Source organism: Mucilaginibacter sp. P4_C11 (assembly GCF_056402115.1).
Window position 1 is genome coordinate 115,343 of record NZ_JBFUIA010000016.1, and the last position, 53,530, is coordinate 168,872.

The window sequence follows — 53,530 nt, forward strand, 5'->3', positions numbered from 1 at the left end:
ACAACGTTTTAAGCTTTTGACCCAAACCTTGTACAGGGGTTACGCTTCCGGCACTTAACAGTTCGCGGTATGCAGCCAGGTAACGAAACGGAAATTGCTTTGCCTTTGCAACTTTGTCGGCATCGGCAAGCGTTGCGCATACCTTTTGGATGTGGGCATAACTTACACCCGCCTCCTGTATATTGCGCAGGTTACGCAGCAGGGCCATATAACCCAACTTGCCGCTATCTATCAACTCCTCCCATTTGTTACGGAAAGCCATTGCTTTGGCCTCCTGGCTATCGTAATTAAGCTGGCCTAATGCCGATAGCTCAGTTTCCCAGGTGTATGGAGTTTTCAATGTGCCGCTTACTATTTTGTTAAACACCAGTTGCTGTGCATCATCCTTTGCCTTTGGGTGCACCAGGAACAAAGCATCGCGTATTTTTATAGCGGTATCGCGGTTGTATTTGGCAAACTGGTACTCATCAAAGTTATTAAAAGCGGCTTGCAGGCCTTTTTGCATTTGCTTTGATAAGCGGTTCAGTCTTTTAGTACCGGTGCGCTGGTTCAGCATTTCGTAACAGGCCAGCAGTTCGGTTATTTCGTCGGCACGGTTAACAACCCCGGCTGTAACCCGGGCAACCAAATCGTCGCCCGAGTGCAGCTTAGCCAATTCAGTAGCCAAAACCAATGGCACCGAACGCATGTACATTTTTGTACGGGCATATACCGCAAGCCTGCCCACAAATTCGGGCTTGCACTTATATATAATGGTGCGCAGGCGCTCCATGCGGTCTTCGTTTTTTTCGTAAAAGGAATCGCTCAGGCTCCAGGTTACCACCAGGGTATACAGTTCCATCTCGGGCGATAACGCAAACGCTTTTGCACCCTCGTGATTGGTGAACTGATTTTTTACTTTGCTTAACAGGTTAAATTTCATTGTTACCTCCTTTTATTTGTTTTGATGATACAAAGGTTAGGAGGCGCTGCGCAGCCTATTTGCGCAGTGAAAATTATTTTTATTTTTTTTGAAAAAGATTAGAAGGTGTGGTAACTATACATAACCTTACGAAGCATTTATGAAATTCTTTCCCTATGAAAACTGTTATATTACCAGCGCCCTATCATATGAAGATGCACAACTGAAATTAGAGGAAATTTTATCACCGGGTAAGGGCTTGTTTTCACCAATACCATATTTTAAAGGCTACATGGCAAATGGCGTGTTCCAAATCTCGCCCGATATAACTTACCGTAACTCATTTCTGCCTCAAATAAAAGGGTCGATACAAGCAAATTCAAAAGGATGCAGCATACATTTGACAATGAGAATGTATACCACAGTCGAGATATTTGCAACGTTGATCGCAATTGGGTTTGGTATTGCAGGATTAATAAATGTAATTTACGGTAGCATCGCCAGTAATCTCAAACCGGTCGATTTCAGTCTGTTTTTAGGGGCGTTATTCGTGTATATGTTAGCGACCGCGGCCTTTAAGGCAGAAAGCATCAAAGCAAGGGAGAAGTTACTCGAAATATGGGATGGTGAGTTGATTTAAAAAAATAATTTAATATTTTTCTTGTTTAATAAAATATTTATGTATCATTGCATCATGAAAAATACAATATGTATACAGAGCCAATACCCCCAGCTGATTTATCAGAGGAGATAGCTATGTATTCATAAAAACGATATAAACTAATGCAATCCTCTTAGATAAACTAAGGGGATTTTTTGTTTTACAGGGTAGTATATCAATGGTCAGATTACTCCGTTTGGAACGGAGAGGCTCCCGGTTCGAGTCCGGGTTACCCTACTATGGAAATGTAGCTCAATGGTCAGAGCAGCACCCTTATACGGTGTCGGTTAAAGGTTCAAGTCCTTTTATTTCCACTATAAAACAGTTGTTTACATAAATACAGTTAAAACTAAAACGATGCGATGAGTGAATAAAGATAATTTAAATAATGCGTTGGCCGGTTGCCCGAGTGGTTTAAGGGAGTCCTCTGCAAAAGGAATGTTCGCAGGTTCGAATCCTGTACCAGCCTCTGTTTATTTTCCTGTGGTGCAATTGGCAGCACAACTGATTTTGGTTCAGTTAATCGTGGTTCGAATCCATGCAGGAAAACGTATGCCTTTTATTTATTAAAATACGTATATTAAATTATAATATACGTATTATTTGCCATCTATTGGCGTATTTAACAAATTATACTGCCTGTTCTATTTTTAATATCAGGCTTTGATCTTTTGCCTGTGGTTTAACCCCCACTGCACTAATGTTTCTGTAACGGGAAAAACACTCAGCCCATAATCGGTGATAGAATAATTTACGGTAACAGGCCTGGTATCCATCACTGTTCTGGAAACAAGCAGGTTCATTTCCAGGTCCTGCAATTCTTTAGACAGCATCTTGGCCGAAATTCCTTCAATTTCCCGCTGCAGCTTCTTAAACGTATTTTTCTCGGCAACATGGTTATTCAGGTGCCGCATAATCCGCAGTTTCCATTTCCCGCCCAATATTTCCAGGCTATCTTTAATGGCAGCCAATTCCTGGTCGCAGCTTGCTTCCTGTATGTTCCCGTTGATATTGATAGTGGCCATAATTATTGATAGTTAACCAAAGGTAACCGGTTACCTTTGGTTAACCCATAACAAAAATAAACTACCGGGCCTTACTTTTGGCATCATGTTAATTAAATAAAAATGAAAAAACTTGATTATTATGTGCTGGATGTATTTACAGATCAAAAATATAAAGGCAATCAACTCTCGGTAGTTTATACCAAGGATGAGCTTGAGCTAAGTCAGTACCATGCAATTTCCAGGGAGTTTGGTTATTCCGAAACTTCATTCATAAGCTATTCAACAACCGAAAATGCGCTAAAAGTGCGCTCTTTTACCCCGGCAGAATTTGAGGTAATAGGCGCCGGCCACAACCTATTGGGTGCGGTATGCCTGGCTTTAATAAAGGACTGGGACATTTTTAAAAACCAGGACGGACCGCCATCGGTAATAATCAAGGATACAAGAATCCCGCTCCGCGTAACCGAGGATGCCGGGCTTCCGTACGTGGCCATGAAACAGCAACCAGCCAGGGTGATTAACCCGGTACCTGCCGGGCAGGTTTCCAAAGCAATTGGATTAGACGTACATGATTTAGATTTAAATGGCTGGGAAATTAACGTAGTTGAAACAGAAGTTGCCCACCTGATGGTGCCGGTAAAAAATCTGGAGATCTTACAACGTGCGGTACCCGACAAGGCACTTTTAAAACAACTCTCGGCAAAACACCAATTTGAGGGATTTTACTTGTTTACCACAAATGGCCAGGATGATGGCTATATTGCCGAAACACGTTTTTTTAATCCCGGTATCGGGATTGATGAAGACCCTGCAACAGGTACAGCAGCTGGGCCCCTGGCCGGTTACCTGGAAAAATTAGGCCATATTAAAGCCGGGCAGGATTACCGGATATTACAGGGCACCGCGGTAAAGCATCCGTCGTCAATCCATGTCAAAGTTGCCGGCGATGGTATTTGGGTAAGCGGCTCGTCAGTTATCGTTATGGAAGGCACCATATACCTGTAAAAGGCGCGGCAAGTGGCTTTTATTCCTTTTCAAAGTAGTCCACCGGTGCATCAGCTGCGCTGCCTATAGCACCGCCCAGGCTAAATTTGTTCCCGGCAAGGCCTATATATTTTGCCTCGCTGTTGTAATCATTATCAAAAACAATACGGTTACGCTCGGCGCCGTTTACGTTTTCTTTAAACAGCTTATAAGTGCCACTTTTTTTCAACACGTGTTTAAGATAGTATTTGTAATTGGTGGCCGAAAAGTTGTAAACGGTACCATTGCCCGGTTTATACGCGCTGCTGTCGGTTGGTGGTGCGCAATAACAGGTTGTACCCCGGTATTCCCACGTACCGTTAAGGCTAATACCAACGCTATTATCTTTTTTACAGGCAAATAAAAATAAAACAATGGCGCATGCGGGTAATATTTTTTTCATTGATACTCAGGTTTATTAAGCTTATTACGGCGCCAATAACGAAAATGCTACAGTAAATTATTGGTCAATAATTAAAAAATCAGTATTATCGTAACAGGAACCTTTTACAATTAAAATGAACAATATTAAACATCTTAAAAAGATATCCGTCTTTTTACTTTTCATAGCCATATTGCAAAGTTGTGGCAGTCCCAGCGGCCCAGGTATTTATAAAAACGAAAAAATAAGCTCAAGCGATCAAAGCCGCTTCCACGATTTAAACGACAAACTGTTTGCAGCGTTGAAAACCGATGACGAACCTCAGCTGGAATACATCATGTCGCAGGATTTTATTGACGTTACCAACAGGAAACGCGCTGTTGAACTGGTAAGTAATCGTTTTAAGGAAGATGATTACAAAATACTTGACGAGTATTATGTGGTTAACCGCTACATTCATGGCGATACCATTAAATCGGCCTTAACTGGCGGCAAATACACCGTTTACTGCCCCGGCGGTGTTAAAGAGATGTACATAGCCTTTTTTGTGCCCAAACATACTGCCAACCAGTATATGATAACGGCACTTTATTGCAAATACGATTATGGCTGGAAACTTAGCCAGCTGGAAACCAACGCCTATGCCAAAAACGGAAAAAGCATGACAGCGCTTTTAGCCGATGCTAAGGCTGCTTACACAAAAGGCTTCCTGGTAAACGCACTTAATGACGGAGCTTCGGCTATCAATTGTTCACGCCCAAGCAGCCTCTGGAAATATGATAATGAAGCCGAAGCCGGTGAATTTTACAGCAACGTTTTAAACCAGGTATCCGCTAAATACCGGGTTCCGTTGCCCATTAAAGGCGCGCCAACCCACCTTGAAATTATACGCATTTTTACCCAGGAAGATAAGGAAGGCACATTCCCGATGATATATTACCTAACCAATATCAAGCTAAGCGATACTACAGCTGTCAAAAAAGAGAACGAAGTGATCAGGAAAGTGATAGATAAAACTATCCCCGGCATTGATAAGGATAATAAATACGTGCTGTATTCTGCTTTTAACGAATGGCCGACGGGCGTTAAAACCGTTGAGCACTTTGACATGAAGCAAAAAATGTAAGTAAGCCAAAGGCTTAAGGCTGAAAGCTAAAAGTCAGATTGCCAGGCAAGGGAGCTATTGAATATATAGCTTCTTTGTTTATTCCTATTCACTATCCTCGTTCTTAATGCCTTTTAGTAAAGCATAAATTGCCATGGCATGGCCGTGGCCAAGATCAAAGTCGGCCTTCAGCCAGGCTACAATATCGCCCGCTTTTGCTTTTAATTCGCCGCTTTGTGTAAAACCCTTTTCTTCGGCTATCGCCCTGAAATACGCGGGCTCTTTGCCCGTTTTGATTTTTATTGTTTTTAAATATCCCTGGAATGACATAGTTGGTTATGCTTGGTTTATAAAGCTAAATATAAAATGTAAACATCAAATTCGAACTGTTTTTTTAACTGATTTAGCATTAAGGGGCCAAAATGGCGGTAGTTGGCGTTGCGCTTCATAAGTACAAATGTCTGCTGAAATTCCCTAATTTATTATCTTTGCTATTAATCATCTGCCCCGATTGCTATGTCTAAAAAGAAAAAAGCCAAGGTTGTTGCACTGAAGCCGGTTCAGCTAAGTGCCGAAAATATATAAAAACACAGGCGCGCCTGTTACCCATTGCCGAATGCATTATAAATAACGAATGGGAAACCGCCGGAATAGCTAATATACTTGTTGCAAGGAAGCACAAAAACGGCAATTTAACCATTGGGCTATTTTTGGTTGATATGTATTGCCTTGGCCCTAAGGATGTGTTATATGAATTTAACCTGGATCCAGAAGAATATGATGCCTGGAAAGGCAAATTAGTTGGTGGCGTAGTATGCGATTATGTTTTAGCTCACAACATTATTTATGGCGCGGTTGCGTATGCCGAAGACCTTGGATTTAAACCGCATAAGGACTTTGAAATTGCCCAATATATTTTAGAAGAGGACAGCGAGGATATAGAACTGGTAGAAATAAAGTTTGGCATGGATGGCATGCCCTGTTATGTACCCGGCCCTTATGATTCCGACTACAAGGTTCAAACCATCATCAATACGCTTGACCGCACCGCGGGCCGGGGTAATTACACATTTTTAGGCGATGGCGATGACTGGGACGATTTTGATGACGAGGATTGGGATGATGACGATGAAGAAGATGATGATAATGATTTTGACCAAACACAGGCAGCTATAAATGAACTGTTACTGGATGGTTATGAAAAAATAAGCGCCGTATATGACGACCGTTTGCGAACAGACAGCGCCAGGAAAGTGCTTAACCAACCTTTTATTGGCTTAAGATATCGCCTTAGTGACGATCCCAAAGAAACCGCCCATATGAAATTTGACAGTGCAGCGGAAGAAAAGGAATACTTTCGCCTGCTAAACCTCGCGTCGGTTGACCATGAATATGACCTGGTAATAACCGGTGTACAAAAAGCCATTGCTAAATATACCGGTTCGGCACCATGGTACATGTTATGGCATTCGGCGCTCCAAGCCGACAGGCAGCATGATGAGAGCTATAGGGTAGCCGAAGTAATGTACACTATGTTTCCCGATTATTTGCCTGCCAAAGTGAGCTATGCCAATATGCTCATTGATACCGAAGAGCCTGAAGGTGTACTTGCCGTATTTAACGGCCAGCCAGACCTGGGATATATTTATCGCGACCGTAAGGTGTTTAACCTCACCGAAGCTGCAAATTACTATGCCTGCATGTGCCGCTATTTTATAGCGGTTGATAATATCGACTCGGCCGATATGTATATGGAAGCAATCATCAAAAATAACATGACCGATCAATTTGGTATCCAGGTAGCCATACGCGAACTTTGCAAGGCAAAAATGGAAAAGCTTGGCATCTTAACAGGTAAAGAAACAGCCGATGATGAATAGGCTGCGGTAAATGATTTCAGGCCCGGTTATTTGAAAGGTAAAAGCATTATATTGCCGTTACCAATTAACAACCCTAAAAATCATGGTTAAACGTGTTATCCTTGCCTGCCTGGTGCTTGCTTTTATTATCCCACGTGTTGCTCTCGCGCAAGCAACAGCCGCCAATAAGCCGGTTTCGCCACGAATCCGGGTGATAATGGATAACGATTTTAGCGGCGACCCGGACGGCTTATTTGCCCTTACGCATTTAATGTTATCGCAATCGGTAGATGTCAGGGGCATCATAGGCTCGCATCTAAAAGTGGGCGATGGTTTTGATCCTTCAAAAACCCAGGCTGACAATGCCGCAAAAAAAGCGGCAGAACTATTAACCATCCTTAAAATGACAGGACGGGTACCAGTGGTGGCAGGTTCAAACACCGGGATGCTGAACGATACCACCCCGGTTAAAAGCGCAGCAGTTGATATGATTATCAACGAGGCTTCGCGTACCGATACTCAATTGCCCCTGTACGTAATTTGCGGCGCCGGGCTTACTGAAATTGCATCTGCGGTTTTAACCAACCCTGCAATAGCCGGCAAACTTACCCTGATATGGATAGGCGGCCCCGAATATGCCGACCTGGCCTTGCCCCCACCCAATTACTCCAACCCCGAATACAATCTTAATATCGATATCGCTGCTGCCAGGGCAATTTTTAACCATTCGCAGTTAAAGCTGTGGCAGGTGCCGCGCAATGCTTATCGCCAGGCTTTGCTGCCATATTCGCAGCTGCAACTAAAAATTAAACCCCATGGCGTGGCCGGCAAATATTTAACTAATGTGATAGAAGGGTTGATGACCCGCATCCAGCAATGGCACCTGAATATTGGCGAAACGTATGTTTTAGGCGATAGTCCCCTGGTATTGCTTACCGCCCTGCAATCATCGTTTGAGGCCGACCCTTCGAGCAGCGAATATGTGCTTAAAAATTGTCCGAAGATAAATGCACAGGGCGGTTATGATTACAATGCCGGCGGCCGCAACATCCGTGTATACACCCGATTGGATATCAACCTGATGTTTAATGATTTTTTTGCGAAGCTGGAACTGAATGCCAAATAGCTTTCTGAATTATCAAAAAAAGATAGTTTATAAATTACAAGATAAATTTACAGAGGCAAAAATGTCATTTATTAATATGAATGACCGATAGTTGTATAGAATAATAACCTATTTACCTTGTTTTAAGTACAGAAAACAGGAGATGGGAGCGCGGTTCACGGCGATTTAAGGTAGAAAACAGAGTTGGTATTTAAATTGTAAATGGTTTAATACATCATTTGAAAAACAATTTTATAAACAATTAAAAAAATCTATCATGAATTCATTACTGTATATCATTGCTGTTATCCTGATCATAGGCTGGGCAATTGGCGCGTTTGTTTACTCTGTAGGTGGTTTAATCCACATCCTGTTGGTTATTGCTATTATAGCTTTAGTACTCGGTTTTTTACGCAGGGATACGGCAATATAACCTGCTATTCTAAATAAATTTCAACCCCGGTCTGCAAAACAGGCCGGGGTTATTTTTTAACTGCGAAGGTACGATGCGCCATTAATGTCAATTATACCACCACTGCTAAATTCCATCCCCTGTGATGCATAAATAGCCACCAACGTTGCTACCTCCTGCGTGTTTGCCACGCGGCCAAAGGGGCTTTGGTTTTTTATTGCCTGGCCGGCAGGGCTGTTCAAAATATCGGCAGTCATATCTGTTTCTGTAAAGCCCGGCGCTATAACATGTATACTTACACCTTTTGGCGCCAATGCAATAGCCAGCGATTGGCTCATCGAGTTTAACCCCGCTTTACTTGCACCATAGGCAGGGCAATCAGGCTCGCCACGGAAGGCCCCGCGTGATGAAATGTTTACTATTTTACCACCGCCCTGCTCCGCCATCTGCCGACCGGCAAAGTAACACAGGTTGGCAGCGCCCACCAGGTTAACATCAATGGTTTGTTTCCACATGGCCAGCCAGTGAGTATAATCAGCATCCATGATCTTATGCTCCAGGAATACGCCGGCATTGTTTACCAATACGTCAATACCGTTATACTTTGCTATAAAAGCCTTCATAAAGGTTTCAACCGCATCGGCCTCGTGTATTTGCAGTTGCCATGCGCTGTGCCCGGTTCCCGGCAACAGGGCAAGTGTTTCGTCGGCTGCCTGTTGGTTGCTTAAGTAGGTTATGGCAACCTGTGCACCTGCAGCCGCAAATAGCTGAGCACAAGCCCGCCCTATACCGCGCGAGCCGCCGGTGATTAAAACCCGTTTATTTGTAAAATCAAATGTCATCATAGCTCTGTTGGTTGGATAACAAATAACGGAAACCTAAGCCATAAAGCGCATCAAAATTTAAGTTTACACTGTGGTTTTATATAAAAAACAGCCTCAACCCTGTCAACGGTTCACATTTCAGATACATTAATTATTTCAGCAACCATATCATCAAAAAAATCTCTACTTTTAACTATCACTCCCAAATTATGAAACATTTGAGCTTTAAAACGCTACTGGGCCTTAGCCTGTTTGCCTGCACCGCAGCTTATGCGCAGCAGGAAACTATTGACACCGCTGCCTTCCGTAAAATCAGGAATGCAGAGCTTAACAGTTCGCAAATTCCGCAAATTGCACATTACCTTACCGATGTTTCGGGCCCGAGGCTCACCAATTCGCCGGGTTACAAGCGGGCCGCTACCTGGGCTGTCGAAACCATGAAAAAATGGGGATTGACCAATGCCAAAATGGAGCCCTGGGGCGAATTTGGCAAGCAGTGGGAAGTGCAGGATTTCAGCATATCAATGCGTGCGCCTTATGTGCAATCTGTGCGGGCATATCCTGGCCCATGGAGTGCTAATACCAAAGGCTTACAGCAGGGGCAGGTTATACTGCTTACACCAGCAAACGCCATGGATACCGTTTACCTGGCCAGCCATGCAGCCGATTTTAAGGACAAATTTGTACTGGTAACCGGCGGTGCCGCCAGCAGCGCCGAAAGATTTGAACCATCGGCTACGCGATTGGCAGATACGGCCCTGGCCAACCTTAAAGATGCCTACATGATTGATAAATCGACGATACAGATGTATAAAGGTTATTTCAAAATTTTTGCGAAGGTTGATGAATTGCTTAAATCATCCGGTGCGCTGGCCTATATTACTACCGGCAGCAATAACCATAACGGAACCGTAGTTGTGCAGGCCTATGGGGGCTACAAAACAACAGTGGCCGAAGCCGTACCCAGGGTAACCATGTCGGCAGAAGACGGGCAAAAAATAAAAAGGCTCATCCTATCTGGTCACAAAGTAAAATTGGCCCTGAATATCAGCGGCAACCTCAAAACCGACGATACCAAAGGCTACAACGTGGTTGCCGAAATTCCCGGTACCGATGCCAAACTGAAACCACAACTGGTAATGCTTGGCGGTCATCTTGATTCATGGCAGGCCGCCACGGGCGCTACTGATAATGCCGCCGGCTGTATAGTGATGATGGAGGCCGTACGCTTGCTGGATTCATTGGGCCTTAAGCCTAAACGCACCATCCGCATAGCCCTTTGGAGCGGTGAGGAACAGGGCCTGTTAGGTTCTTTTAATTATGTAAAAAATCATTTTATAGATGGTACAACATTCGCCATAAAACCCGAGCAGGCAAAAGTATCAGCCTATTTTAACCTCGATAACGGCACCGGCAAAATCAGGGGTATTTATGCTCAAAATAACCAGGCCGTAAAACCCATATTTGCCGAATGGTTTAAACCCTTTGCAGACCTGGGCGCCCAAACCGTAACCATGAGTAATACCGGCTCAACAGACCACCTCAGTTTTGATTGGGCAGGCATCCCTGGTTTTCAGTTTGTGCAGGACCCCATTGATTACGAAACCCGCACCCACCACAGCAACCTGGACGATTATGACCACCTGATAATTGACGATCTTAAACAAGCTGCCATCATTGTAGCGTCGTTTGTATACCAAACCGCCACGCGCCCCGATATGCTGCCCCGCAAACCGCTGGTAAAGGAAAAGTTTGTGTTTGATGGGTTTTAGGGGTGATAAAACCACCGCATGCGCGATGTTTCTCATTATAAGCATCCAACATTGAGAGCTGGGTAACATGCCATTTATGAAACCCCACACAGCCTTTGATCAATCGACCAAAGGCTGTGTGGGATTGGTGAATAACTTGTAGCGCGTATCAATTATAAGAAACCGAATAGCTGTTACAGGTAAAGTTTAAGCCGCCCCCGTTGGTTCCGTACGATGAAGTGATCTCGAAACCAAACTGCACATTCCCCAGTGTAATATTGCCAAACCAACCCTTGTTTTTTATCCAGGTTTGAATAGCCTTAACATCAACAGTTGCTGATGAAGTATTACTTGTGCGTAAAAACGAGTAAACGTTGTTTGAGCCGTTATTTCCCCTGAATACATTCCAGGTATGGCCGCCAACGCTAACGTTGGTGTACACAGGCACCGCCGCGCCGCTGGCATTGTAGTTATACGATATTGGCTTAACATTACCGCTGCCACTGGAGCTGCCGGTGTAGTTTAACCAAAGCATGGTTTCATTTTGGTTGCCGCTATCCCATATATCGTAAGTTGCCTCCCACGCACCGCTTGATGGAACAGTAAAGTTGGCACTGCTTGTACATGAGTTTAAGCTGCTTAAAGCTATACCCACATATTTTGTGGAGTTGGGGTATGATTTAATCCCTCCGGTATTAGGGTGGTTGGCCCAAACGCCCCAATTGCTATAGGAGTTTGCCCAAATATTTTGCCCGCCGGCGCCCGAGCCCCAAACATCGTTATACACCGTATAGCCCCCGTTTGACCATGACCCGTAGGCTGCACTTGACGACCAGTTTGCTTTTACCTCTCCATCGTTAGCAGCCGGTAACTCAGCATTGTTTTTTTTACAGCCCAGGGCTAAGCCCGCAACAGCGATAAACAGAACTACGTGTTTTTTCATTTTCATAATTTTGGTTTTTAATGGTTTATATTGGTTTTGATGTATAAGAAAATGGTGATGCATTTTATTAACGCCCAGGCAAAAAATTGCGAAAGCCCGGGCGGCTGCCGTTTGGCATTTGTTTAACAATTGGTTAAACCAAAACTATAAAACAAGGTAATTGCCGTTGTGGATACTTAGGGGTATAAATGTCAACCTTAGCCATTTTCGCTACAGTTAAAAAATATTTGTTATACTTTTATTGCTGTTCTGCAGGCTAAAACATTGGCAGGGCTATCAGGAAATCAGAAACATCAGGATATTAACAGGAAATAAAATGGTAAAGCGTGTTTTTTATGGTTGGCTGTTTTTATTCGGGTACCTACTTTTTGCCGGCGTTATAGCATGTAAAAAGGAAAATGCCATATTAGTAGGGCGGGTGGAATTATCGATGCTCGATTCTGTAAATAAATTACGTGCTACCGGCTGTACCTGCGGCACCGATTTTATGCCCCCGGCAAAAAAAATAACGTGGAATAACATCCTGGCTACTGCCGCGCAAGGCCATGCGCTTGATATGAATAACAATAACTACTTCGATCATATTTCTCCCACTGGTACCTCGCCCATACAACGGGCAATAGCTGCGGGGTACACAGGCCAGTATATAGGCGAAAACATTGGCAAAGGATATACTACTATTGGCCAGGTAATGCAAGCCTGGAAAAAGAGCGACGACCACTGCAAGGCCATGATGGATACGCTTTATGTAGAAATGGGGGCTTATAGCTATAACGGCTACTGGGTACAGGAATTTGGCAGGTGACTATTAATACCCTCAGGCCGAAATATGGTTATCCCTCACCATTTTTTCCAGTGCCGAAATCCAGGTTGGCGAATCGTTCAGGCTTTCTACCAGTTGTACACGTTCGCCGCCAAGGGCTTTAAACTCGTCGCCATACTCGGTGGTTACTTCGTAAACAGTTTCCAGGCAGTCGGCCACAAAGGCGGGGCAAAACACCAACAGGCTTTTTTTACCGGCTTTGGCCAGGTTGGCTACAATTTCGCTGGTGTAGGGCTGTACCCAGGGATCGTTACCGAGGCGGGATTGAAAGCAGATGGTATATTTTTCTTTGGGGATATTCAGTTTTTCGGCAATCAGCTTTGCGGTTTGATGCGATTGCGCCGAATAACAAAATTTATTGGCATCGGTAATTGTTTCGCAACATTTATCAACCTTTAAGCAGTGTTTATGGGTATGGTCGGCTTTAATCAATTGCCTTTGCGGCAGGCCGTGAAAACTAAACAGCACATGATCAAATTTTTCGGGATCGTATTTGGCACCGTTTTCGGCAAAGGTGGCAATCATCAATTCGTTATCATGAAACGAGTTGACAAACGATATGGTTGGCTTGGTAGGCCATTGCATCAGCAGTTCCATCACCTTATCATAAACAGAGCCAGTACTAGCCGATGCATATTGCGGAAAAAGGGCAATCACCTGTATATCATCAACCAATGCATCTTTCAACCTGTTCAATGCCGATTCGATATTTGGGTTTTGGTAGCGCATGGCCAGTTCAACAACATACTCATCACCCAGGCGTTGTTTTAAAGCCTCTTGCTGCAAAATACTATAATGCATTAGCGGCGAACCGGTAGTGTCGCTCCAGATAGCCCGGTATAGCTTGGCCGATTTTGGTGCACGAAACGGAACAATTAACCCGCGCACCAGTAAAGTACGCAGCACCGGGTTAATATCAATAACCCGCGGATCCATCAAAAACTCATTGAGGTAGGTACGTACATCGCCCGTCGCAGCGCTGTTTGGTGTACCTAAGTTGACTAATAAAACACCTTTTTTGCCCATAATTTTCAGTGTGCGAAATTAAATAAATTTAACCTGGCAATGGAGTAGGGGGTAAATAAATTACAAAAGTATAACGAGAAAGAATCCATGAAAAAAATCGTTTTGCGATGTTGCGAAGGTGAACACCTATCTATTTCTTGATTCTTGCCTCTTGATTCTTGGCTCTCTTCGCTTTCATTTTTAAATTCAATAGCTCCACCAAAACCGAGAACGCCATCGCGAAGTAAATATACCCTTTGGGGATATGCTGTTCAAAAGCCTCGGCCAACAGCGATACGCCTATCAGCAGTAAAAAAGATAGTGCCAGCATTTTAACCGTAGGGTGTTTATTTACAAAACCCGATACACTGTTTGATGCCCACATCATAATGCCTACAGCAATGATAACCGCCAGGATCATGATCTCGACGTGGCTGGCCATACCTACGGCAGTAATTACAGAATCTAATGAGAACACAATATCCAGCAACATGATCTGGATAATGGTGGCTATAAAACCCTGCGGCTTTACATTTTCGCTGCTTTCTTCTTCGCCTTCAATTTTATGGTGAATTTCAGCAGTACTTTTATAGATCAGGAACAGGCCACCGATGATCAGGATCAGGTCGCGGCCGGATATAGCCAGTTTTTCGGCCCAATCAGGGTCGGTAATATTTAATAAATGGCTCAGGTTAAACAGGGGGGCGGTAAGCGTCATTACCCAGCTAATGGATAGCAACAATAATATCCTGGTAATCATGGCCATACCTAAACCAACCCGGCGGCCTTTGCTTTGCTGTTTTGCAGGCAGCTTATCTGATAATATCGAGATGAACACAATGTTATCTATACCTAAAACGATTTCTAAAACGGTAAGTGTAAGCAGGGAGATCCAGGTTTCGGCCTGGGCAAATATTGATAAATCCATTTGTGCGCGATGTGGTTAAGCCCAAAAATAACAAAACCCTTGCTTTTTAGGGCAAGGGCTTGCGTAAAAGGATGAATTTATCGCTTAATCAAAGTTTACACTTCCGAAGGTTGAATTGATGGTGATTGTTTTATCGGTACCGCCTTTACCAAAATGACCTTTATAATTTTTGGTGGGGTTAAATCCGCGCTCGCCATCGGCTGGGCTTTTGCTGGTAAGGCTTACATCGTGGTTGCCATAGTTAAAGCTGCCGTAACGCACGGTTACATCAAAATCGGCACTTTGGTTATCGCCCAGGCCCAGCTTTATGCTTGAATATGACGATCGTACTGAAAGATCTTTCAGGTTTTTGTCAACATCTTCAATACTGATACCGCCACCAAACTTAACGTTGATGGTACCCGATGTTTTAATACGGCCAATTTTTGCCGAGCTATAGCTCAGGTTGGCATTAAGCTTATCGCAATCGCCCAGGCTTAAGCTGCCGTAAGCTACATCAAGATCGCTGCCGGTTAAGTTCCCAATGGTGGCATTGCCGTATTTTACCCTTATCTGGTTGCCATTGTTGCTTAGTGCTTTAGCTACCAGACTGCCGTATGAGTTACTAATGATGAGCTTGCCGCCAAGATCGGGCAGATCGGTAGCGCCATATTTATTGCTGATGGTAAGCGGGTTTTTGGCAGGCATGTAAACGGTATAATTTATTTCCATTGACCGCACCGAGTTACCACTTCTGAATAAGCCGCCCCATGAGCCATTGTTGTCGTTATTGGAGTTTATCGAGGTTTTAAAATAAACCCCGTTTCCGTCCTTACTATCCTGGATGTTTACGTTATCCAGCATTTTTTGTGCTTTATCGGCATCGTTGGTGGTTACCTTTATCTGTACATCAACTTTTACCTCGTTCTTTGTCCAGGTGTTTACCGTTATTTTGCCAAATTTATTGTCAATGTTAATTATATCATTACCATCAACATTATAGCTTTTACTGTAGCTTTTGGTTTTTACAACTTCATCTCCGGTTTGTACTTTGGTATCATCATCACCATCTATATTGTAATTAAAGTTGAAGGTTTTATCAAAATCTTTAAAACCATAGGCTATCATCGGGGCTATGTGGGTATCAAATTTATAAGCAAAGTTTAGCATGCTGTCGTTAAACTTATAGGCAAAACCTTTTAGGCTGTCAAATTTGAACGTTTTATCATAACCCTTAAAGCTTTTGCTCAGCTGCTTCATGTTCTGCTTCATGGTTTTGTTGAATTTTTGCCTGTTAAGCGAGTTCATTTTTACCTGCAGATCATGCATTTTGGCCTGCAAATCTTTCATTTTTTGCTGATAATCCTTCGAATCCATGTCCGAATCGTCATCGTCATCATCAGCGGTTTGGGCTGCGTTGGGCGCTACGGCAGGTTTTGCTGGCTTAGCTGGTTTAGCCGGTTTTTGTTGCGCAAAGCCAATGTTGCCTACGGTTAATAAAACCATCAGCGTAAACAGGAAAGGTTTAAATATTTTTGATTTCATTTTCTTGATCTTTATTAGTCTCGTTATACTGCTCTATTACATTTAATTGCTGACTAAGCACATCGGTTTGTATTTGCAAGTTCCGGATCATTGCACGTAAAACGCGTTCCTGGTTAGGGCTTGTGGCTAAATCGCTATTTAGTTTTTTATAGGTCGAATCCATTTTGGCAATCTCGGCAGTAAACTCTTTAAACAACTGCGGGTCGCCTTTTGATGCTGTTTTAAGCTGACTAAGCTGCGTTTTAACCAATGATGCATAATGCACCTGTTGTTTGGCATATTCGGGGTTAATAGCAGCCAGGTCAACGCTTTTTACGCCTTTCTGGCTTTGGAGATATGCCCCGAAACCTATACCCATCACCACGATGATAGATGCGGCCATTTTTAGCACAAAAGTGAGCGAAAAGGTTTTGGCTTCGCGCTTTTTTGGCGCATCCAGCGTATCTAAACGCGCCTCTATTTTACTCCACAGATCTGCCGATGGCTCAATCTCGTCAAATTCTTCGTGATTATTTTTCATGAAATCTTCAAATCGCTTGCTCATGACACTTTTCCTCTTCCTTTTAAAATTTCCATTAGTTTTCTTTTTGCTCTCAAAAACTGCGTTCTCGAGGTATTTTCAGATATATTTAATATTTGTCCTATTTCTTCGTGATCATAACCCTCAAGCAGGTAAAGGGATAACACAAGCCGGTAACCATCCGGTAATTGTTTCATAGCCTCTTTAACCAACACCACCTGGTATTGCACATCGTCCTCATCTTCGGGTTCCTCATCCGGAATATTTTCCAAGTGATCACCTTCTATTTCAATAAGCTCCAGCTTTCGTTTACGGAGCAAATTTATTGACCGGTTTACCACTATTTGTTTGAGCCAAAGCCCAAATGTGGTTTCCTGCCTGAAATCCTTTAGCTTGTTAAAAGCATCAAGAAAAGCTTCCTGCAAAACATCCTCGGCCTCGCCAATATTGCCCACTATCCTAAAGGCGACGTTCAACATCGCTTTTGAGTAAAGGCGGTATAGCTCATAAGAAGCTTTTTTGCTTCCTTGTTTGCACTCCAGCACCAGGCTATAATGTTTATCTATAAATATTGCTTCCAATTGCGTTAAGCTTCAGATTAATAGACGCAAGCTATTTTACAACGTTGCACGGAACGGGGAAATAATTTATTGATGTGCAAATTTCAGATTTCAAATGTGCAGATGATTTCATGATCGGCTGCGGTATTATCTGAGCGTGTAATACGCAAATTATGGAATTTAATTTGAAACACGAGCCTGTCAATCAAAACGGATCTGTGATATGTAGTGTGGGGCGTCAAAGTTGACAGATAATAATCCACGCAAATTAAAGCGGATTTTACAAATGCAATAATTGTAAAGTAACTTGGAAATCGTTTTTATTTGTGATAACCACTACAAATTTACACGCTTCCTTTTATATTTAAAAACCGCGCTTTATTCATGCACAAACAGGTAAAAACAAGGCTATTAATTCAAACTTTTTTGCAACAAATGTGTCATTTATTAAAACAAAACGTGTATTAATTAATACAAACACAAAACGAAGATTTTTTTTACAAAAACGAAGAAAAAGCAATTCGAAAAATCGGGAATCTTACCTTTTAACTGCTGGGTTCGGCTCCGAACCCTCCTTATGGTTGAGGGGCAAATTAACCCATGCCGGTAAAATAATTAAAAACCGTTAACCATAAGATTCGTCATAACGCCATCAAACCTAATCTTTACAATCCTGTTAAATAATCAACAAAATCATAGGTATATTTGCAACACCATGGGAGCGTATAATTTAAAGGTTACTATTGATCAGGATTCGGGCTTTTGCTTTGGGGTGGTTTATGCCATTGATATGGCAGAAGAGATACTGGCCGAAGATGGCTACCTGTACTGCCTGGGCGACATTGTGCATAACGACGAGGAAGTTGAACGACTGAAAGCACAAGGCCTGCGCATTATTGAGCACGCCGAACTGAAAAACCTGCGTAACGAGAAAGTACTTATCCGGGCCCATGGTGAAGCGCCCGACACCTACCGCACCGCGTTAGAGAATAACATTACCCTGATAGATGCATCGTGCCCGGTAGTGCTAAAACTGCAAAACCGGATTAAAACATCGTACGATTCAAACGAGAAGATCCTGATATTTGGTAAACATGGCCATGCCGAGGTTGTTGGCCTGCAGGGGCAAACCAATAATGAAGCCCTGGTTTTTCAGGATATTGCCGAACTGGACAATATGGAGCTACCGCAAAACATTACACTGTACAGCCAGACCACCAAAAGCATGGAAAAGTTTTACAACGTAAAAGATGAGTTGATAGCCCGCGGGTATAACCTGAAAGCCAATGATACCATTTGCCGCCAGGTATCAAACCGGGATAAGGATTTGCCTAAATTTGCTACCCGTTTTGATAAAATAGTATTTGTATCCGGAAAAAAATCATCAAACGGTAAGGTGCTGTTTGAGGTTTGCCGCAAGCATAACGCTAATACCTATTTCATTTCGTCGACGGCCGAATTGGAGCCATCCATGTTTTCGCCAAATGATACCGTGGGCATTGCCGGCGCAACATCAACCCCAATGTGGCTAATGCAGCAGGTAAAAGAAGCTATTGAAAGTATTTAACAGCACGCTTTTTGCTGTTGTATAACCCGCATGCATAAAAGCCCTTCTAATATCGGTTTACTGGTTGCCCTTGCGGTAATAGGTTGCTGGGTAATATCTATTATTTTATTAATGCAATGGCATTTTAGTTTTACCAATCCGCTGGTTTACCTGTTGATTTTGGTACAAATGCATTTATATACCGGCCTGTTTATCACCGCGCATGACGCCATGCACGGCAGCATATCGCCCAACCGGGGCATCAATAACTTTATTGGTTACCTGTGCACTTTTTTTTACGCGTCATTCTGGTATCCGCAACTGTACACCAAGCATCATTTGCACCACAGTCATGTACACACCACCCACGACCCGGATTACCACAACGGCAGTTTCTGGAGCTGGTATGTAAGGTTTATCCGCAACTATCTTTCTATATGGCAAATTGTAGTAATGGCGGCTTTGTTTAACGTATTAAAAATCTGGATTCCCCAGCAAAACCTGCTGCTGTTTTGGGTAGCGCCATCGTTACTCAGCACCTTGCAGCTGTTTTATTTTGGCACTTACCAACCCCACAAAGGCGAGCATGATAATATCTATTTTGCCCGAAGCCAAAAGAAAAACCACGTACTGGCATTTTTTAGCTGCTACTTTTTTGGTTATCATTATGAGCACCACCATTCGCCGGGAACGCCGTGGTGGATGCTGTGGCGAAGCCAGGGAAAAGAATCAGGAATCAAGAGCCAGGAATCAAGATAACTGTGTCTTGTCCCGGCATAGCAAAACAATTTTCCTTCTATCTTAATTCTTGCTTCTTCTTTAAAATACCCGGCAAAGCAACCCTTTCAAATACTCCCCCTCCGGGAAAGAAGCCCTTACGGGATGGTCTTCCGGCTGGTGAAACTGGTATATGAATTGCACCTGTTTACCGGCATCTAAAGCAGCCCATGCTATTACCTGTTTAAAGGTTTCCATATCCATAGCGCCCGAGCAGGAGTAAGTGGCCAACAGGCCGCCTTCGTTCAGTAACAGCATGCCCAGTCGGTTCAGGTCTTTGTAAGCGCGGGAAGCCCTTGTTAGCGCTGAGCGTGATGGTGCGTATTTAGGTGGATCGAGCACGATAATGTCAAACTTTTCACCATCGTCCCTGAATTTGCGGAGCTGGGTATTTACGTCGGATTTAATGGAGGTATGTTTATCAGCATCCAGTTTGTTAAGCAGGATGTTTTCCTTTAGCGTTTCAATGGCCAGGGCCGAGCTATCTACACTGGTTACAAATGCAGCGCCGTTTTTAAGGCTGTTTAGGGTAAAGCCGCCGGTATAGCAAAAGCAATCCAGTACTTTTTTGTTTTTGGCATAAGTGGCAACTACGTGGCGGTTATCCCGCTGATCGCAATAAAAACCGGATTTTTGACCTTCGGTGATATTGATGCCGTAAACCACATTATTTTCCAGCACCTCTACTATTTCGGGTGGCGGGTTGCCGGCTAATACTTTATTCTCGGTTTCGCCCATGCCCTCATGCGCCCGGGATGCTGCATCGCTTTTATCCGAGATACTTTCGGGGTTCAGCAGTTTTTGCAATTCGTCAATAATTACCGGCATCATACGTTCCATACCCGATGTAAGCACCTGCACCGCCAAATGCCCGGCGTACTTATCAACTATAAGCCCCGGCAGGTAATCCGATTCGCTAAAAACCAGGCGGCAGGTATTGGTGCCGTTTTCCAGTACATTGGCGCGGCTTTTAACTGCCGTTGCCAATTTGCTGCGAAACCAGTCGTCATTAATTTCAGCTGCCTCGTCCCATTCCAACAAACGTAAAGCAACCCTCGATTGATCGTTATAAAAACCATAGGCCATAAATTCGCCTTTGGCATTAAGCAGGCGTACCACATCGCCATTGGCGGGCTTACCCTTTACTTTATCAATAGCTCCCGAAAACACCCAGGGATGCCTTTGTACAACAGCTTTCTCTTTGCCTTTACTTAAAACAACGTCAATCATGGGTGCAAAGGTAGTAAAAAGCTGAAAGCTCAAAGCCTAAGGCTAAAAGCTATGATGGCAACTGCACAATGCTTTTTGCTTTAAGCTTAAGACTTAAAGCTATGATAGCTGTTGCACGATGCTTTGAGCTTTTTGCTTTAAGCTGAAAGTTCAAAGGCTAAAAGCTATGATTGCAGCTATAAAATGCTTTCGGCTTTTTGCTTTAAGCTTTAAGCCCATTAAACCATTCGTCATTTTATTACTCCAACACAATATTTTCCAATTAAAAACATTTGGTATCTTAGTATCCGAAACATAAACATGAGAAAAATTTACCTATTGGTAGCTACAGTGCTATTGGCATGTTGTAGCTATAAAAGCTATGCCCAGGTGCCCCGCATTCCTGAGGCCAGTTCTACGCAAACCATTATCCAGGATTTTGGACTGGGTAAAGTAACCGTTACTTACTCGCGCCCAAATGTTAAAGACCGCAAAATTTTTGGCGGCATCATTCCCTGGGGCGAGGTTTGGCGCACCGGCGCTAACGCAGCCACTGTAATTACCTTTTCTGAAAAAGTTTTAATTGAAGGCAATAGTGTACCCGCAGGCAGCTACTCGCTATTTAGCATCCCCGAAAAAAATGAGTGGACTATTATATTAAACAAAGTAGTTAAACAATGGGGCGCCTACAGCTATAAACAATCAGAAGATTTTTTACGCTTTACCCTGAAACCCATGCGCGTAAGCGAAAAGCGCGAAACCTTTACTATGGCTTTTGCCAACTCAACCACCAAGTTTTCTGACCTGTACCTGGTTTGGGACCACACTTCGGTTATGATTCATTTACAAACAGATGATGACGCCAAAATAACCGCCAATATTGATGAGCTGATGAAAGGCGACCGGAAGCCTTACTATTTCAACGCCATCCAATATTACTACGAAAACAACAAAGATGTTGACAAAGCTTTAGGTTGGGTTTACGAGGCCGAAAAAATTGAGCCTAAAGGCCCCTGGTATAAACTATGGGAATCGCGCTTGCTATTACGCAAAGGCGATAAAGCAGGCGCTATTGCGGCCGCCGAAGCAGGTATAGCCCTATCTAAGGCCAGTAAAGATGATGAATACGAACGTTTAAATAAAGAAGCGCTGGATCACGCGAAGGATTAAAGAGCCTCACCCAAAGCCTCTCCAAAGGAGAGGGCTTCGAAAACACATATAAAAAAGGCTTTTTGTTTGATGCAAAAAGCCTTTTTCTTTTCCCTTCTCGAGAGCTACTGTGTGTACACATCTTTAAAACAAAAGAAAATGTCATTTCGATAGAGCAGTGGGGGCAAGAGTGAGGGGGCGAAAGAGAAATCTTAGACGATTTACATCCCAAAAAGCCTATCGGAATGTAGGACGTATAATATTTCTCCTCCCCCCCCACTTAAATCCACCTCTGATTCGTTCGAAATGACATCAGTTTCGTTTAGTGATACGATTCTAAAAAGATGCGTACAGACAGTAGCTCGACAGTGGGCGCGACGGCATAGCGCGTAAGCAGGGGTGCGTTCCGGGTAGCAGATTTAGGTTGTCTCAGCAACAACCCTTTTTTTCCCAACCAACCTGTTCAACACCAGCCCCAAAATCATGACCAGGAAACAACCTATCGGGTTAAGCCACAGGTAAGCCACCGTTTTAGTTAGGCCTAAATATATAATGGTAGCTTCGCTGATGATAGCGGCAATAAATACAGCATTGCCGTTTATGCGTTTCATATAAAAGGCTACCACAAATACGCCCAGCACGGTACCATAAATGTATGATCCCAACTGGTTTACCGCCTCGAGCAGGTTGCCCAGCTTGCTGGCATATAAGGCCATAATTACACACACTACCCCCCAAAATACCGTTGCCAGCCGCGAGGCATTCAAATAGTTTTGGTCGGATGCATCTTTATTGATGGTGCGTTTGTAAATATCAACCACCGTTGTAGATGCCAGCGAGTTTAACGCGCTGGCTGTTGAACCCATCGACGCCAGGAATATGATGGCTATCAATAGCCCCACCAACCCGCGCGGCAGGTACTGCTTTACAAAGGTCAGAAACACGTAGTTGGTATCGTTATCATCGGCACCAGCGTTGCTTTTCTTCATCACATCAATGGCTTGCTTCCTGATGCCTTTGGCTTGCTTATCGGCATTTTTAAGAGCGGCCTGAGCCTGGCTTACCTGGCTGGCATCTTTACTGTCAAAAGCCTTAATCAGGTCGTTGGTTTTGGCTTTTCGCTGTTCAAAGGCCTGGGTATATTGCTGGTCAAGCTGGTTGTATGCTGCGGCGTAGCTGCCTTTACGCACATTATCCACCTCGTAATTGTTAAAAAACATGGGCGGCCGGTTAAACTGGTAAAAGGCAAATACCAACACGCCAATCAGCAGGATCAAAAACTGCATAGGGATTTTGATCAGCCCGTTCATAATCAACCCCAGGCGGCTTTGCCCAATAGAGCTGCCCGTTAAGTAGCGGCCAACCTGGCTTTGATCTGTACCAAAGTATGATAGTTGTAAAAAGAAGCCCCCTATAAGCCCGCTCCATACATTGTATCGGTTGTCCCAGTCAAACTTCCAGTCAATAACGTTCATGCGGCCAAGTTTGCCCGCCATTTTTAGGGCATGCGTAAAACCAACACCTTTTGGCAGCAGGCCAACCACCAAAATTCCGGCCAAAAACATCCCCGCGAAAATGATGCTCATCTGCAGCAGCTGGGTATATGATACCGCTTTACTGCCGCCGTAAACCGTGTAAAATATCACCAGGCCACCTATAAACAGCGTGGTATAAACGGTATTGATGTTTAATATGGTTGATAATATAATAGACGGTGCGTAAATAGCCACTCCGGTTGATAAGCTCCTTAATACCAGGAACAAGAACGATGTTAGTGCCCTTGTCTTCAAATCAAAACGCTGTTCAAGAAATTCGTACGCGGTATAAACCTTCAGCCGGCTAAACATGGGTACAAACGTAACGCACAGCACAATCATGGCCAATGGCAGCCCAAAGTAGAACTGCACAAAACGCATCCCATCAGCATAAGCCTGGCCCGGTGCCGATAGAAAGGTAATTGCGCTGGCCTGCGTAGCCATAACCGAAAAACCAACATGATACCAGGGCAACGATCGGTTGCCCATTAAAAACTGGTCGATATTTTTATTGGTGCCGCTTTTCCAGATGCCGTAGGCAACTATACCAAAAAGGGTGAGGGCTAAAACAATCCAGTCGGGTAAGCTCATTCAAAATATTTTGTAATGAGCCAAAATACAAAAACTAAAAAAACCAGCCATGCGGCTACTATGCCGTAAAACTGGTTCCAATTACTTATAAATGATGGTAAATCCGGATCAGATTTTTTCGCCACGGCCCCTAACCAAAACATTCAGGAAGAAAGCGGCAGTTAATAAGCCCAATACACCACCAACAACAATCCAGGTTAAACCTTTATCAATTATTGCACCTACAAATGCACCCGATACAAGCGCTACCAGGTAGTATATATAATCTAAATTTTCTTTTACTTCTTCTTGGTGTTTCATATTTGTTGTTTTGTAACCCCGCAAAAATAGGTGATTAATTGAATTTTAGCAACAGTTTATTTTGGTAGACATTAACATATCAAGGCAAAATAAAAAAAGTTGAAGATCCTACCAATATTTGCCCCTATTCCGTATTCAAAAAGTCTTACTACCTGATACTTATTACTTACTACTAAAGTGGGCGTTGCCTGCGGCCCGGGTCATCCGCTCATACTGCACAGGCCTTATTCACATTGGCCGGTATCCGCTACTCCCCCTAACGCAAATCGCGGAAAGCTTGTTGTTTATCGTATTTAGTTCAAACTGGGCAATTTAGTTTTATCTGCCCCAGCACACAAAGAACATTCGAAAAGCGATCTGTGAAGACACAGATCGCGGAAAAAGAAAAACTTTGTGGCATCAACCCTGCTAATCAAAAAACTCCCCCTTCAGGGGGCCGGGAGGCTTCCTACCAAATCTTCACCCTTTTCTCAGGATCCAACCACATCTTATCTCCCTTTTTAATGTGGAAAGCTTCATAAAACTCTGGCACATCACTAAAGGGACCATTTACCCGCAAAAAGCCGGGGGCATGCACATCTGTTAGTATCTGGTTGGCTAATGCCTCGTCGCGTTCCTGCCCAAGCCAGCCAAGGGCGTAGCCTAAAAAGAAACGCTGCATAGGTGTAAGGCCGTTTATTAATTTACCCTCTTTATATTGTTTGGTTTTTTTAAAAGCATCTATACCTAATACAATCCCGCCCAAATCGGCAATATTTTCGCCTAAACTGGCTTTGCCGTTTACGTGCAAACTATCAAGCACTATATAACTGCTAAACTGGTCGGCCAACATAGTGGCCCGTTTGGTAAACCTCACCGAGTCGGTTGGTGTCCACCAGGTTTTCAGATTGCCTTTGGCATCAAACTGGCGGCCTTCATCATCAAACCCATGGGTAATTTCATGACCAATGGTTGATGCAGCTACATAGCCGTAAGCTACGGCATCGTCAACCTCGCTGTCTTTTACGCCGGGAATGGTAAACTGCGCAGCCGGCAGTGTTATTTCGTTGTTCGACGGGCTGTAGCTGGCATTGTAGGTTTGCGGTGTCATGCCCCATTCTGTGTGGTCAACCGGTTTGCCCAGCTTGTTAATATTAACCAGGTAAGCCCAATGCCTGGCGCGCATAACGTTGCCCGCGTATGATTCCCTGTCCATCACCAGTGTCGAGAAATCCTTCCATTTGTCAGGATAACCCACTTTGGGGTGAATGGCGTTCAATTTCACCAACGCCTTTTGCTTGGTTTCGGGTGTCATCCAATCCAGTTTGGCAATATGCTCACGATAAGCCTGCCGGATAGCCTCAACCATATCTGTATAACGCTGCTTTGCCGTAACCGGGAAATATTCCTTTACAAACAAAAAGCCCAGGGCTTCGCCCATTAAACCATTTTCGGTATCCAATACCCGCTTCCAGCGGGGCAGCTGTTCTTTACGGCCCGATATTACCTTGCCGCCAAAACGGAAACTTTCATCGTCGGCCGCCTTATTAAGATACGGCGAGTAGGATGAAATGAGTTTCCAGCGCAGGTAGGCTTTCCAATCCGCCGCCGGAAATGTTTTCAACGCCGTATTCAAAGCCCTGTAATATTCCGGCTGCCCAACAATTACCGAATCTACAGGCTTCAGTTCCATGGTTTTAAAAACCGTGTTCCAGTTAATATCCGGCGTAAGCGCGTTCAACTGTGCCAGTGTCATTTTGTGGTAGTTGGCATAAGGGTCGCGTAGTTTCTCCAGTTTGCGGCTGCTATCGGCCAAAAATTTTTCAATCTTAAAAATACTTTCGGCACCGGCTTTAGCCTGTTGCTCATCATAGCCGGTAAGCCTGAGCATAGTTGGCAGGTGGTTAGTTGTATAATCGGTGCGGATTTTAACCGTGCGGGCGTCTGTTTTAAAATAATAATCGCGGTTTGGCAGGCCTAAACCTGCCTGCCCCAGCTGCAACATCATTTTAGCGCTGTTTTTGGCATCCTGCCCAACCCGCGCACCAAATACGTTGCGGGTGCCTGTAGTACTTAATACAGCCGCGGCATTTAAAATTGAAGGCTCATCATTGGCCTGGTCTATCAAAGCTAATTGTGCTTTTAATGGGTCGATGCCCCGTTTTTCAATATTTACGGTATCTAAACCGGTAAAATAAAAATCGCCTATTTTTTGGGTGGTTGTGCCTTTAGGGGCGTTGGCGGCCAAAGCATCCTCATTGATTTTTTTCAGCCTGTCGCGCAATTCTTCTGATACCACGTTGCCAATTCCCCAGCTGGAGTAGGCTGCCGGAATAGGGTTACGCTTAAGCCAGCCGCCATTGGCGTATTTAAAAAAATCGGCACCGGGACTAACCGACTGATCCAGGTTATCAAAAACAGGATCGTTTGGTTTTGCTATATATGCGCTTAATGCCATTGTAGTTAATACAGCACCACCTAAAATAAATTTTTTGTACGTTTTTGTCATGCAGAATACGTTTGCATCAAATTTATTAAAAAAACAAACGCCTTATTAAAAGGCGTTTGTAACAGTGTTGTGTAAATACATTTCGCATGCAAATCAAAAGCTCCCCCTTCAGGGGGCTGGGCGGCTTCGTTTTTACCAAATCTTCACCCTCTTATCCGGATCAAGCCACATTTTATCTCCTTTTTTAATTCCAAACGCCTCATAAAACTCGGGCACATCGGTAAAGGGGCCATTTACGCGCATAAAGCCTGGGGCATGTTCGTTGGTTAATATCTGGCTTTGCAAGGCTTCCTGCCTGTCTTGCCCCAGCCATCCCAAGGCGTAGCCTAAAAAGTAGCGTTGCAGCGGGGTAAACCCGTTGATGGTTTTACCTTCTTTATACTGGTCGGTTTTTTTGAACGCATCAAGGCCAATTACAATACCACCCAAATCGGCAATATTTTCGCCTTGCGTGGCCTTGCCGTTTACGTGCAGGCCGTAAATAGTATAGCCATTAAACTGGTTAATCAGCATTTGCGCGCGCTGGGTAAACTTAACCGAGTCCTGGGGCAGCCACCAGGCTTTCAGATTTCCTTTAGCATCAAACTGGCGGCCCTGGTCGTCAAAGCCATGTGTCATTTCGTGGCCGATGGTAGATGCGGCTGCGTACCCGTAAATGATGCCATCGTCAATATTCTCGTCTTTAAAGCCCGGTATGGCAAAAATACCTGCGGGCAGTACAATTTCATTATTTGATGGGTTGTAATAGGCGTTGTAGGTTTGCGGCGTCATCCCCCATTCGGTACGGTCAACAGGTTTGCCCAGTTTTGATGCGTTAAACTTGTGCTGCCAGTTGTTGGCACGCATCATGTTTAGCGCAAGCGGGCCGCGGTCAATCTCCAGGGTCGAAAAATCTTTCCATTTATCGGGGTAACCAACCTTTGGCATTACTTTGCTCAGTTTATAGTATGCTTTCTCTTTGGTTTGCGGGCTCATCCAGTCAAGCTTTTCAATATGCTCCTTAAAGGTTTCGCGCATGGCCTCAACCAGTTTTACATAGCGTTCTTTTGTTTTTTCGGGAAAGTACTCTTTTACAAATATCTGCCCAAGCACTTCGCCCATTACACCATTTTCCAGGTCAAGCACCCTTTTCCAGCGTGGCAATTGTTCCTTGCTGCCATAAAGCACCATCTCATAAAAACGAAACAGTTCCTGGTCAAATGGCTTACTCAGGTACGATCCGAACGAGGTAACCAGGTTTTTACGCAGGTAATTTTTCCAATCGGTAATGCTGTAATCATGCAAAGCCTTATTTAGGGCGCGGTAATATTCGGGCTGGCCAACAATCACGGTATCCACATCCTTATAGTCCATTTTTTTGAACGTGGCTTTCCAGTCGATATCCGGCGCCAGTTTACTTAAACCGGCCAGCGTCATTTTGTTATAGTTATGGTAAGGGTCGCGCAAATCTTCCAGCTTACGGCTGCTATCGGCAAGCGCTGTTTCAAGGGCATAAGTTTGTTTGGCGGCAGCACCGGCGGCGTCAATTGGCAGGCCACTTAACCTGAATATTGTTGGCAAATGCGTTAACTTATAATCGGTACGGATGGCAACACTATGCGCGTCGGTATTAAAGTAATAATCGCGGTTGGGCAAACCGATACCCGACTGGCCTAATTGCAGCATTATTTTATCGCTGTTTTTACTATCCTGCCCGGCATAGGTACCTAATGGTGTAGTTACGCCTATACCATCCAGGTGGGCAAATTCCTCAATAAGGCCTTTTACATCTTTAATATCCTCAATCTTTTTCAGTTCATCATTAAGCGGCGTAATGCCCCGCTTTTCAATATCAACGGTATCCATACCGCTGTAATAAAAATCGCCTATTTTTTGGGTATTGCTGCCTTTGGGCGCATTGGCTTTTAGTGCGTCTTCATTAATTTTTCTCATCCGGTCGCGCAGTTCCTCCTGTACCACGTTGCCTATCCCCCAGGCCGCGTAGGCTCCGGGAATGGGGTTCTTTTTTAACCAGGTACCATTGGCGTATTTAAAAAAGTCGTCGCCGGGTTTCACACTGGTATCCATGTTTTTAATCACGGGGTCGTTGTCGGCATAAATTTTTGTCTTGTCTTTACAAGCCGGAAGGAGCGCAATTGCGATGAGCCCGCTCAACAACAGGGCAGGTGTAGTGTTTTTGATCATCTGTTTGTTTGGGTGTATGTAAAAAAATACAACGATTGTATTGAATAATAGAATTTAGGACAGCGATTTTATTAAAACTGGCAGCTTTTAATAGATGCCCTGAAAAAAACCGGCCAATGAAACATCAAAATAATAACAAACTTTTCGGAGGGTATCCAGCCTGATATCAATTTTTCCAGACTCCAACCGGGCAATATTAATATTGGTTTCGGTAAAAAACTTCTCCTGGGTAACCTGGTTTTGCCGCCTCAGGTTCTTGATCTGTAGTGCAATTTTCTTTTTAAAAGCCTCGTCAGAAGTGCTAAGGTATTCAAAATCAGTAAGTAGCATAAAAAATAAGATTAATTTTAAAATTTATCTTTAGTAGGGGCTCAAAAAATAATTTAGCGTTTGATTATTAAAGTTCGTAAAAAATATCGGATTAAATAATTGAGACGTAACTATTATTTATTGCCAATAATTATCAAAATAATAAATACTGGCAATAAATTTGTTTAAAACAATTCGCCCTGCATACGATCTGTGAAAAAAAATTAAATCACCTACCTGTGAAAAACTTTTTTTGAATTCTCAGACGCCCAAGTTGAGATTTTTTGTTCTTTGTTTTGGGTTTAATCAATAGTTTAAATTAATTAGGGGAAAGGGAGCTTCAAAAAAGGCTCTCTTTTTTTTATATTCAATATTTTACTATGCATGCATAGTAAATTGTTATATTTAGCTTTTTATTATACTATGCTATTTGAATTTACAGAAGAGCAGCTGATGATTAAGCAGGCTGCCCGTGATTTTGCCCAAACAGAATTAAAACCCGGCGTTATTGAGCGTGATGAACATCAGCAATTCCCGGCTGAGCAAATTAAAAAGCTGGGCGAGCTTGGTTTTTTAGGGATGATGGTTGCCCCGCAATATGGTGGCGGCGGCATGGATGCTATATCTTATGTACTGTCGATGGAAGAGATCTCGAAAATTGATGCTTCTACGGCAGTGATCCTTTCGGTAAACAACTCGTTGGTTTGCAATGGACTCGAAAAATTTGGCAACGAATTTCAAAAGGAAAAATATTTAATTCCTTTGGCTAAGGGCGAAAGCATAGGCGCGTTTTGCCTGTCGGAACCGGAAGCGGGCTCAGACGCGACATCGCAACACACCACCGCTATAGATATGGGCGACCACTATTTGCTTAATGGCACCAAAAACTGGATTACAAACGGCAGTTCCGCCTCAACTTACCTGGTAATGGCGCAAACCAATGCCGCCAAACGGCACGACGGCATTAACGCGCTTATTGTTGAAAAAGGCATGAAAGGTTTTACCGTTGGCCCAAAAGAAAATAAAATGGGCGTGCGCGGTTCAGACACTCATTCTATTATGTTCGATGATGTTAAAGTACCTAAAGAAAACCGCATTGGCGATGAGGGCTTCGGATTTAAGTTTGCCATGAAATTATTGGAAGGCGGGCGCATAGGTATAGCCGCGCAGGCACTGGGGATAGCATCCGGCGCTTATGAACTTGCCTTACAATACTCCAAACAACGCAAGGCCTTTGGTAAAACCCTGGCCGATTTGCAGGCTACGCAATTTAAACTTGCCGATATGGCTACCGAAATTGAAGCAGCGCGCCTGCTTTGCCTGAGGGCTGCCTGGTTAAAAGACCATAACCATCCGTATGCGCAGGCCAGTTCGATGGCCAAACTTTTTGCATCAGACGTAGCCATGCGTACCACCGTTGAGGCTGTTCAAATTCATGGCGGCTATGGCTTTGTAAAAGAGTACCATGTGGAGCGCATGATGCGCGATGCCAAAATAACCCAGATTTACGAAGGCACATCAGAAATTCAGCGGATTGTAATTTCGCGCGAGATATTGAAATAATTGCCTAAATTTCATACTTTTGATAGTCTATTAATTTGGTAGACATTTTTATTGCAGTATGAAATTAAAACCCATCATAGCAACTTTATCATGCGCCCTGTTTATACAGGCAGCATCGGCACAAACCAAACTTAAAACGGGTGTATGGCGCGGAGCGCTAAGTACCAAATCGGGAAACGAGATTCCGTTTAACTTTGATGTTAAGGATACCGCCGGTAAACAGCAATTAGCTATTATTAACGGCGCCGAAAGGTTTAAGGTTACCGATGTTGCTACCGTGGGCGATTCTGTTTTTATACACATGCCGCTCTTTAATTCGGAATTTAAACTAAAGCTGGATGGCGATAAGTTAACAGGCAACTGGATAAAGCACCTGGCAAGCCAGGATGTTTTAACCCCATTTGCAGCTACACCTAATACTACCCGGCGTTTTTTGAAAGCACCCGAAAAACCGGCTTATAACGTAGGCGGCCGATGGTCGGCCATTATTGGCGAAGGCGAAGGTGCCGATACCACGGTGGGCGAGTTTAAACAGGTTGGCGCCAAACTAACCGGCACGTTTTTAACCACCACCGGCGATTACCGCTACCTGGAAGGTATTGTGGCCGGCGATAAGCTGTTCCTGTCTTGCTTTGATGGTGGGCATGCCTACACCTTTACAGCAACCATTAAGGATGATAAAACGCTTACCGGCGGTAAGTTTTACGCAGGCTACTCGGGCGTGCAAAGCTGGGCCGCTGTAAAAGACGCCAATGCAAAATTGCCTGATGCCTACTCGTTAACCGCGCTTAAACCCGGTTTTAAAAAAATAGATTTTACTTTTAAAGACATTGAAGGCAAAACAGTTTCCCTGCAGGATAGCCGGTACAAAAACAAGGTAGTTATTGTACAAATATTAGGTTCATGGTGCCCCAATTGTATGGACGAGACCGCTTACATGGTTAATTACTACAAAAAATACCAGCGCAAGGGGGTTGAGGTGGTAGGTTTGGCGTATGAACGCAGCAGCGATTTTGCCAAATCGCAAAAGGCTTTACAGCAGGTAAAAACCCGCTTTAACGTACCTTATGAGTTGTTAATAACCGGCTATACCAGCGATAAAGCCGAAACATCCAAAAGCCTGCCCATGCTATCAAAGGTAGTTGGCTTCCCTACAACCATCATCATTGATAAAAGCGGTGATGTTCGCAAAATACACACAGGCTTCAGCGGGCCGGGTACAGGCGAGTATTACAAAGAGTTTATCAATGAATTTGAGAAACTAACCGATGATTTGCTGGCCGAGGCCCCGCAAGCCGCTAAAGGGGGAGCTTTTTGATTTACAATCTTATCTCACCAATAATCATTTAAAAACCAGGAATGTCCAGCTAAAAGCCTGACATTTCTGGTTTTTTGAGTTCATCACTCTTAGCCTCCGCTGGTTGCAGCCATTATCTAAGTTAAATTCTTGAAGAGATAACTATTTGGTGTTGTCGTCAATTCCAATAAAGCACATCAGCTATGGCACAGTTTTGATTGTCATGCTGTGTATTCAACCTTACTTCATGCATTTAAATTAATAAACAATCGTTCTTAAATAAAAAAGAGGCTGCCCTTTTAAAGCAGCCTCTGGGGTGTTATTATAAGATCAGTCAGTTTTTAATTAATTCAGGTTTAATGCCGATGCAACGTCGTTGTAATTTTTAAAGTTAAGGCCCGGGTGGGTAACCTGTAAAGTGGTTACGCTACCGCCAGGGATTACTACAACTTTAAAATCGTAGCCCGGTGAGTTAAAATTGGCTATAATGTTTACAAAACCCAAGCCCACATCTGATTGGTATATGGCATTGGTAATTCTGATGAAAGGCAGGGAGTAGAAACTTGTTGTTCCTGTTACCCTTAAATATACCAATACCAGGCCGCTGTTAACAATTGATTGTGTAATTGCCGGTACATTAAGCTTAGTTGCCGCAGCCGAGCTCACACTCTGGTTGGTTATTATATAGCTCTTTATGCTAACAGATCCATCGGCTCCTGCCGGGCCTTGCGGTCCTGCCGGGCCTTGTGCTCCCGTAGCTCCTGTAGCGCCAGTAGCTCCTGTAGCACCGGTTGCTCCCGTAGCACCAGCAGCCCCTGTAGCTCCTGTTGGACCAGCCGGGCCTCTCGGGCCAACCGCACCTGTAGCACCGGTGGCGCCTGTTGCACCTGTTGCGCCAGTAGCGCCTGCCGGGCCTTGCGGACCTATTGGACCCGTTGCACCTGTAGCCCCCGTTGCGCCGGTTGCACCTGTTGGGCCTGCCGGGCCTGCCGGGCCAATAGGGCCTGTTGCTCCCGTTGCCCCTGTTGCTCCTGTAGCGCCGGTGGCACCTGTTGGGCCGGGTATGCCCGTTGTTGCTCCTTGTGGGCCTTGTGCCCCCGTTGCGCCTGTATCTCCTTTTGGCCCCTGTGCCCCATCGGCACCTGTTGCCCCGGTTGGGCCGGGTGTTTTATCCTTTTTGCATGAGTTTACACTGATCATGCAAAGCAATAAAACGGGTAATAAAAGTCGTAGTCTTCCCATAAAATATATTTTTAGTAGTATATAGTAGCTTTAGTACGGATATGTGGATAATTAGTTTCAAAAAACAGCGAAACAAAGCACTCTTTTTATTATTAATTAATTTTTTAGCAAAAAAGGTTATCAACAGGCTTATTAAACAAATGTATAAAAGACAGTGCAACAAAATCCTTAATGGTTTCGTTATACTTAAAAAACATTTAACCTATGAACAAACTAAGCAACAATTTACACGCACGGGTCCATAATTGGATGGATGCGATCGGCTTTAGGCTCAACGCTTCGCAAACAAATGGTAAAAATAATGTTACAATCAATCATTATTTTTTTGAAACTTTCAACTTTTTTGAAAAAGCCACCAGAAATCACCCTGAAAGTGCCAAATTTCTTTGCTTTGATGCCTATGGCGAAAAAATAAACGTAAAATCGCTGCTCGATATACAGGTTGCATTTTTTGAAAACATAAGTCAGCTTAAATAATACCTGCTTTATTGCCGCTATTTGTTCGATAGTAAAAGATATTTCAACGGCATCAACGCATGCCAAAATCATAAAAAAAGCCTGCTTAAATAAATTTTTAAGCAGGCTTTTTTATTTGGCCATTTTTATTGGAGAATAAATTAGTTATCCACATTTGTTCTTGGCCAGCAATTAAGGTATCCTTTACCGGTATTTTCTTTCGGCATTTCTTCGCCATTAATGCCGCGTATAACGCCACCACCGGGCAGGTTAACTATTGGCCTTGTTGGGTTTAAGGCTTCTTTTATGCGCAGCTTTAAATCAGCATAATGCGCGGCTGTTAATGCGTCGCCTCCCTTTGGTAAGCCGGCGTCAATTTTCTTTAGCTCGGCACGCACCATAGGCCTTATATCTGATAATGCCATATTAATTGGCGTCAATCCAAATGAAGCCAATACCTGCGGTGGAAAGCCGGGGAAGCCCCTGAAATCATCAGTTAATAAACTCCTTAGGTTTTCCACATAACCGCGCTGTAAGTTACGTTTAAACGCATCTGGCTTGCCGGCTGCAAAAATAGCCGGGCGTAGGTCATTCAGCAATTCGGCTACGGTATAAGCGGCTGTGCCATTTTTAGCTTCGTTATCATACATACGGGCCAGCCTTGATTGGCTAAGTACGTTGCCAAGCACCGCTACCTGCACTCCTTTAATGCGGTTATACATTACGCCATTATCAAACTTGCCCAGCTCGGCTTTATCAATAAGCCAGTAAGGTGTGGTAAATATTTGTTTATTTAAAAATTCAACGGCATCATGTTGCAGGCCTTTACCAACAAAATCATATACCGGGCCTTTTTGATCATATGTTTTAAAGTTTTCGTTCATGCCGCCAATGTTGGTGGTTACATGGCCCATATAACGGTAATACTGGCCTAAAACCTCGTTATAAAGTTCGCTTACATCACCATAGTCTTCATTTTTTTGATAGGTCCATTTTTCAAGGTTTGGCAAAATGCGTTTCAGGTTGGCAATACCATAGGTACTTGCCTTCATCGCGTTATCGCCTAAATCTTCATTTTGCAGGCGCGGATCAATTGATGTTCCCTGGCGGCCAAAATAGTACAGGGGATTGCCTGCTTTTTTGTTTGTCCAGTCGGCCAGTATGTCTTTCTCCTCATCGGCAGTTTTATTGCCGGGGAACCAGCTATAACCCCATTTTACAGCCCAAAGATCGTACTCGCCAATTTGCGGATAAAGGTGCGTTACGTTATCGCCAGGTTGGGCGATATAGTTAAAACGGGCATAATCCATAATTGATGGCGCGGTACCGTGCTTATCCGTAAACGATTTTGAACGTAACGAATCGACAGCATAAGCATAGCTTGAACCAAAATTGTGGGGCAAACCAAGCGTGTGGCCAATTTCATGCGATGATACAAAACGAATCAGCTCGCCCATTTGCTCGTCGGTAAACTGGGCTTTGCGTGCGGCCGGGTTAACAGCTGCAGTTTGTATCAGGTACCAATCGCGCAGCAGGTTCATTACATTATGGTACCAGCCAACATGGCTTTCTAATATTTCGCCGCTTCGCGGGTCGGATACGTGTGGGCCGTAAGCATTTTCAACATCAGACGCAAAGTAGCGGATAACACTGTAGCGCGCATCTTCGGTACTAAATTCAGGATCCTGCTTTTTTGTAGGTGCTTCTTTACCAATAATGGCGTTTTTAAAGCCTGCGGCTTCAAACGCTTTATTCCAGTCGTTTATACCGGCAATTAAGTATGGCACCCATTTTTTTGGTGTGGCAGGGTCAATGTAGTAAACAATTTGCTTTTTAGGTTCAACCAGTTGCCCTTTGGCATAAGCTGCAGGATCTTTGGGTTCCAGTTTCCAGCGGTGAATATAGGCTGTAACCTCCGATTTTTGTTTATCAGTACCATAGTCGGTTTGGCGCTGGCCAAAAAACCCAACCCTTGCATCGCTGATGCGTGGTTTCATTGGTGTTTTTGGCAGTAATACCATTGATGTATTTAACTCGAACGTTACCGCGCCGTTTGAATTATCCGTCGGCGACTCGCCTGAACGGTAAGTTTTTAACGTGCGTGCTTCCAGGTTAATCGGGAAACTTTTGATAGTATCTATATAAGACCGTGCGCCATCAACGCCCGAAATTTTATAGGCTTTTTTCACATCGTCAGATAAGCCTATCGCTGCAATATCTCCATTGTAAAAATCTGTTACATCAACTAAAACCCCGGTTGTATCTTTATTAAAAGCCTTGATATCAAAAGAGGCCAAAACCGCATCAAGGTTTGAGTTTTTAACCGATTGATACATATCAGATGTACTATCGGCCCTTACGCTATAGCTGGGTACACGAATAAAAACCTGCTTATCATGGCGCTCCCATTTCCAAACCTGTTCGTTAAGCTGTTCGCCGCCGTATTGCTGACCAAATGTTCTTAAACCGGCCGGAGTTTTTACATAGCGGGTTACAACAAGCATTTCGCGGCTTAGTAACGAATCCGGAATTTCATAGTAATACTTGCCATCAACCTTATAGGTATTAAACAATCCGCTATCAGCTTTTATCTTGCCTGTAATCAGGTCGCTGAATTTCTTGATACCCTCTTTTTTAGGGGCACCAACGGTAGCGGTAGCAGTTGTACCACCGGGGCCAGCTGTTGTTTTAAGGGTTAGAGTTTGATTTGCCGTTTGTTTTTTTGTGGCGCAGGAGGCAGCCAAAACGGATAAAATTAACGCAGTGCCGCGCATAAACTGGCCTGCCACAGGGTTTTTCTTCATTAATTAGTCTACTTAAACCGTAAACTTATGCAAAGTTTGCGGTTTTTTTATAAAATCAGTCCCTAATAAATAAAAATGGGGCAATCAAATCCTCCGCTTTAAGGTAAGCACTACCTTATCCAGCTTTTTATCATGAAAAACATCAAGCAAAAGACTCCTGTCGTTCCTCGATCGGAATAATGCGTCAATTTCTTCAAGGCTCATTTTAGAAACCGGCTTAAAGTTAATGGCCACTATCTCATCATCCCGCTCCAGTCCTATTTCGTCACCGGCCGATCCGGGCTCCACGCGGTTAATAATTATCCTATCCAAATTGGCTCCGGCAGCATAGTATTCAATGCCGCTCATATCGTGCTCAAAAGGTTCTTTAAAATTCATATTAGGTTTCAAATACATCGAATTACCCGTATAATCGAATATCACCGAAAACCGCTTAAGCACACCAATCCCCAGGTTACCATCCCTGGGTATCGAAAGCCGGGTTTGGTTATTGCCATCATCGGGAAAGGATGATATGATCCCTTTTATTTTAAACTTACCTATTTCAAGCGATTCCAGGCGGGCAATAAACCCGTTAATGGGCCCGTTTAACCCAATGCCGAGATTGGCCGACGCAATAAACTTTTGCGGCAGCCCATAAATAGGTATAATTTTTTCGAGCGATATGGGGTGCCCGGCTCCCAAATCAATAATCAGCTTGCTTTTTACCACACGACCTCCCTGCAGTATCACATTGCTTACTACATAGGGCTTTCGGTCTTCAATGGTTATGGGTATCTGCGTACCTTTCCTGAAAACCTTAAGGTCTTTGGGGCGGCTAACAGTTACCGTGCTATCCTGAAAATCTATTTTAACAGCCAGGTTATTAAAAAACTCGTAGCCTATAAGCCCGTGTATAGGCATGCCTGCATAACCCGACAAGCTAAAAAGATCTTTTTTTAATATAGCTGCTGCCACATCATAACTTACCAGCCCCGGAATATCTATATTTAAGGCCGAGGTTACATAAGCTTCGGCATCTGCCCCTTCGCCAAGCCCGGGTATTTTTAACGTACGTTTATTGGGGATGCTTATAGAATCGGCTAACTTGGGGTCGGTGATGATCATGAGGCCAACGCCGGTATCTAAAATAAAATTAAATGGGCCCCTGTTATTGATGCTTAATTTAATAACCATAAGGTTACGCACCAGTTTAAAAGGTATAGTTACTTTTTTTTTGCGGGCATCTAAATCAAAGTACTGCGCATGGGCTGTTGTGAAACAGAATGCCAGCAGGCACAAGAGCCACAACGACCGGAAATGCTTTAGTTTATGAAATAGCTTAAGTAACAATTTGGTATAATTGGTAATATTAAATTTACGACATTAATTGGTTAAATAAATAAATATTTATGCGGGGCACAACATTTACATTTCTGATAACAATTTGCGGTTTATTATTGGGGAGTTGCAGTATTCAAAGCCATTCCATCAATAAACGGAATATTAAAAAGCAGTTTGAACAATCGCAGGTTTCCAATGATCATTTTACCGGTTTTGCTTTATACGATATGGATCAAAAAAAGATGGTATTTGAGCTAAATTCTGATAAATATTTTACCCCGGCATCAAACACCAAACTATTTACTTTTTATACCTGCCTTAAAATGCTGGGCGATTCGATACCGGCATTAAAGTACGAAGTGCACAATGATTCACTGGTGTTTTGGGGCACCGGCGACCCTTCCTTTTTACACAGCGACCTGAAGGGGGTTAATGGTTTTAATTTTTTAAAGAACAGTGGTAAAAACCTGTATTGGTCGGCCACCGGTTACACCGGTAAAATTTTTGGCCCTGGATGGGGATGGGATGATTATAATGACGATTACCAGCAGGAACTAAGCGCTTTCCCGATAGAAGATAACGAAGTATTTTTATATGGCGATGCCGATGGCAACCTGCAGGTAAAACCGCAATATTTTAAAAGGTTTTTAACCCGCGACCCCGATTTTAAACCTGCCGGATTTAGGGTACAGCGCGATTTGTTAACCAATCGGTTTGCCTATCCGCAAACAGACATTCCTAAAAAATTCAACCAACTGGTACCCTGGAAAACAAGCGACATGCTTACAAAGCAGTTGTTGGAAGATACCTTAAAAAAGCCTGTTTACCTAACGTACCTGCCCATCAGCAACTCGGCTAAAATTATTTATAACACCAACGCCGATTCCGTTTACCGACGGATGCTGCAGCCCAGCGATAATTTTATAGCCGAACAATTGTTGCTGGTTTGCTCGTCGGTAAAGTTTAATATGCTGAACACCGATTCGGTGATCAATTATTCGAAGAAAAACTTTTTAAATGATTTGCCCGATGAGCCGCAATGGGTGGATGGATCGGGCCTTTCGCGCTACAACCTGTTTACCCCGCGCAGCATCGTAAAATTACTATGCAAAATTGCCGACGAAGTTAAAAATGATACCCTGCTGCACAGCCTGATGCCCGCCGGAGGACTAACCGGTACTATTAAAAATGCTTATAAAACAGACAACGGGAAGGCCTTTGTTTGGGCCAAAACCGGGTCGTTATCCAATAATCATAACCAAAGCGGCTACCTGGTAACCCGAAAAGGCAAGCACTTGGCTTTCGCTTTCATGAACAACAATTTTACCCGGCCAAATAAAGATATCAGGGGCGAAATGGTGAGGGTGATGACATGGATACATGAAACCTATTAAATAAAACAGATGTCTATTCCTTTCTAAAATGCGCTCAGGGCTTTTTATTGACAGCGAGACAGTAATGTTTTAAAATTCCCGCCTTGTTTTAGTTTTGGTTTTTATTTTATGATAATTCACAATGTGTTGATTATTAGCCAAATGGTACTTTTTACTGTTTCACCTATGACGCAACACAATAAAAAAGTCTTAATTCTTGATTCTTGTCTCTTGATTCTATTTTACCTTTGCCCCTATGGAAACCATCACCTGGCATAATTTTGAGCAAGTAGAGTTGCGGGCAGGTACTATATTAGAAGCTATCGATTTCCCCGAGGCACGTAAACCAGCTTTTAAAGTAAGGGTTGATTTTGGCGAATTTGGCATCAAATGGTCAAGCGCACAAATTACCAAACACTATACAAAGGAAAGCCTTGTAGGCAGGCAAATATTGGGCGTAATTAATTTCCCTAAAAAACAGACAGGCAAATTCATGTCGGAGTTCCTGGTAACCGGCCTTGCCGACGAAAATGGCGATATAGTACTGGCCGCTGTTGATAAACCTGTGCCCAACGGCAGTAAACTAATTTAAATGAGGTATATAAATTTCGAAGACGAGCCCGCCATATCCCCCGACGATTTTTTTATGGGCGAAGCCTTAAAAGAGGCCCGGTATGCCCTGGAGGAAGATGAAATCCCTATTGGCGCTATAGTAACCTATGGGGGCAAGATCATAGGCCGCGGCCATAACCTTACCGAACGCCTTAACGATGTAAGTGCCCATGCAGAAATGCAGGCACTTACAGCGGCGGCAAACTCAATGGGTGGTAAATACCTGCAGGGCTGTACCCTATACGTAACTATGGAACCATGTGTAATGTGTGCCGGGGCATCCTACTGGTTCCAGGTAGCGCGGATAGTGTTTGGCGCTTATGATGTAAAGCTGGGCTTTGGCAGGCTTAACCAAAAAATAACCCACCCCAAAACCGTAATCACCGGTGGCATCCGCGAAAATGAATGCTCAGAACTGGTGAAGAATTTTTTCAGGAGCAAGAGGGGAAAGCTCTGAACCGGAATTCATCGAATTAAAGAATTATTTGAATTGCACCCTTTCTAATTCTGTCAATTCATAAATTCGATGAATTCAGGTTCAGACATTATACACAACCTTGACAATATTTTTAGAACAAAAAGTAAAATCTACTCTTATATTTGTTACATAACAATCATTAAACTTTAAAATTGTAATTATGGCATTTACACTACCGGCGTTATCCTACGCTACCGATGCATTGGAACCGCACATTGATAAACTGACCATGGAAATTCACCATGGCAAACATCACCAGGCTTATGTTACTAATTTAAATAAAGCCCTTGAAGGCAAGCCAGAAGCTGATAGCAGCATTGAGGATATCATCAAAAATATTTCAAAATTCGCGCCTGCTGTACGTAATAATGGTGGCGGTCACTACAACCACTCCCTGTTCTGGACTTTACTTTCACCAAATGGTGGCGGCGAACCTACGGGCGCTTTGGCTGCTGCAATTACCAGCACTTTTGGTTCAATTGCCGATTTAAAAACTAAAGTTAACGAAGCCGGTGCAACCCGCTTTGGATCGGGCTGGGCATGGTTAATTGTTACTGCTGATAAAAAACTGGCTGTAACATCAACCCCTAACCAGGATAACCCATTGATGGACATTGCCGAAGTAAAAGGCACTCCAATTTTAGGTATCGATGTTTGGGAACATGCCTACTACCTTAAATATCAAAACCGCCGTCCTGATTATTTAGCAGGCATCTGGAGCGTAATTAACTGGGCACACGTTGCCGAACTTTATGCAAAAGCGATAGCTTAATTTAAGCTGCCCATTAAAATATAAACGGCCCCGTACAATGTAACGGGGCCGTTTTTGTAACATATGACCACTGATATACTAAAGCTTAAAGTTGAACAAATAAAATGGGAAGCCCCAGATACGGCTACCTTTTACCTGTCCAATACACCCGGCCAGCCTGTGCCATACAAAGCCGGGCAATTCCTCACATTGATATTTAATCACCGCAACGAGGAAATCCGCAGGTCATACTCTTTGAGTTCGTCGCCAGACGAGCCCTTGCTTGCCATCACCATAAAACGTATTAGCAACGGCGAAATCTCGCGCTTTATGCTTACCAAAATAAAAGCCGGCGATGTGCTCAATGCCCTGGTACCGGCAGGCAGGTTTACGGTAAGCAGCTATGTACAAGATAAATACATACTGTTTTTTGCAGGCGGCAGCGGTATAACCCCCATATTCTCGCAGCTAAAATATATCCTGAACCACCCAGGCAAAAGCAGGCTTACGCTTATTTACAGCAACCAGGATGCCGGCTCCATACTATTCAGAAGCGAACTCGACCAGCTTGCCACCCTTCACCCCGGCAGATTTAAGGTCATCCACCTCCTGAGCAGTGAAGCCAACCGCCTGAATGCCGACAGGGTTGAAAGCCTAATCCGGCAATTGGTACCTTCAGACATAGAAAAGGCCGAATTTTACCTCTGCGGGCCATTTCCTTACATGCGGATGATTCGCTTTGCACTGGTATATATGGGGATTGACCCTAACCAGATCCGCAGGGAAAACTTTGTTTTAGAGACCGTTGCAGTATCTGCTACGGCCACCAATTTTGCCCCCCGCAATATCAGGATCAAATTCAACGGCGAAGTTCACGACCTGCCCGTGGGCGAAAACCAATCCATATTGCAGGCTGCCCTGCAAAACAACCTGCCACTACCCTACAGCTGCCGCAGTGGGGTATGCTCTACCTGTACGGCCAGGTGTATTACCGGAAAAGTAGAGATGGTAAAAAACGATGTCCTCACCGATGCCGACCAGGACGCTGGCCTCATCCTCACCTGCACCGGCCACCCGGTTACTGATAATGTGGAAATTACTTTTGAGTGATTTTGTGGGCATAAAATGGTAGGATAAGGAGCAAGAATAAGTAACCGATAAAGCTTCGTCTCAAATCTCATATCTCACGTCTCAAATCCAACTCCTATTGTAGCGTTTGCAAAAAAACATCCGTAATGCTTTTATATATACTTACTAACCATTACTATGAAGCAAATTTTTACACAAAGGGCAGGCATGATCGGGATGATATGTTTGCTTGCGGTTTCTTTAACATCGTGCCTTAAAGACCACGATGACCACCAATACATAGCACCTAAAATAGCTTTGGTTTCGGCAATCAATGCCTCGCCCGATGCGCAGCCGGTTGATTTTTTCCTCGACCAGAACCGGGCCAATAACTTTTACATCCCAAGCGGCGAAAGTTTGGATTACATCAACGCCTATACCGGCAAACGCACCATCACATTTTACGTAGGCAATAGCAGCCAAAAAATCATCAGCGATACGGCTACTTTTGCCGCCAATAAGCTTTACTCGGTATTTTTGGCTAACGTGGTAAGCGCGCCTGCCATACTGGTTATCCCCGACTCGGTAGGCGTACCGGATGAAGGCAAAGCCGGCATCCGCTTGGTTAACCTGAGCCCCGATAACCAGGCGCTCGACCTGGTTGTTAAAGGCGGCGCCACCCTGGCATCGGCAAAAACCTACAAACAATACACCCCGTTTGTAACCGTTACCGGCGGCAGCACCTATACCTTCGAAATTCATAAGGCCGGTACAGCTACCGTATTGTATACCCTTACCGATGTGCGCATCAAAAATAAAACGCTCAACACCATCTGGGTGCAGGGCCTTTCGGCAGCTACCGATACAAAAAAGCTGACCGCTCATGTGCAGGAGAATGTATATTATTATTAGTTGATTAGGTGAGTGGTTGATTGGGTTGACTGGGTTAACAGGCGTTAAAGAATAAGCCTCGCTTTTCAACTTAATCAACCACTCAACCTAATCAACCACTCACCAAACACTGCCTTTCAACTTAATCAACCACTCGCCCAATCAACCACTTACCAAACAAGGGCGTTGCCCCATTGGTAGAAATGGGGCCGGGCTGTGCGCTCATACGCCTGCAGGCATTAAGCTCATGGGCCTGTATCCGCTGCCATCCCTAACGCGAACGCCGGGTATGCTATCGCTGAAGATAAAAATCGTTTTAGCATGGCGGTTACCTGTCAGCGGGGCTATTGTGAGACCATCGATACATTTGCTAATCCGTTTTAGCATAGCGTTTACCTATCAGCGGGGTACACGCGACACGCGTGCACCAGCGGAGGTCAGAAAGCAGGCGAAATTGGATGCTTCGCATATTTGCAGATGCCGGTAAGGCAAATGGTAACAACACTCATTATCAATTTTGGGAACAGGAAAATCATCCAATTGAGTTGCATCCGAAATCTAATCTTTTTTCACAAAAATTAGAATACATTCATCAAAACCCTGTTAAAGCAGGTCTGGTTACTGAAGCTGCCGACTATCTTTACAGCAGTGCCAGTAATTACGAGGAAAAAGGTGGTATTTTAATGGAAGTTGAGTGCTGTTACTAAATACAGGAATTTAGTAAGAAAATCACAAGTCAGCCACCCACATCCAAACCCACAAGACTGCGCCAAGGGTGGGGCGGTAACATCAAGAACAAAGCATTATTATTTTTGCCCTGCTAACTTAAATCCCTGTGGGAGTTCAATAATTTTAGGATCTATTGCTTTCCCGATGAATTTAGCCGGCGCGTTAGTAGTTTGTTTAATCCAATATCCCTTGCTGTTGTGATATAGATACCAGTTGATAATATACATACCCTCGTCGCCACCATAACGGGGGCCTGCAAAAATGGCGAGCAATTCAATACGATTGCTTTTAATGACAGGCGTGCTGCCAAAATACACATTGTATTTATCATACGTCAGGTACGGAGCAGTTTTAAAAGTGGCAAAGTCGGCACCGGGCAATGGAACAAGCGTGGTTTGATTAAAAAAGAAAACGTTATTTTTATAGCTGTAGTAATTGTTGCCGATGTACGATAAAAAACGGGCATCGAAGTTTGTAATGGCGGTATCCCTGTAAAAAAGATGGCGGTCTTTAGCAATCAGGTCGTTGTGCAAAAACCTTACCTTGCCGTCTAATATATCCAGAAGCGGGCCATTCCAAAAATATCGGGACGGCATCGATTTTAACTTTTCTATTTCGTGATTTGTTAACCCCGTTACAAACTGGCGTTTGTTGAGATCATAAACTTGTTTGGCATAGATGAGAAACAGGGAGTTTTCACTCAGGAAAGTATTATCGGGTGTTACTGGCACGGCGTAATTAAAGGAGAATTTAATGGCAATTACTTTTTTTGCTTTGTCATCCCACCCCCGGTAATAAACACCATTTTTATCATAAAACAAGTCGCTATACCTAAACATGTGAAAAGTTGCTGGGTCAAGTCCGCTCTCGAAAGGCATATCATGCAGATAAAACCGATAGCCATCTGTTAAAATTACGGTATTTACCTGCTCCCATGTTTTTACCAGCTCCTGGTGATATTCCGCTCCTTCAACAACCGTTGTATCGCAGTAAACGTGATAACGGTCTGCACTGTAACTGGATGATATCCCTTTCAACGATTGCAGATCTATACTTTTTACAATCGTCATTTTAAGTAGATAGACAACCTCATCATCGGTTTTAGCAAGTGAATGGTTAATCGAATGCAGCTTTTTACCATGATAGGTCAAAACCGTATCAGCACTGTAAGTCCAGGCTTTATCATACAACCCGTTGAAGCTTTTAACATCGGCAATTGGAATTCTTTTATTTAAATAATAAACTGAATTCTTATCTTTAAAATAAGTAGCGTTGCCATTTAAGGCAATAAAAGTCGACGCGTCAGCATCTTTTATTTCGGATTGATTATCATACACAACCCGTTTGGTCTTCCATATATAATGACTTTTCTCGTAGTTCCCCCTTATGAGCTCAAATCCGGCGGTATCTGTTTTAATTAACTTACCTTCAAAATATACCCCGTTTTTATCAATGGCAAATCTGGCGGCTTCCCGCCATTCCATAGTTTTAAAAGATACCATATCGGGATGTAGTATTGTCCTGGTGTTACAATCCTGGTAAACTACATATCCTGGATTAATAATATAAATCGCGTCTCCGGCATAAATACATCTGGAGTAGCTCAATGGATATGCTGCCATTTTACTTTGAGCGTTCAGGATTTTAGTGGCAGATAGCACCAGCGTAATAATAAGTATCGATACTAATCGCTTTTGAAAAAACATAAATTTATTACTTCATCTAAGTTACATTTTATTGAGGAGATAACTTATCAATTATGCCAATCGTGCGCCCCCCGCTGCCGTGAGGGCCTCCCTTGTGGCCCGCATGCAAATCGCAACGATCATTTGTAGCACAAATCAAAAATCTTCGCCCGCAGCTCGCGTTAGTGATGGAAGTGGGTACCGGCCCGCGCCTAATGCCTTGTGCGCGTATGAACGTACAGCACGGGCCGCAGGCAACACCATAATTAAATTCAAAAGTTAAAACTCAAAAGTCAAAAAAAAGGGGGGGGGGGGGGCGGTCATTGGTTCACTGGTTCATTGGCGAGATGGTCATTTAGCTTCTGGTTGGCGTTATCAGGCTGAAACAGCAGGGCTATTGTGAGGCTATCGATACATTTGCTAATCCGTTTTAGCATGGCGTTTACCTATCAGCGGGGTACCCCGATTAACCATCAGGGGCACCAGCGTGTTACCATTCGGCGAAACCATCCGGACAACAGGACTCTGCGGACAGCCGGGCCATCTCAATGCCGGGTTTATCTCTCCCGAATAAATTGACCGTTTAGCGATACTTTTTGAACGTTTGACCCTCAGTTCACTTCATAGTTACCGCCTACCTTTGACTTATCAAATAAAAGAAGCAATGACAACATTTACGTTAAAAAGCAAGGAGCTGGGCGGGCAATTAAACACAGAACAATACGCAGCTAGCATGGGTTTTACCGGGCAGAACCGTTCGCCGCAGCTTTATTGGAAGAACGCTCCGAAAGAAACAGCGGCTTTTGCCCTGACCATGTACGACCCGGACGCACCAACAGGCAGTGGTTTCTGGCATTGGGTAGTTTTTAATATCCCGGCCGGGGTAACCGAATTGCAGGCGAATGCAGGCGACATCAGCAAAAACTTGTTACCCGAAGGCACCATACAAAGCAACACCGATATGGGTTTTCCCGGTTATGCTGGCGCGGCACCACCTGAAGGCCCAGCGCACCGTTACCTGATCACCGTTTATGCGCTGGGGCAAAAACTGCAATTAGATCAAAATGCTACGCCAGCCTATGTGGGATTCAACCTGCATTACGCAACGCTTGCCAAAGCTACGTTGCTGGTTTATGGGCAAAAGCATTAAATTAGCCTGAAATGAAACAAGCAGAACCGATTAGTATTTTTAGTTACCGGGCCGAAGGGGCCAGTATCAGGAACCGGATCACGCTGCAGCAAAATCTTTTTAGTTTCCTGCTGGAAGGCGAAAAGACTGTTCATTATGCAGGCAAAGTGGTGAGCATTATACCGGGGCAGTTTTTGCTGCTTGCCGCCGGTAATTGCCTCATGAGCGAAAAAATAGCGGCGCCGGGTAGCAATTACCGAAGTATCCTGATCTCTTTTGATAACCGCGTACTGGCCGATTTTTTTATCCGGCACCAGGACCTGCTTCTGGCGACCGCCAATCAACTACAGGAGGAGCCTATCCTCCGCTTCGAACAAGATGCCTTCGTCCAAAACTTTGTCAGTTCTTTGGGGCATATGCTTGCTGGAAATCAAGCCATCTCGCCAAATATGCAGCAATTAAAATTGTATGAGCTATTGCTTTACCTGGGCGAAAGTTACCCCGGAACTTTACAAAAACTGCGCGGCATGAGCCAGCAGGCAGCCGACGATATCGTTATCAGGCAAGCGGTAAATGCCAATATTGATCAGCCGGTGAGCGTAGAAGAACTGGCCTTTTTGTGCAATGCAAGCTTATCAACCTTTAAGCGGCGCTTCGCCAGGCTTTACGGCACTTCGCCCAGCAAATGGCTGCTGGAAAAAAGAATGGAGAAAGCCGCACAGCTACTTAAGCAAAATGGTCACAAAGCCAGTGATATTTATTATGAACTGGGTTACCAGAACTTATCCAGCTTTATACAATCTTTTAAACAGGTACATGGTATAACGCCCAAACAGTATCAATTAAATAATTAGAAAAAATGACCAAACAATATTTTACGGCCTTGGCTACTTACAACAGCTGGGCGAATGATAAAGCTATTGGCTGGCTAAGCCAAATTAGCGATGAGCAATGGGAACAACCATTGACCAGCAGTTTTAGTAGTGTTAGGCAAACGGCAGTACATATTGCCAGTGCGGAAAAGATTTGGATAGATTTCTGGACAAAAGCACCAGCGGCCATCTACCTTTCCGCTCATTTTGACGGCTCTAAAAATGACCTGATCGATATCTGGAAAACGGCTTCAGTCGGGATGCAAAATTTTATAAAAAACTGCCCGGAAGAAAATTATGCAGATCCCGTAACCTTTGTCTACCCCAGGGGAGGATCAGGGCAATTGCCTTACTGGCAAACATTTGCGCATAGCATCAACCATTCAACCTACCATCGCGGGCAATTGGTAACACTATTAAGGCAGGCAGGTTTTGACAAACTCTCATCGCTCGACCAGGTAACCTATTACCTTACCCATCTAAATAGCTAAGTGTAATTGATTATGATAGCGCAATTGTTTATTAATAGCAGGTAGCGACTTGGCCGTTTTGGGAAGCATACCGAAAGTTGGTGTTAGGGGCTTTCTTTTTCTTTTAGAGCTTTTTTTCAGTTCGTTTTAACAATACAAAACCCCAAGCCAGCTCATGCTAAATGCCCCATGCCGGTCTAACTTTCCGCGTTCCATTTACTTGTCCTATGTCTTCAGGCTGCCGGATAGTTTTATGCGGCCGGGTATTTAAAGGAATCCCCCGTTTAAAGTAACCGCCACGCAATACTGCACCACAACAAACGTTACTGTTTTATTACCTGAACTGTTGCAAAAATGATCCGAAAGCTGCTTTTTGTTTTATTGCCGATATTGGTGCTGGTATCCGGCTGCCATAAACATAGTTTTAATAAGCCCAGGTTAGATAGTTTGTTGGTTACCCTGAATGCGCATGAGCAAAACATGGGTAGCATCGCGATAGCAGATAACGGAACAATTGTTTACCAAAACGCTTTTGGCTACAGCCGGGTAAATGGCACTATTAAAACGCCGGCAAATATCCACACCAAGTACAGGGTAGGGTCTATCACCAAGATGTTCACTGCTGTTATGATCTTTCAGCTTATTGAAGAGGGTAAGCTAACGCTGACTACTACATTGGCTAAGTACTACCCGCAATTACCCAATGCAAGCAAGATTACTATTGCCCAAATGCTGAGCCACCACAGCGGGCTTCATAATTTCACCGCTGATTCGGGTTATGTTAAATATATGGGCAAGCCGAAATCCGAAACGGAAATGACAGCCATTTTTGCAAAACAGAAAGCCGATTTTGAGCCCGGTATTAAAGCCGCGTATAGCAATACAAATTTTGTACTGCTGGGTTACATCATCGAAAAAATTACCGGTAAAAGCTATCCCGAAGAATTAAAGGAGCGGATTACAACCAAAATAGGATTGGAAGATACTTACTACGGCACTAAAACCGATCCCCTAAATAATGAAGCTTATTCCTATAACTACATCTCCGGATGGAGCCAGGTGCCCGAAACAGATATGAGTATTCCGGGCGGCGCAGGGGCCATTATAGCTTCACCTACCGACCTGGTTCACTTTATCGACGCGCTTTTTGCAGGTAAACTCATCAGTAACGCAAATTTAGAGCACATGAAACTGATGAAGGATAATTTTGGTATGGCGATGTTTATTTTTCCCTTTGATGATAAAACAGGCTATGGGCACGACGGCGGTATCGACGGATTTTTGAGTCAGCTTATTTATTTCCCGGCCGATAAGCTGTCGGTAGCTTATGCTGCTAATGGGCTACGGTATCCTACTGATGAGATTGTGATGGATGCTTTGAGCATTTATTATAACAAGCCCTTTGCAATGCCCGAATTTAAGAGCGTTGAGCTTAAAAGTGCCGATCTTGATAAATACCTCGGCAATTACACCAGCGCCAAAATGCCCTTAAAAATAGCTATTACTAAAAACAAAACAACGTTGATAGGGCAAGCCACCGGCCAAAGCGCCTATCCGCTTGAGGCCAGGGGTAACGATAAATTTGTACTGGATTTGGCAGGGGTTTCACTTAGGTTTGATACCGTTAAGCATACTTTTTATTACTTTCAAAATGGTGAAACCTATTTGTTTACCAGGGTTAAATAGGTGGAAACAATCCATGGTTAAACTGTAAAATTTTCCTATTGTTGTTTCTCCGTTCCCGCAAGGTTTCCCTTGTTATTGAAGTTACCAATGTATGGGCGAACCGCCTGGTTGGCGACGAACAAGAATTTGCCGACACCGAATGGCTGCCTGGCCACCGCGAAGGCCATTTTTTAAAAGAATTTCCAGATTGGTTCCTAAACAAGCAAGCCCGGCCATCAAAAGGACGTTTCTGCTTTACAACCTGGAATTATTTTGATAAAAACTCGCCGTTAATACCGTCAGGGTTACCTGGCCCGGTAACTATTACCAGCGAATAATTTTAATTTTGTTATAAAAAATATACCTATGATCCTGAGTGTTAAAAATATTGGTGTGTGTGGTTTATTGTTATTGGCATCGCTAAAAATATCTGCCCAAATCGCTGTATCGGGTCTGCGGTGCGAATATCGGGATACACCTCTGGGCATAAATACACCAAACCCGCAGCTTAGTTGGCTTTTGTTATCTAATGCACAAAATGTTAACCAAACTGCTTACCGCATATTAGTTGCTGATGATCCGTTGCTGTTACAGAAAAACGATGGAAACATTTGGGACACAAAGAAGACAATGTCTGATCAGTCTATCCAGGTTATTTTCACAGGCAAAAAACTAACAGATGCAAAGGTTTATTACTGGAAACTAATGGTTTGGGATAACCACGGTAAACCTTCGGCCTGGAGCAAGCCTTCACAATGGCAGATGGGCTTATTAACAGCCGACGACTGGAAAGGTGCAAAATGGATAGCTTATGAAAACATTCCCGATTCATTGCGCCTGGTACCTGCTATTGCGAATACCGGTGACAACAGGTGGAATAAAGGCAAAGACATTTTACCCATACTACGCAAGGAAATTAATATAAAAAGGGAAATTAAAAAGGCGACCATATTCATCACCGGACTTGGTCAGTTTGAATTAAGCATCAATGGAAAAAAGGTTGGCGACCACTTTTTAGATCCGGGATGGACACAATATGATAAACATGCTTTATACGTTTCGTTCGACATTACTAAAAACCTGGTAAAGGGCGATAATGCATTTGGGGTAATGCTGGGGAATGGTTTTTACTACATCCCGGGCGAACGCTATCATAAACTGAAAGGCGCCTACGGCTATCCCAAAATGATATGCCGTGCGTTAATTGAATACAAAGACGGTACAACCCAGAATATGGTGAGCGACGAAAGCTGGAAAGCAGCCCCCGGCCCGGTTACATTTTCAAGCATTTACGGTGGCGAAGATTACAACGCGACCTTATACAATGAAGGTTGGGATAAAGCCGGCTTTAACGATACACAGTTCAGGAAGGCAGTTGTTGTATCCGGCCCCCCGATACTTGAAGCGCAGGCGGCGGAACCGTTAAAGATATCCGATCAGTTTACCGTTAAAAAAATTACGCACCCCAAGCCAGGTGTTTGGGTGTATGATATGGGGCAAAACGCATCGGCCATTCCGCAAATAATGGTAAAAGGTAAGCGCGGGGCTGTTGTTAAAATTACCCCTGCCGAGCTTTTGGACGACAAAGGCCTTGTTATGCAGGCCCCTGTTGGAAGCCCTGTTTACTTTAATTATACGCTTAGCGGTCAGGGTACCGAGGTATGGCATCCGCAGTTTATGTATTATGGTTTCCGCTACGTTCAGGTTGAGGGCGCGGTGCCTGCAGACCAAGCCGAAAGTTCGGCGCTGCCCGCCATTGTAGAAATTAAAAGCCTGCATACCCGCAACAGCGCTGCTACAATCGGATCATTCAGTTGCTCCAATGAATTGTTCAATAAAATATTTAAGCTGATTGACTGGGCTATAAAAAGCAACACAGCCAGTGTATTTACCGACTGCCCTCACCGCGAAAAGCTGGGGTGGCTGGAAGAAGCACACCTGGTTGGCAGTTCGATACACTATAACTATGATATTGCCACCCTTTGCCGTAAAGTGATAAAGGATATGATAAACGCGCAAACAAAAGACGGTTTAATACCCGACATAGCGCCAGAGTTTGTACAGTTTGACGGTGGTTTTCGCGATTCGCCTGAATGGGGAAGCAACGGTATTATTTTGCCGTATTACGTTTACCAATGGTACGGTGATAAACAAATATTGAACGAGAGTTATGATATGATGACACATTATGTGGCCTATCTTGAAAAAAAATCAAAGGGCCATATCCTGTACTTCGGCCTCGGCGATTGGTATGATATAGGTCCGGGGGATCTGGGGCCGTCGCAATTGACGCCTGCAGGAATAACCAGCACCGCCATTTACTATTATGATTTAACCCTGCTATCAAAAATTGCCCGGATACTAAATAAGCCCGAAGACGAACAAAAATATACCGCATTGGGCGTCGAGGTAAGAGCTTCATACAACAAAACGTTTTTTAATACACAAACAAGTCAATACGGTACAGGCAGCCAGGCGGCCAATGCCATGTCGGTATATATGGGACTGGTCAATCCCCAAGATAAAAATAAGGTAGTTGCCAACCTTGTGCAGGATATCCGTAATCATAACAATGGTATCACTGCCGGCGACATTGGTTACCGCTATTTATTGAGGGTATTGGATGATGCAGGCCGTTCTGATGTAATATTTGATATGAATAACCGCTCAGACGTGCCGGGTTATGGTTACCAGATTGCACAGGGAGCAACATCGCTTACCGAATCGTGGCAGGGTAACCGTATATCCAGCAATAACCATTTTATGCTGGGCCACTTAATGGAATGGTTTTATAGCGGCCTTGGAGGCATCAGGGCAGATACAGGATCAATAGGCTTCCGCCATATTATCATTCGTCCCGAAACGGTAGGTGATGTAAGCGAGGTGAAAGTAAACTATCAATCTCCGTATGGTAATATTAGCAACGAATGGAAAAAAACACCTGCTGTTTTTTATATGAACACAACCATCCCGGTTAATGCCAGCGCAATAATTTATTTGCCGGCTAAAAAAAACAGCTTAATTAGGGAAGGCGGTAAAAGCATCATCATTAATAAAAATATAAAACTTTTAGGATTTAAAAACGGCAAAGCACTCATTAAAGCGGGATCTGGTAAGTACTCCTTTACCGTGGCTGGCAAATAGCAATGTGTGAGCAGCCTTTCTCCGGGAACTTATTGTAAAAGAAGAAGGTAGTGAGTTATAGCGGCAGATGTATCAGGGCAAACGCATCTAAATGGTCGAGCCTTAAAAACAAGTTAATTATTTTACAATCAAATAGTTAACTTGTTTTTAAGGCTCGACTAACTAAAATCGGTGGCAATTAATAAAAAAGCTACAGATGAGGGTAAGTTGGCATAAGTTTTAACAAATTGCCGCCAGAATGGAGGTTGTTGAAGACAATTCCAACAAAGGCAAACAGCCCCCGCTGGCGCAAGCCCTCTTGCTGGTGTGGCAACATACTTAGTATATTCCGGTAATGATGCCAAAAATAGTTGGTGGAATTAGTTAAAAAAAGCAGTATATAGCAAATGCAGATATAAGAGTACCCAGGCTCTGCAGAGGTGCAACCTGCCAGCAATAATATTTGCGAACGATACCATGGCCGGACGAAAGTCCGGCTTTTTTTATTCATGGTAGAGTTCAAATATGGCTAAGAAAACCTATTGCCATTTTGTTTATTCTTGAGGAACAAGTACCAT

General features: G+C 43.8%; 49 protein-coding genes and 4 tRNA genes (1 of these 53 only partly in view). 31 read left to right on the forward strand and 22 right to left on the reverse strand.

All coding sequences use genetic code 11. The features are described 5' to 3' along the window. Positions 1-922, reverse strand: the 5' portion of a protein-coding gene (locus tag AC1DU2_RS16260; RefSeq protein WP_477385314.1) for a TROVE domain-containing protein. The gene continues 659 nt to the left of window position 1, outside the view; 922 of the gene's 1,581 nt are visible here — the first part of the coding sequence; the start codon lies at positions 920-922; its stop codon lies beyond the left edge, outside the window. Between the two features lie 139 nt (positions 923-1,061). Between AC1DU2_RS16260 and AC1DU2_RS16265 the strand changes: the two genes are divergently transcribed. From AC1DU2_RS16265 to AC1DU2_RS16285, 5 genes are all read left to right on the forward strand, one after another. Then, positions 1,062-1,541 (forward strand): hypothetical protein, encoded by a 480-nt coding sequence (locus AC1DU2_RS16265; RefSeq protein ID WP_477385315.1) that lies wholly within the window; start codon positions 1,062-1,064, stop codon positions 1,539-1,541. Between the two features lie 185 nt (positions 1,542-1,726). Continuing rightward, a tRNA-Pro gene (locus tag AC1DU2_RS16270) sits at positions 1,727-1,799 on the forward strand. A 4-nt stretch (positions 1,800-1,803) separates the two neighbouring features. Then, a tRNA-Ile gene (locus AC1DU2_RS16275) sits at positions 1,804-1,876 on the forward strand. Positions 1,877-1,957: 81 nt separating this feature from the next. Further along, a tRNA-Cys gene (locus tag AC1DU2_RS16280) sits at positions 1,958-2,031 on the forward strand. Positions 2,032-2,039: 8 nt separating this feature from the next. Continuing rightward, a tRNA-Gln gene (locus AC1DU2_RS16285) sits at positions 2,040-2,111 on the forward strand. A gap of 107 nt (positions 2,112-2,218) precedes the next feature. Here AC1DU2_RS16285 and AC1DU2_RS16290 read toward each other — a convergent pair. Continuing rightward, a complete protein-coding gene (locus tag AC1DU2_RS16290; protein ID WP_477385316.1) occupies positions 2,219-2,587 on the reverse strand; it encodes a winged helix-turn-helix transcriptional regulator in 369 nt (122 codons plus the stop codon). 102 nt (positions 2,588-2,689) lie between these two features. On the opposite strand from AC1DU2_RS16290, the gene AC1DU2_RS16295 reads away from it, so the two are divergent. Then, the gene (locus AC1DU2_RS16295) at positions 2,690-3,574 is read left to right on the forward strand and encodes a PhzF family phenazine biosynthesis protein (protein WP_477385317.1); all 885 of its coding nucleotides are present in this window, start codon (positions 2,690-2,692) and stop codon (positions 3,572-3,574) included. 19 nt (positions 3,575-3,593) lie between these two features. Here AC1DU2_RS16295 and AC1DU2_RS16300 read toward each other — a convergent pair whose 3' ends face one another. After that, positions 3,594-3,995, reverse strand: coding sequence for a hypothetical protein (locus AC1DU2_RS16300; protein ID WP_477385318.1), 402 nt, complete (start codon positions 3,993-3,995; stop codon positions 3,594-3,596). Between the two features lie 115 nt (positions 3,996-4,110). Here AC1DU2_RS16300 and AC1DU2_RS16305 point away from each other — a divergent pair, with 115 nt between their 5' ends. After that, positions 4,111-5,100 carry a hypothetical protein gene (locus AC1DU2_RS16305; protein WP_477385319.1) on the forward strand — a complete coding sequence of 330 codons (990 nt, stop codon included), beginning with the start codon at positions 4,111-4,113 and terminating at the stop codon, positions 5,098-5,100. Positions 5,101-5,184: 84 nt separating this feature from the next. On the opposite strand, the gene AC1DU2_RS16310 is transcribed toward AC1DU2_RS16305, so the two are convergent. Continuing rightward, entirely contained in the window at positions 5,185-5,409 is a 225-nt protein-coding gene (locus tag AC1DU2_RS16310; RefSeq protein WP_477358648.1) for a DUF4287 domain-containing protein, read from the reverse strand. Between the two features lie 380 nt (positions 5,410-5,789). Here AC1DU2_RS16310 and AC1DU2_RS16315 point away from each other — a divergent pair, with 380 nt between their 5' ends. The 3 genes from AC1DU2_RS16315 to AC1DU2_RS16325 all read left to right on the forward strand — a co-directional run bounded on the left by AC1DU2_RS16315 (position 5,790) and on the right by AC1DU2_RS16325 (position 8,476). Next, positions 5,790-6,959, forward strand: coding sequence for a hypothetical protein (locus AC1DU2_RS16315; protein WP_477385320.1), 1,170 nt, complete (start codon positions 5,790-5,792; stop codon positions 6,957-6,959). An 82-nt stretch (positions 6,960-7,041) separates the two neighbouring features. After that, entirely contained in the window at positions 7,042-8,064 is a 1,023-nt protein-coding gene (locus AC1DU2_RS16320; protein ID WP_477385321.1) for a nucleoside hydrolase, read from the forward strand. Between the two features lie 256 nt (positions 8,065-8,320). Then, positions 8,321-8,476 (forward strand): lmo0937 family membrane protein, encoded by a 156-nt coding sequence (locus AC1DU2_RS16325; RefSeq protein WP_439695193.1) that lies wholly within the window; start codon positions 8,321-8,323, stop codon positions 8,474-8,476. Positions 8,477-8,532: 56 nt separating this feature from the next. Here the strand turns inward: AC1DU2_RS16325 and AC1DU2_RS16330 are convergent, their stop codons facing one another. Continuing rightward, positions 8,533-9,300: an SDR family NAD(P)-dependent oxidoreductase gene (locus tag AC1DU2_RS16330; protein ID WP_477358639.1), complete on the reverse strand. Its 768-nt coding sequence runs from the start codon at positions 9,298-9,300 to the stop codon at positions 8,533-8,535. 188 nt (positions 9,301-9,488) lie between these two features. Here AC1DU2_RS16330 and AC1DU2_RS16335 point away from each other — a divergent pair, with 188 nt between their 5' ends. Next, positions 9,489-11,051 (forward strand): M20/M25/M40 family metallo-hydrolase, encoded by a 1,563-nt coding sequence (locus AC1DU2_RS16335; protein WP_477385322.1) that lies wholly within the window; start codon positions 9,489-9,491, stop codon positions 11,049-11,051. Between the two features lie 148 nt (positions 11,052-11,199). Here AC1DU2_RS16335 and AC1DU2_RS16340 read toward each other — a convergent pair whose 3' ends face one another. Further along, a complete protein-coding gene (locus tag AC1DU2_RS16340) occupies positions 11,200-11,979 on the reverse strand; it encodes a GH12 family glycosyl hydrolase domain-containing protein (RefSeq protein ID WP_477358635.1) in 780 nt (259 codons plus the stop codon). 310 nt (positions 11,980-12,289) lie between these two features. Between AC1DU2_RS16340 and AC1DU2_RS16345 the strand changes: the two genes are divergently transcribed. After that, positions 12,290-12,778 carry a CAP domain-containing protein gene (locus tag AC1DU2_RS16345; protein ID WP_477385323.1) on the forward strand — a complete coding sequence of 163 codons (489 nt, stop codon included), beginning with the start codon at positions 12,290-12,292 and terminating at the stop codon, positions 12,776-12,778. 12 nt (positions 12,779-12,790) lie between these two features. Here AC1DU2_RS16345 and hemH read toward each other — a convergent pair whose 3' ends face one another. The 5 genes from hemH to AC1DU2_RS16370 form a co-directional block, all read right to left on the reverse strand. Further along, positions 12,791-13,822 carry a ferrochelatase gene (gene hemH / locus AC1DU2_RS16350; protein WP_477385324.1) on the reverse strand — a complete coding sequence of 344 codons (1,032 nt, stop codon included), beginning with the start codon at positions 13,820-13,822 and terminating at the stop codon, positions 12,791-12,793. Between the two features lie 130 nt (positions 13,823-13,952). After that, entirely contained in the window at positions 13,953-14,729 is a 777-nt protein-coding gene (locus AC1DU2_RS16355) for a TerC family protein (RefSeq protein ID WP_477385325.1), read from the reverse strand. An 84-nt stretch (positions 14,730-14,813) separates the two neighbouring features. Continuing rightward, complete coding sequence (locus AC1DU2_RS16360; protein WP_477385326.1) at positions 14,814-16,253, reverse strand: DUF4097 family beta strand repeat-containing protein; 1,440 nt, start codon at positions 16,251-16,253, stop codon at positions 14,814-14,816. Continuing rightward, complete coding sequence (locus AC1DU2_RS16365; protein WP_477385327.1) at positions 16,234-16,797, reverse strand: hypothetical protein; 564 nt, start codon at positions 16,795-16,797, stop codon at positions 16,234-16,236. The genes AC1DU2_RS16360 and AC1DU2_RS16365 overlap by 20 nt, the downstream gene beginning before the upstream one ends. Further along, positions 16,794-17,354, reverse strand: a complete 561-nt coding sequence (locus AC1DU2_RS16370; protein ID WP_477358623.1) for an RNA polymerase sigma factor — start codon at positions 17,352-17,354, stop codon at positions 16,794-16,796. The genes AC1DU2_RS16365 and AC1DU2_RS16370 overlap by 4 nt, the downstream gene beginning before the upstream one ends. Positions 17,355-18,048: 694 nt before the next feature. Between AC1DU2_RS16370 and AC1DU2_RS16375 the strand changes: the two genes are divergently transcribed. Together AC1DU2_RS16375 and AC1DU2_RS16380 are read left to right on the forward strand one after the other, a co-directional pair. Further along, positions 18,049-18,900, forward strand: a complete 852-nt coding sequence (locus AC1DU2_RS16375) for a 4-hydroxy-3-methylbut-2-enyl diphosphate reductase (protein ID WP_477358621.1) — start codon at positions 18,049-18,051, stop codon at positions 18,898-18,900. A gap of 30 nt (positions 18,901-18,930) precedes the next feature. Further along, complete coding sequence (locus AC1DU2_RS16380; RefSeq protein ID WP_477385328.1) at positions 18,931-19,638, forward strand: fatty acid desaturase; 708 nt, start codon at positions 18,931-18,933, stop codon at positions 19,636-19,638. Between the two features lie 60 nt (positions 19,639-19,698). Here the strand turns inward: AC1DU2_RS16380 and AC1DU2_RS16385 are convergent, their stop codons facing one another. Continuing rightward, positions 19,699-20,886 carry a class I SAM-dependent rRNA methyltransferase gene (locus AC1DU2_RS16385; protein WP_477385329.1) on the reverse strand — a complete coding sequence of 396 codons (1,188 nt, stop codon included), beginning with the start codon at positions 20,884-20,886 and terminating at the stop codon, positions 19,699-19,701. Between the two features lie 300 nt (positions 20,887-21,186). Between AC1DU2_RS16385 and AC1DU2_RS16390 the strand changes: the two genes are divergently transcribed. After that, on the forward strand, positions 21,187-22,035 hold the full coding sequence (locus AC1DU2_RS16390) for a DUF2911 domain-containing protein (RefSeq protein ID WP_477385330.1): 849 nt from the start codon (positions 21,187-21,189) through the stop codon (positions 22,033-22,035). A gap of 398 nt (positions 22,036-22,433) precedes the next feature. Here the strand turns inward: AC1DU2_RS16390 and AC1DU2_RS16395 are convergent, their stop codons facing one another. From AC1DU2_RS16395 to AC1DU2_RS16415, 5 genes are all read right to left on the reverse strand, one after another. After that, on the reverse strand, positions 22,434-24,140 hold the full coding sequence (locus tag AC1DU2_RS16395) for a sodium:solute symporter family protein (protein ID WP_477385331.1): 1,707 nt from the start codon (positions 24,138-24,140) through the stop codon (positions 22,434-22,436). A 108-nt stretch (positions 24,141-24,248) separates the two neighbouring features. Further along, the gene (locus AC1DU2_RS16400; RefSeq protein WP_147055220.1) at positions 24,249-24,440 is read right to left on the reverse strand and encodes a hypothetical protein; all 192 of its coding nucleotides are present in this window, start codon (positions 24,438-24,440) and stop codon (positions 24,249-24,251) included. A gap of 448 nt (positions 24,441-24,888) precedes the next feature. Beyond that, complete coding sequence (locus AC1DU2_RS16405; RefSeq protein WP_477385332.1) at positions 24,889-26,928, reverse strand: M13 family metallopeptidase; 2,040 nt, start codon at positions 26,926-26,928, stop codon at positions 24,889-24,891. A 132-nt stretch (positions 26,929-27,060) separates the two neighbouring features. After that, positions 27,061-29,112 carry a M13 family metallopeptidase gene (locus tag AC1DU2_RS16410; protein WP_477385333.1) on the reverse strand — a complete coding sequence of 684 codons (2,052 nt, stop codon included), beginning with the start codon at positions 29,110-29,112 and terminating at the stop codon, positions 27,061-27,063. A gap of 87 nt (positions 29,113-29,199) precedes the next feature. Beyond that, positions 29,200-29,442, reverse strand: coding sequence for a helix-turn-helix domain-containing protein (locus tag AC1DU2_RS16415; RefSeq protein ID WP_477358606.1), 243 nt, complete (start codon positions 29,440-29,442; stop codon positions 29,200-29,202). 402 nt (positions 29,443-29,844) lie between these two features. On the opposite strand from AC1DU2_RS16415, the gene AC1DU2_RS16420 reads away from it, so the two are divergent. Both AC1DU2_RS16420 and AC1DU2_RS16425 read left to right on the forward strand, forming a co-directional pair. Next, entirely contained in the window at positions 29,845-30,984 is a 1,140-nt protein-coding gene (locus tag AC1DU2_RS16420; protein ID WP_477385334.1) for an acyl-CoA dehydrogenase, read from the forward strand. 58 nt (positions 30,985-31,042) lie between these two features. Next, positions 31,043-32,302 (forward strand): peroxiredoxin family protein, encoded by a 1,260-nt coding sequence (locus AC1DU2_RS16425; RefSeq protein WP_477385335.1) that lies wholly within the window; start codon positions 31,043-31,045, stop codon positions 32,300-32,302. A gap of 324 nt (positions 32,303-32,626) precedes the next feature. Here the strand turns inward: AC1DU2_RS16425 and AC1DU2_RS16430 are convergent, their stop codons facing one another. Beyond that, positions 32,627-33,523: a hypothetical protein gene (locus AC1DU2_RS16430; protein WP_477385336.1), complete on the reverse strand. Its 897-nt coding sequence runs from the start codon at positions 33,521-33,523 to the stop codon at positions 32,627-32,629. A gap of 204 nt (positions 33,524-33,727) precedes the next feature. Between AC1DU2_RS16430 and AC1DU2_RS16435 the strand changes: the two genes are divergently transcribed. Next, positions 33,728-34,000, forward strand: a complete 273-nt coding sequence (locus AC1DU2_RS16435; protein WP_477358598.1) for a hypothetical protein — start codon at positions 33,728-33,730, stop codon at positions 33,998-34,000. A gap of 140 nt (positions 34,001-34,140) precedes the next feature. On the opposite strand, the gene AC1DU2_RS16440 is transcribed toward AC1DU2_RS16435, so the two are convergent. Continuing rightward, positions 34,141-36,783: a zinc-dependent metalloprotease gene (locus AC1DU2_RS16440; protein WP_477385337.1), complete on the reverse strand. Its 2,643-nt coding sequence runs from the start codon at positions 36,781-36,783 to the stop codon at positions 34,141-34,143. An 84-nt stretch (positions 36,784-36,867) separates the two neighbouring features. After that, positions 36,868-38,115, reverse strand: a complete 1,248-nt coding sequence (locus AC1DU2_RS16445; RefSeq protein ID WP_477358594.1) for an aspartyl protease family protein — start codon at positions 38,113-38,115, stop codon at positions 36,868-36,870. 59 nt (positions 38,116-38,174) lie between these two features. Between AC1DU2_RS16445 and AC1DU2_RS16450 the strand changes: the two genes are divergently transcribed. From AC1DU2_RS16450 to AC1DU2_RS16475, 6 genes are all read left to right on the forward strand, one after another. After that, a complete protein-coding gene (locus AC1DU2_RS16450) occupies positions 38,175-39,500 on the forward strand; it encodes a D-alanyl-D-alanine carboxypeptidase/D-alanyl-D-alanine-endopeptidase (protein WP_477385338.1) in 1,326 nt (441 codons plus the stop codon). A 235-nt stretch (positions 39,501-39,735) separates the two neighbouring features. Continuing rightward, a complete protein-coding gene (locus tag AC1DU2_RS16455) occupies positions 39,736-40,071 on the forward strand; it encodes a tRNA-binding protein (protein WP_477385339.1) in 336 nt (111 codons plus the stop codon). Then, a complete protein-coding gene (locus AC1DU2_RS16460) occupies positions 40,072-40,548 on the forward strand; it encodes a nucleoside deaminase (RefSeq protein WP_477385340.1) in 477 nt (158 codons plus the stop codon). 181 nt (positions 40,549-40,729) lie between these two features. Next, a complete protein-coding gene (locus AC1DU2_RS16465) occupies positions 40,730-41,341 on the forward strand; it encodes a superoxide dismutase (RefSeq protein WP_477358585.1) in 612 nt (203 codons plus the stop codon). 63 nt (positions 41,342-41,404) lie between these two features. Then, positions 41,405-42,430: a 2Fe-2S iron-sulfur cluster-binding protein gene (locus AC1DU2_RS16470; protein WP_477385341.1), complete on the forward strand. Its 1,026-nt coding sequence runs from the start codon at positions 41,405-41,407 to the stop codon at positions 42,428-42,430. Positions 42,431-42,586: 156 nt separating this feature from the next. Continuing rightward, the gene (locus AC1DU2_RS16475) at positions 42,587-43,300 is read left to right on the forward strand and encodes a DUF4397 domain-containing protein (RefSeq protein ID WP_477385342.1); all 714 of its coding nucleotides are present in this window, start codon (positions 42,587-42,589) and stop codon (positions 43,298-43,300) included. Positions 43,301-43,501: 201 nt separating this feature from the next. On the opposite strand, the gene AC1DU2_RS16480 is transcribed toward AC1DU2_RS16475, so the two are convergent. Beyond that, entirely contained in the window at positions 43,502-43,666 is a 165-nt protein-coding gene (locus AC1DU2_RS16480; RefSeq protein WP_477385343.1) for a hypothetical protein, read from the reverse strand. 71 nt (positions 43,667-43,737) lie between these two features. Here AC1DU2_RS16480 and AC1DU2_RS16485 point away from each other — a divergent pair, with 71 nt between their 5' ends. Beyond that, positions 43,738-43,986, forward strand: coding sequence for a hypothetical protein (locus AC1DU2_RS16485; protein ID WP_477385344.1), 249 nt, complete (start codon positions 43,738-43,740; stop codon positions 43,984-43,986). Positions 43,987-44,085: 99 nt separating this feature from the next. Here AC1DU2_RS16485 and AC1DU2_RS16490 read toward each other — a convergent pair whose 3' ends face one another. Then, a complete protein-coding gene (locus AC1DU2_RS16490) occupies positions 44,086-45,714 on the reverse strand; it encodes a DKNYY domain-containing protein (RefSeq protein ID WP_477385345.1) in 1,629 nt (542 codons plus the stop codon). 643 nt (positions 45,715-46,357) lie between these two features. Here AC1DU2_RS16490 and AC1DU2_RS16495 point away from each other — a divergent pair. From AC1DU2_RS16495 to AC1DU2_RS16520, 6 genes are all read left to right on the forward strand, one after another. After that, positions 46,358-46,843, forward strand: coding sequence for a YbhB/YbcL family Raf kinase inhibitor-like protein (locus tag AC1DU2_RS16495; RefSeq protein ID WP_477385346.1), 486 nt, complete (start codon positions 46,358-46,360; stop codon positions 46,841-46,843). Between the two features lie 11 nt (positions 46,844-46,854). After that, positions 46,855-47,676: a helix-turn-helix domain-containing protein gene (locus AC1DU2_RS16500; RefSeq protein WP_477385347.1), complete on the forward strand. Its 822-nt coding sequence runs from the start codon at positions 46,855-46,857 to the stop codon at positions 47,674-47,676. A 5-nt stretch (positions 47,677-47,681) separates the two neighbouring features. Continuing rightward, entirely contained in the window at positions 47,682-48,185 is a 504-nt protein-coding gene (locus AC1DU2_RS16505) for a DinB family protein (protein WP_477385348.1), read from the forward strand. A 333-nt stretch (positions 48,186-48,518) separates the two neighbouring features. After that, on the forward strand, positions 48,519-49,850 hold the full coding sequence (locus AC1DU2_RS16510) for a serine hydrolase domain-containing protein (RefSeq protein ID WP_477385349.1): 1,332 nt from the start codon (positions 48,519-48,521) through the stop codon (positions 49,848-49,850). A 41-nt stretch (positions 49,851-49,891) separates the two neighbouring features. Further along, complete coding sequence (locus AC1DU2_RS16515) at positions 49,892-50,167, forward strand: hypothetical protein (protein ID WP_477385350.1); 276 nt, start codon at positions 49,892-49,894, stop codon at positions 50,165-50,167. A gap of 28 nt (positions 50,168-50,195) precedes the next feature. Beyond that, complete coding sequence (locus AC1DU2_RS16520; RefSeq protein WP_477385351.1) at positions 50,196-52,973, forward strand: family 78 glycoside hydrolase catalytic domain; 2,778 nt, start codon at positions 50,196-50,198, stop codon at positions 52,971-52,973. The last annotated feature ends 557 nt before the right edge of the window (positions 52,974-53,530 follow it).

Bases quoted from the DNA above. Each gene is read 5' to 3' on its own strand.
- AC1DU2_RS16360 (WP_477385326.1), bottom strand. From the start codon at position 16,253: ATGAAATCAAAAATATTTAAACCTTTCCTGTTTACGCTGATGGTTTTA.
- AC1DU2_RS16410 (WP_477385333.1), bottom strand. From the start codon at position 29,112: ATGATCAAAAACACTACACCTGCCCTGTTGTTGAGCGGGCTCATCGCA.
- AC1DU2_RS16295 (WP_477385317.1), top strand. From the start codon at position 2,690: ATGAAAAAACTTGATTATTATGTGCTGGATGTATTTACAGATCAAAAA.
- AC1DU2_RS16485 (WP_477385344.1), top strand. From the start codon at position 43,738: ATGCTTCGCATATTTGCAGATGCCGGTAAGGCAAATGGTAACAACACT.
- AC1DU2_RS16460 (WP_477385340.1), top strand. From the start codon at position 40,072: ATGAGGTATATAAATTTCGAAGACGAGCCCGCCATATCCCCCGACGAT.
- AC1DU2_RS16400 (WP_147055220.1), bottom strand. From the start codon at position 24,440: ATGAAACACCAAGAAGAAGTAAAAGAAAATTTAGATTATATATACTAC.
- AC1DU2_RS16290 (WP_477385316.1), bottom strand. From the start codon at position 2,587: ATGGCCACTATCAATATCAACGGGAACATACAGGAAGCAAGCTGCGAC.
- hemH (WP_477385324.1), bottom strand. From the start codon at position 13,822: ATGGGCAAAAAAGGTGTTTTATTAGTCAACTTAGGTACACCAAACAGC.
- AC1DU2_RS16395 (WP_477385331.1), bottom strand. From the start codon at position 24,140: ATGAGCTTACCCGACTGGATTGTTTTAGCCCTCACCCTTTTTGGTATA.
- AC1DU2_RS16500 (WP_477385347.1), top strand. From the start codon at position 46,855: ATGAAACAAGCAGAACCGATTAGTATTTTTAGTTACCGGGCCGAAGGG.
- AC1DU2_RS16440 (WP_477385337.1), bottom strand. From the start codon at position 36,783: ATGAAGAAAAACCCTGTGGCAGGCCAGTTTATGCGCGGCACTGCGTTA.
- AC1DU2_RS16335 (WP_477385322.1), top strand. From the start codon at position 9,489: ATGAAACATTTGAGCTTTAAAACGCTACTGGGCCTTAGCCTGTTTGCC.
- AC1DU2_RS16450 (WP_477385338.1), top strand. From the start codon at position 38,175: ATGCGGGGCACAACATTTACATTTCTGATAACAATTTGCGGTTTATTA.
- AC1DU2_RS16475 (WP_477385342.1), top strand. From the start codon at position 42,587: ATGAAGCAAATTTTTACACAAAGGGCAGGCATGATCGGGATGATATGT.
- AC1DU2_RS16300 (WP_477385318.1), bottom strand. From the start codon at position 3,995: ATGAAAAAAATATTACCCGCATGCGCCATTGTTTTATTTTTATTTGCC.
- AC1DU2_RS16420 (WP_477385334.1), top strand. From the start codon at position 29,845: ATGCTATTTGAATTTACAGAAGAGCAGCTGATGATTAAGCAGGCTGCC.
- AC1DU2_RS16430 (WP_477385336.1), bottom strand. From the start codon at position 33,523: ATGGGAAGACTACGACTTTTATTACCCGTTTTATTGCTTTGCATGATC.
- AC1DU2_RS16375 (WP_477358621.1), top strand. From the start codon at position 18,049: ATGGGAGCGTATAATTTAAAGGTTACTATTGATCAGGATTCGGGCTTT.
- AC1DU2_RS16310 (WP_477358648.1), bottom strand. From the start codon at position 5,409: ATGTCATTCCAGGGATATTTAAAAACAATAAAAATCAAAACGGGCAAA.
- AC1DU2_RS16405 (WP_477385332.1), bottom strand. From the start codon at position 26,928: ATGACAAAAACGTACAAAAAATTTATTTTAGGTGGTGCTGTATTAACT.
- AC1DU2_RS16425 (WP_477385335.1), top strand. From the start codon at position 31,043: ATGAAATTAAAACCCATCATAGCAACTTTATCATGCGCCCTGTTTATA.
- AC1DU2_RS16465 (WP_477358585.1), top strand. From the start codon at position 40,730: ATGGCATTTACACTACCGGCGTTATCCTACGCTACCGATGCATTGGAA.
- AC1DU2_RS16330 (WP_477358639.1), bottom strand. From the start codon at position 9,300: ATGATGACATTTGATTTTACAAATAAACGGGTTTTAATCACCGGCGGC.
- AC1DU2_RS16385 (WP_477385329.1), bottom strand. From the start codon at position 20,886: ATGATTGACGTTGTTTTAAGTAAAGGCAAAGAGAAAGCTGTTGTACAA.
- AC1DU2_RS16325 (WP_439695193.1), top strand. From the start codon at position 8,321: ATGAATTCATTACTGTATATCATTGCTGTTATCCTGATCATAGGCTGG.
- AC1DU2_RS16345 (WP_477385323.1), top strand. From the start codon at position 12,290: ATGGTAAAGCGTGTTTTTTATGGTTGGCTGTTTTTATTCGGGTACCTA.
- AC1DU2_RS16480 (WP_477385343.1), bottom strand. From the start codon at position 43,666: ATGCTAAAACGGATTAGCAAATGTATCGATGGTCTCACAATAGCCCCG.
- AC1DU2_RS16380 (WP_477385328.1), top strand. From the start codon at position 18,931: ATGCATAAAAGCCCTTCTAATATCGGTTTACTGGTTGCCCTTGCGGTA.
- AC1DU2_RS16505 (WP_477385348.1), top strand. From the start codon at position 47,682: ATGACCAAACAATATTTTACGGCCTTGGCTACTTACAACAGCTGGGCG.
- AC1DU2_RS16470 (WP_477385341.1), top strand. From the start codon at position 41,405: ATGACCACTGATATACTAAAGCTTAAAGTTGAACAAATAAAATGGGAA.
- AC1DU2_RS16355 (WP_477385325.1), bottom strand. From the start codon at position 14,729: ATGGATTTATCAATATTTGCCCAGGCCGAAACCTGGATCTCCCTGCTT.
- AC1DU2_RS16495 (WP_477385346.1), top strand. From the start codon at position 46,358: ATGACAACATTTACGTTAAAAAGCAAGGAGCTGGGCGGGCAATTAAAC.
- AC1DU2_RS16320 (WP_477385321.1), top strand. From the start codon at position 7,042: ATGGTTAAACGTGTTATCCTTGCCTGCCTGGTGCTTGCTTTTATTATC.
- AC1DU2_RS16305 (WP_477385319.1), top strand. From the start codon at position 4,111: ATGAACAATATTAAACATCTTAAAAAGATATCCGTCTTTTTACTTTTC.
- AC1DU2_RS16340 (WP_477358635.1), bottom strand. From the start codon at position 11,979: ATGAAAATGAAAAAACACGTAGTTCTGTTTATCGCTGTTGCGGGCTTA.
- AC1DU2_RS16415 (WP_477358606.1), bottom strand. From the start codon at position 29,442: ATGCTACTTACTGATTTTGAATACCTTAGCACTTCTGACGAGGCTTTT.
- AC1DU2_RS16390 (WP_477385330.1), top strand. From the start codon at position 21,187: ATGAGAAAAATTTACCTATTGGTAGCTACAGTGCTATTGGCATGTTGT.
- AC1DU2_RS16265 (WP_477385315.1), top strand. From the start codon at position 1,062: ATGAAATTCTTTCCCTATGAAAACTGTTATATTACCAGCGCCCTATCA.
- AC1DU2_RS16455 (WP_477385339.1), top strand. From the start codon at position 39,736: ATGGAAACCATCACCTGGCATAATTTTGAGCAAGTAGAGTTGCGGGCA.
- AC1DU2_RS16490 (WP_477385345.1), bottom strand. From the start codon at position 45,714: ATGTTTTTTCAAAAGCGATTAGTATCGATACTTATTATTACGCTGGTG.
- AC1DU2_RS16365 (WP_477385327.1), bottom strand. From the start codon at position 16,797: ATGAGCAAGCGATTTGAAGATTTCATGAAAAATAATCACGAAGAATTT.
- AC1DU2_RS16435 (WP_477358598.1), top strand. From the start codon at position 33,728: ATGAACAAACTAAGCAACAATTTACACGCACGGGTCCATAATTGGATG.
- AC1DU2_RS16510 (WP_477385349.1), top strand. From the start codon at position 48,519: ATGATCCGAAAGCTGCTTTTTGTTTTATTGCCGATATTGGTGCTGGTA.
- AC1DU2_RS16520 (WP_477385351.1), top strand. From the start codon at position 50,196: ATGATCCTGAGTGTTAAAAATATTGGTGTGTGTGGTTTATTGTTATTG.